50 protein-coding genes (2 of these 50 only partly in view) are annotated in these 57671 nt (G+C 63.5%); 33 read left to right on the top strand and 17 right to left on the bottom strand.

Translation table 11 applies throughout. The features are described from left to right. The 3 genes from GE253_RS01030 to GE253_RS01020 all read left to right on the top strand — a co-directional run. A protein-coding gene (locus GE253_RS01030; protein WP_153202286.1) for a cystathionine beta-synthase crosses the window boundary here: on the top strand, positions 1-391 show its end. The gene continues 986 nt to the left of window position 1, outside the view; only the last 391 of its 1377 coding nucleotides appear in the window; its start codon lies beyond the left edge, outside the window; it ends in the stop codon at positions 389-391. A gap of 114 nt (positions 392-505) precedes the next feature. Beyond that, positions 506-2431, top strand: coding sequence for a TonB-dependent receptor (locus tag GE253_RS01025; protein WP_153202285.1), 1926 nt, complete (start codon positions 506-508; stop codon positions 2429-2431). Positions 2432-2505: 74 nt separating this feature from the next. Continuing rightward, positions 2506-2925: a hypothetical protein gene (locus tag GE253_RS01020; protein ID WP_153202284.1), complete on the top strand. Its 420-nt coding sequence runs from the start codon at positions 2506-2508 to the stop codon at positions 2923-2925. A gap of 112 nt (positions 2926-3037) precedes the next feature. On the opposite strand, the gene GE253_RS01015 is transcribed toward GE253_RS01020, so the two are convergent. Genes GE253_RS01015 through GE253_RS01005 form a run of 3 tightly spaced genes read right to left on the bottom strand, consistent with a single transcriptional unit; the run spans position 3038 to position 4608 of the window. Continuing rightward, on the bottom strand, positions 3038-3991 hold the full coding sequence (locus GE253_RS01015) for a GNAT family N-acetyltransferase (protein WP_153202283.1): 954 nt from the start codon (positions 3989-3991) through the stop codon (positions 3038-3040). Beyond that, positions 3988-4263: a hypothetical protein gene (locus tag GE253_RS01010; protein ID WP_153202282.1), complete on the bottom strand. Its 276-nt coding sequence runs from the start codon at positions 4261-4263 to the stop codon at positions 3988-3990. The genes GE253_RS01015 and GE253_RS01010 overlap by 4 nt, the downstream gene beginning before the upstream one ends. Positions 4264-4299: 36 nt before the next feature. Beyond that, on the bottom strand, positions 4300-4608 hold the full coding sequence (locus tag GE253_RS01005; RefSeq protein ID WP_153202281.1) for a hypothetical protein: 309 nt from the start codon (positions 4606-4608) through the stop codon (positions 4300-4302). Positions 4609-4837: 229 nt separating this feature from the next. Here GE253_RS01005 and GE253_RS26440 point away from each other — a divergent pair, with 229 nt between their 5' ends. Both GE253_RS26440 and GE253_RS00995 read left to right on the top strand, forming a co-directional pair. Continuing rightward, entirely contained in the window at positions 4838-8578 is a 3741-nt protein-coding gene (locus GE253_RS26440) for an ATP-binding cassette domain-containing protein (RefSeq protein ID WP_173012430.1), read from the top strand. Next, positions 8575-8745 (top strand): hypothetical protein, encoded by a 171-nt coding sequence (locus GE253_RS00995; RefSeq protein ID WP_153202279.1) that lies wholly within the window; start codon positions 8575-8577, stop codon positions 8743-8745. The genes GE253_RS26440 and GE253_RS00995 overlap by 4 nt, the downstream gene beginning before the upstream one ends. A gap of 241 nt (positions 8746-8986) precedes the next feature. Here GE253_RS00995 and GE253_RS26640 read toward each other — a convergent pair whose 3' ends face one another. Then, positions 8987-9895: an AraC family transcriptional regulator gene (locus GE253_RS26640; RefSeq protein WP_153202278.1), complete on the bottom strand. Its 909-nt coding sequence runs from the start codon at positions 9893-9895 to the stop codon at positions 8987-8989. Between the two features lie 258 nt (positions 9896-10153). Between GE253_RS26640 and GE253_RS00985 the strand changes: the two genes are divergently transcribed. The 4 genes from GE253_RS00985 to GE253_RS00970 are packed head-to-tail and all read left to right on the top strand — an operon-like array spanning position 10154 to position 17129. After that, positions 10154-11410, top strand: a complete 1257-nt coding sequence (locus GE253_RS00985) for an NHLP bacteriocin system secretion protein (RefSeq protein WP_153202277.1) — start codon at positions 10154-10156, stop codon at positions 11408-11410. Beyond that, positions 11407-13620, top strand: coding sequence for an NHLP family bacteriocin export ABC transporter peptidase/permease/ATPase subunit (locus GE253_RS00980; protein ID WP_348770754.1), 2214 nt, complete (start codon positions 11407-11409; stop codon positions 13618-13620). Before GE253_RS00985 ends, GE253_RS00980 begins: the two co-directional genes overlap by 4 nt. Continuing rightward, positions 13617-16544: an NHLP bacteriocin export ABC transporter permease/ATPase subunit gene (locus GE253_RS00975; protein WP_153202276.1), complete on the top strand. Its 2928-nt coding sequence runs from the start codon at positions 13617-13619 to the stop codon at positions 16542-16544. Before GE253_RS00980 ends, GE253_RS00975 begins: the two co-directional genes overlap by 4 nt. A 45-nt stretch (positions 16545-16589) precedes the next feature. Next, positions 16590-17129: a cyclic nucleotide-binding domain-containing protein gene (locus GE253_RS00970; RefSeq protein ID WP_153202275.1), complete on the top strand. Its 540-nt coding sequence runs from the start codon at positions 16590-16592 to the stop codon at positions 17127-17129. Between the two features lie 3 nt (positions 17130-17132). Here the strand turns inward: GE253_RS00970 and mobA are convergent, their stop codons facing one another. Next, positions 17133-17777 carry a molybdenum cofactor guanylyltransferase MobA gene (gene mobA, locus GE253_RS00965; protein WP_153202274.1) on the bottom strand — a complete coding sequence of 215 codons (645 nt, stop codon included), beginning with the start codon at positions 17775-17777 and terminating at the stop codon, positions 17133-17135. A 191-nt stretch (positions 17778-17968) separates the two neighbouring features. On the opposite strand from mobA, the gene GE253_RS00960 reads away from it, so the two are divergent. From GE253_RS00960 to GE253_RS00940, 5 genes are all read left to right on the top strand, one after another. Continuing rightward, a complete protein-coding gene (locus GE253_RS00960) occupies positions 17969-19669 on the top strand; it encodes an SAM-dependent methyltransferase (RefSeq protein ID WP_153202273.1) in 1701 nt (566 codons plus the stop codon). A 253-nt stretch (positions 19670-19922) separates the two neighbouring features. After that, positions 19923-22694: an ATP-binding protein gene (locus tag GE253_RS00955; protein ID WP_173012429.1), complete on the top strand. Its 2772-nt coding sequence runs from the start codon at positions 19923-19925 to the stop codon at positions 22692-22694. 320 nt (positions 22695-23014) lie between these two features. Then, positions 23015-23362 carry a hypothetical protein gene (locus tag GE253_RS00950; RefSeq protein ID WP_153202271.1) on the top strand — a complete coding sequence of 116 codons (348 nt, stop codon included), beginning with the start codon at positions 23015-23017 and terminating at the stop codon, positions 23360-23362. After that, positions 23359-24531 carry a hypothetical protein gene (locus GE253_RS00945; RefSeq protein WP_153202270.1) on the top strand — a complete coding sequence of 391 codons (1173 nt, stop codon included), beginning with the start codon at positions 23359-23361 and terminating at the stop codon, positions 24529-24531. The genes GE253_RS00950 and GE253_RS00945 overlap by 4 nt, the downstream gene beginning before the upstream one ends. Before the next feature lie 3 nt (positions 24532-24534). Beyond that, positions 24535-25065, top strand: a complete 531-nt coding sequence (locus GE253_RS00940; RefSeq protein ID WP_153202269.1) for a hypothetical protein — start codon at positions 24535-24537, stop codon at positions 25063-25065. 82 nt (positions 25066-25147) lie between these two features. Here GE253_RS00940 and GE253_RS00935 read toward each other — a convergent pair whose 3' ends face one another. The 4 genes from GE253_RS00935 to GE253_RS00920 all read right to left on the bottom strand — a co-directional run bounded on the left by GE253_RS00935 (position 25148) and on the right by GE253_RS00920 (position 26828). Continuing rightward, on the bottom strand, positions 25148-25300 hold the full coding sequence (locus GE253_RS00935) for a hypothetical protein (RefSeq protein ID WP_153202268.1): 153 nt from the start codon (positions 25298-25300) through the stop codon (positions 25148-25150). A gap of 355 nt (positions 25301-25655) precedes the next feature. Then, positions 25656-25802, bottom strand: a complete 147-nt coding sequence (locus GE253_RS00930; protein WP_153202267.1) for a hypothetical protein — start codon at positions 25800-25802, stop codon at positions 25656-25658. Between the two features lie 49 nt (positions 25803-25851). Further along, the gene (locus GE253_RS00925) at positions 25852-26016 is read right to left on the bottom strand and encodes a hypothetical protein (RefSeq protein WP_153202266.1); all 165 of its coding nucleotides are present in this window, start codon (positions 26014-26016) and stop codon (positions 25852-25854) included. Positions 26017-26177: 161 nt separating this feature from the next. Continuing rightward, entirely contained in the window at positions 26178-26828 is a 651-nt protein-coding gene (locus GE253_RS00920; RefSeq protein ID WP_173012428.1) for a transporter substrate-binding domain-containing protein, read from the bottom strand. 300 nt (positions 26829-27128) lie between these two features. Here GE253_RS00920 and GE253_RS00915 point away from each other — a divergent pair, with 300 nt between their 5' ends. The 5 genes from GE253_RS00915 to ppdK all read left to right on the top strand — a co-directional run bounded on the left by GE253_RS00915 (position 27129) and on the right by ppdK (position 35002). Next, positions 27129-27977 carry a S49 family peptidase gene (locus GE253_RS00915; protein ID WP_153202264.1) on the top strand — a complete coding sequence of 283 codons (849 nt, stop codon included), beginning with the start codon at positions 27129-27131 and terminating at the stop codon, positions 27975-27977. Positions 27978-28171: 194 nt separating this feature from the next. Further along, entirely contained in the window at positions 28172-28477 is a 306-nt protein-coding gene (locus GE253_RS00910) for a hypothetical protein (protein WP_153202263.1), read from the top strand. 154 nt (positions 28478-28631) lie between these two features. After that, on the top strand, positions 28632-29540 hold the full coding sequence (locus tag GE253_RS00905) for a glycine--tRNA ligase subunit alpha (RefSeq protein WP_153202262.1): 909 nt from the start codon (positions 28632-28634) through the stop codon (positions 29538-29540). A gap of 59 nt (positions 29541-29599) precedes the next feature. Then, positions 29600-31816, top strand: coding sequence for a glycine--tRNA ligase subunit beta (gene glyS, locus GE253_RS00900; RefSeq protein ID WP_153202261.1), 2217 nt, complete (start codon positions 29600-29602; stop codon positions 31814-31816). A gap of 504 nt (positions 31817-32320) precedes the next feature. Further along, positions 32321-35002, top strand: coding sequence for a pyruvate, phosphate dikinase (gene ppdK / locus GE253_RS00895; protein ID WP_153202260.1), 2682 nt, complete (start codon positions 32321-32323; stop codon positions 35000-35002). Positions 35003-35355: 353 nt separating this feature from the next. Here ppdK and GE253_RS00890 read toward each other — a convergent pair whose 3' ends face one another. After that, positions 35356-37431: a methyl-accepting chemotaxis protein gene (locus GE253_RS00890; RefSeq protein ID WP_173012427.1), complete on the bottom strand. Its 2076-nt coding sequence runs from the start codon at positions 37429-37431 to the stop codon at positions 35356-35358. 404 nt (positions 37432-37835) lie between these two features. Here GE253_RS00890 and fusA point away from each other — a divergent pair, with 404 nt between their 5' ends. From fusA to GE253_RS00840, 10 genes are all read left to right on the top strand, one after another. Next, positions 37836-39977, top strand: a complete 2142-nt coding sequence (gene fusA, locus GE253_RS00885; protein ID WP_153202258.1) for an elongation factor G — start codon at positions 37836-37838, stop codon at positions 39975-39977. Between the two features lie 89 nt (positions 39978-40066). After that, positions 40067-40924, top strand: a complete 858-nt coding sequence (locus GE253_RS00880; RefSeq protein ID WP_153202257.1) for a DMT family transporter — start codon at positions 40067-40069, stop codon at positions 40922-40924. 63 nt (positions 40925-40987) lie between these two features. Then, on the top strand, positions 40988-41476 hold the full coding sequence (locus tag GE253_RS00875) for an HPP family protein (protein WP_348770753.1): 489 nt from the start codon (positions 40988-40990) through the stop codon (positions 41474-41476). Further along, the gene (locus tag GE253_RS00870; RefSeq protein ID WP_153202255.1) at positions 41476-42039 is read left to right on the top strand and encodes a TetR/AcrR family transcriptional regulator; all 564 of its coding nucleotides are present in this window, start codon (positions 41476-41478) and stop codon (positions 42037-42039) included. Before GE253_RS00875 ends, GE253_RS00870 begins: the two co-directional genes overlap by 1 nt. A 90-nt stretch (positions 42040-42129) precedes the next feature. Continuing rightward, entirely contained in the window at positions 42130-42393 is a 264-nt protein-coding gene (locus GE253_RS00865; protein WP_153202254.1) for a DUF2312 domain-containing protein, read from the top strand. Between the two features lie 140 nt (positions 42394-42533). Then, a complete protein-coding gene (locus tag GE253_RS00860; protein ID WP_153202253.1) occupies positions 42534-43988 on the top strand; it encodes a TrkH family potassium uptake protein in 1455 nt (484 codons plus the stop codon). Between the two features lie 1004 nt (positions 43989-44992). After that, the gene (locus GE253_RS00855; RefSeq protein WP_247878419.1) at positions 44993-46090 is read left to right on the top strand and encodes a methyl-accepting chemotaxis protein; all 1098 of its coding nucleotides are present in this window, start codon (positions 44993-44995) and stop codon (positions 46088-46090) included. Between the two features lie 77 nt (positions 46091-46167). Continuing rightward, a complete protein-coding gene (locus GE253_RS00850) occupies positions 46168-46344 on the top strand; it encodes a hypothetical protein (protein ID WP_153202252.1) in 177 nt (58 codons plus the stop codon). 170 nt (positions 46345-46514) lie between these two features. Further along, on the top strand, positions 46515-48308 hold the full coding sequence (locus tag GE253_RS00845; protein ID WP_153202251.1) for an acyl-CoA dehydrogenase: 1794 nt from the start codon (positions 46515-46517) through the stop codon (positions 48306-48308). A 106-nt stretch (positions 48309-48414) separates the two neighbouring features. Then, the gene (locus GE253_RS00840; RefSeq protein WP_348770752.1) at positions 48415-49446 is read left to right on the top strand and encodes an aromatic ring-hydroxylating dioxygenase subunit alpha; all 1032 of its coding nucleotides are present in this window, start codon (positions 48415-48417) and stop codon (positions 49444-49446) included. A gap of 23 nt (positions 49447-49469) precedes the next feature. On the opposite strand, the gene GE253_RS00835 is transcribed toward GE253_RS00840, so the two are convergent. Further along, positions 49470-49835, bottom strand: a complete 366-nt coding sequence (locus GE253_RS00835; protein ID WP_153202249.1) for a helix-turn-helix domain-containing protein — start codon at positions 49833-49835, stop codon at positions 49470-49472. Between the two features lie 96 nt (positions 49836-49931). On the opposite strand from GE253_RS00835, the gene GE253_RS00830 reads away from it, so the two are divergent. Both GE253_RS00830 and GE253_RS00825 read left to right on the top strand, forming a co-directional pair. After that, a complete protein-coding gene (locus tag GE253_RS00830) occupies positions 49932-50258 on the top strand; it encodes a nuclear transport factor 2 family protein (protein ID WP_153202248.1) in 327 nt (108 codons plus the stop codon). Next, entirely contained in the window at positions 50255-51037 is a 783-nt protein-coding gene (locus GE253_RS00825; protein WP_153202247.1) for an SDR family oxidoreductase, read from the top strand. Before GE253_RS00830 ends, GE253_RS00825 begins: the two co-directional genes overlap by 4 nt. Before the next feature lie 57 nt (positions 51038-51094). Here GE253_RS00825 and GE253_RS00820 read toward each other — a convergent pair whose 3' ends face one another. From GE253_RS00820 to GE253_RS00810, 3 genes are read right to left on the bottom strand one after another with little or no spacing between them, the layout of a single operon-like run. Next, entirely contained in the window at positions 51095-51793 is a 699-nt protein-coding gene (locus GE253_RS00820; protein WP_153202246.1) for an ATP-binding protein, read from the bottom strand. Continuing rightward, a complete protein-coding gene (locus GE253_RS00815) occupies positions 51771-52379 on the bottom strand; it encodes a hypothetical protein (protein ID WP_153202245.1) in 609 nt (202 codons plus the stop codon). Before GE253_RS00815 ends, GE253_RS00820 begins: the two co-directional genes overlap by 23 nt. Then, a complete protein-coding gene (locus GE253_RS00810) occupies positions 52376-52936 on the bottom strand; it encodes a hypothetical protein (protein ID WP_173012426.1) in 561 nt (186 codons plus the stop codon). Before GE253_RS00810 ends, GE253_RS00815 begins: the two co-directional genes overlap by 4 nt. A 178-nt stretch (positions 52937-53114) precedes the next feature. Here GE253_RS00810 and pepN point away from each other — a divergent pair, with 178 nt between their 5' ends. Next, positions 53115-55778, top strand: a complete 2664-nt coding sequence (pepN, locus tag GE253_RS00805) for an aminopeptidase N (protein WP_153202243.1) — start codon at positions 53115-53117, stop codon at positions 55776-55778. 20 nt (positions 55779-55798) lie between these two features. On the opposite strand, the gene GE253_RS00800 is transcribed toward pepN, so the two are convergent. Further along, the gene (locus tag GE253_RS00800; RefSeq protein WP_153202242.1) at positions 55799-56005 is read right to left on the bottom strand and encodes a hypothetical protein; all 207 of its coding nucleotides are present in this window, start codon (positions 56003-56005) and stop codon (positions 55799-55801) included. Positions 56006-56224: 219 nt separating this feature from the next. Here GE253_RS00800 and GE253_RS00795 point away from each other — a divergent pair, with 219 nt between their 5' ends. Then, positions 56225-56479: a GlsB/YeaQ/YmgE family stress response membrane protein gene (locus GE253_RS00795; protein WP_089286323.1), complete on the top strand. Its 255-nt coding sequence runs from the start codon at positions 56225-56227 to the stop codon at positions 56477-56479. Between the two features lie 6 nt (positions 56480-56485). On the opposite strand, the gene GE253_RS00790 is transcribed toward GE253_RS00795, so the two are convergent. After that, complete coding sequence (locus GE253_RS00790; RefSeq protein ID WP_153202241.1) at positions 56486-57010, bottom strand: thermonuclease family protein; 525 nt, start codon at positions 57008-57010, stop codon at positions 56486-56488. Beyond that, positions 57007-57671 carry the 3' portion of an SOS response-associated peptidase gene (locus GE253_RS00785; protein WP_153202240.1) on the bottom strand. The gene runs 40 nt beyond the window's last position, so the window shows 665 of its 705 coding nt (coding positions 41-705); the start codon falls outside the window, past its right edge — the gene reads right to left on this strand; it ends in the stop codon at positions 57007-57009. Before GE253_RS00785 ends, GE253_RS00790 begins: the two co-directional genes overlap by 4 nt.

The following is a 57671-nucleotide window of genomic DNA, read 5'->3' as shown; positions in this document are numbered from 1 at the left end:
CCACAATGACCTGCGCGACCTGATGACCCGCCGCTATGACAAGGGGCAGGTGGTGACGGTGGGGCCGGAAGACACGCTGCTGACCGCCTATAAGCGGATGCGGATCAGCGATGTCTCGCAATTGCCGGTGATGGAGGGCACGCGCGTCATCGGCATTCTGGATGAAAGCGACCTGCTGCTGCATGTGGAAAAAGACCCGGCCCGCTTCCGCGACAAGGTCTATACCGCCATGGTCAACCGGCTGGAAACGCTGCCCGTCACCGCACCGATGGCCGAACTGACCCGGCTGTTCGACCGCAATCTGGTGGCCATCATCATGGATGGCGACCGGTTCCTGGGCCTGTTGACCCGGGTGGACATGCTGAACCATCTGCGCCGGCAGATGAAGTAGGGGAGGGCAGGCGGGCTTCTTGCAAATACCTTGATATGCGAAACATATCCGATTGCGGATGGGTTTGGTGTTGGGTAGTTTGCCGACGCAAACAATCAAGCAAGAAGCCCCGTCATGCGCCGCCCCCTCCGATCCGCCGCCCTGTTCCTGTCGACCCTGGCCGGCACCCAGGCCCTGGCCGCTGAGCCGGCGGGCAATGTCGTCCGGCAGGCGGCCGATGCCTTTGGCCTGCGGGTTGGGACGGAATCCATCGGGCTTTATTCGCAATCGGCGGTGCGGGGTTTCAGCCCGGACGTGGCCGGGAATATCCGTCTGGAAGGTTTGTTCTTTCGCCCGGCTGGGGCCCTGACCGACCGGGCGGTGGACAGCACCAGCATCCGGGTGGGGCTGGGCAATATCGGCCAGCTTTTTCCCGCCCCCTCGGGCGTTGCTGATTTGACCTTGCGCGATCCGGGACAGGCCAATGGCTTGAACGCCACCCTTGCCCTTGATCCTTACCTGTCCCCCTATCTGGAACTGGACGGTGATCTGGCCAGCCCGGATGGTGTCTGGACGCTGGCCAGCGGGGTGGGGCTGTACCCGGATGATAATGGCCAGGCCGGCAATGATGCCCGCTATCTCACGGCGGCCTTCATTCCCCGCTGGCGCCCGTCCGACCGGCTGACCATTACCGGCCTGCTGGATATGGAATGGGGTCGGGATGAGGAGGCGACGCCCACCCTGCTGCCGCTGGACGGGACATTGCCGCCCCGCATCCGGCGTTCGCGCTTCATCGGTCAGCGCTGGGCCGATTATGATTTTGACAGCCGTAACCTGGGGCTGATCGTCGATGCCGCGCTGGCCGACGGTCTGGCACTGCGCAGCGGCCTGTTCCATTCCCGCCACAAGGTGGGCATGGACGCCTTTGCCCTGCTGGACGGCATTGATGCCACGGGGCAGGGTGACATGTGGGTGCTGATGTTCCCGCCAACGCAGAATGCCGTCTGGTCGGGGGAAAGTCAGCTTTCCTATGGCTGGTCCGGCCAGACGGCCCGTCAGACCCTGACCGCCAGCCTGCGCGGCCTGTCCAGCCGCGAACGGTCGGGCGGGGAGGTGGAGGTAGCGCTGGGCCCCTGGCGGGTGGATGAGGTGCGGGATGTGCCTGAGCCCGATCTGCTGTTCGACCAGCCGCAATCGCGCGATCAGGTGCGGCAATGGGCGGGCGGTGTTACCTGGCGGCTGGAATGGGCGGGGCGGCTGGATACGAGTGTCGGTGTGCAGAAGGCGCGCTATCGCAAAAAATCCCGCAACGGTGCCGATGCCCCGGCGCGTGGCAGCTCCGATCCCTGGCTTTACAACGCGCTGGTGGCCTGGCGCTTCGATGGCGATGTCACCGCCTATGCCAGCTATGCCAGGGGGCTGGAGGAGGCGGGATCACCGCCGATAACGGCGATCAACCGCAACAGCCTGCTGCCGGCGGTACTGACCACCCAGCGCGAATTGGGGGTGAAGCTGCCATTGGGGCCGTTGAACCTGACCAGCTCGCTGTTCGATGTCCGCCGTCCCTATGCCGGGTTGGATCGGGAAGATCGCTATGGCTTCCTGGGGGAGGTGCGGCACCGGGGGCTGGAGGCCTCCCTGACCGGCCAGCCGCTGCCGGACCTGTCGCTGGTGCTGGGGGCGGTGCTGCTGGACCCGGTGGTGACAGGGCCGGAGGTGAGGGAAGGGCTGATCGGGCATCGCCCGGTGGGGCAACGCCGGCTCCATTGGCAGGCCAGCCTGGATTACACCCCACCGGGATGGGAAGGCGGCTCGCTTGATCTGGTCATTGATCATCGCGGGGCCACCACGGCCCGGCGGGACAATCTGGCCGATGCGCCGGCCATCACGGTGGTTGATCTGGGGCTGCGCCAGGAACTGGCTTTGCTCGGCCAGGATGCCACCCTGCGCGCCCAATTGTTGAACCTGTTCAACGCGGATGGCTGGGAGGTGGTGGATGATGGTGAATATAGCGCCATTGATCGCCGGGCGTGGCGCGTCGCGCTCAGCACCCGCTTCTGATCTTCGTCAAAGCATCGGCTGTCGATCCGTCATATGCTGGGGTAATTGTTTCCCCAGCATGTCGGAGCCAGCAGATGATCGATATCCCCGCCGATTTGGACCATGCCCATGTGGAGATCGCCGGCGCCAAGGTGAAGCGCTTCGATACGCTCTGGTCGGAGGGCGGGCGGGAATGGCGCTGCGCCTATGAATTGCTGGGCACCGTGCGTGTCTGTGCGGAGGTGCCCAGCATTGTCGGCAAGAATACGGAGATCATTCTCTCCAACCATGCCATGAATAATGCCCTGCGCTCCTATAACCTGACGGTGCACGGCGATACGGTGCTGTTCGCCGTGCATGTCAGCGACCAGATCATCCATGATCTGGAAAAATACTATCTATCCAAGCTGGCACGGGCCTTCGACCTGCGGCTGCACCTTGTCTGTTCCGATGCCCAGGCCCGGCTCTTCTCCCCCATCGGGCTGCAGATGTCGCCGGTTCTGTTGCCGATATGATCGGATGACCCGATCAGTTGGTGCAGGGGCGTGCCTGTGACCGGCAACATGTTCCGGGCAATGGCCTCCAGGTGGCGTGATCCACCCCTCCCCTGGTATGGTTCGCCGCCGGTCACCCAATCACCCGCTCACTGCGGAAGCGGCAATCCTGTTCGCTGGCATAGGGGGCCAGCCGCTCGGCCATCAGGCGCATCATACCGTCATTGCCGTTGAAGGTTTCAAACCGGGCCGGGTGGTCCGGCCCGTAGTGCCGGGCCTGCAGTGCCGCTGCTTCATAGAGACCGCGGATCATCCAGCCGCAGCGGCGCAAGGGGGCGATGGTGAAACCGGATGTGTAATGGATGCAGTCCAACTGCCGGTTCCGTTCCCCGATGATCCAGCCCACCACCCGGCCATGGTGGCGCAGCAGCAGGCTGACCTCCGGGTCGGCGTGCGACAGCATCCAGTCCTGCAGGGTCAGCCGTTCCTCCACCTGCCCGCTTTCATGCAAGGCGGCCAGTTCATCCCGGTCGGCCTGGGTACGGTCGGCCCACAGGCTGTGGCTGTATCCATCGCGGTCCTGCCGATCGAACAGGGCTTGCCAGTGCGGGCGGATGGCATTGGTGAAGCCGGCGGGGCCCGTGAGGCGGATTTCCGCCAGCGCCGGTGCGGACCAGCCGGCGCGGCGCAACAGCGCCGCAAATGCCGGCACATCGCGCATCCGGTTATTGTGGAAACAATAAAGCCGGGTGAAACCAGCATCGCCGGCCATCCCCGCCACCCCGTCCAGCAGGGCCAGACCGATGCCATGCCGGCGCAGCGAAGGGGCCACCATGATGGACAGCAGCCGCGCCTCGCCCTCCCACATGCCTTCCACCAGGGCCAGCCCGGCCGGCATGTCGCCGGCATGGGCGGTGACGGCAAAGCAATTGCCGGCGATGGGGGTGCCCGTCGGCTGTGGCCCGATCAGGTTTTCCAGCAGCACGGGGCGATATCGGGGATAGGTCAGCGCGGCAAAGCCGGCCAGGGCACCGGCCATATCCGGTGCCGGCCAGTGGGTGAGGCGCACCCCGGCAGGCCCTGTCACTGTTTACCCTGGCCGTACTGGCTGCCCCCGGCAGAGACCAGTTCCAGCTCGTGATCCGTCAGCTCATCATCATTGGCGATGGCGATGAAGGAGGTGAGGTCGCTTAACACCAGTTCCACATCGGCGGGCTGGATGGAAAGGCCGCTGGCCGCCGCCTCCCGCAGCACGGCGGCGATCAGGGCCGCATCATCCGGGCAGGCGAACAGGCGGCGCATCAGCGCGTCATTTTCCCGGATCTGGCGATAAAAGGCGACCAGCACTTCCTCGGTCATTCACCCATCCCCTTGCCCCTGTTTCCCATCATGGGTTTAACCGACAGAGGGTATCCGCGTCTTTCTCTCACTGCCGCTCATGTCGGTTGGGCCTTTGATGTTGCTGCTGGTACCGGCGGCGACCAGTTCCAACTCATCATCGCTCAACTCATCGTTGGCGGCAGCGTCGATCAGGCTGTCCAGCCGGGCGCTGATGTCCGCCGCCGGTACGGTCAGGCCCAGGCGGATGGATTGCGCCTGGATGGCGGCCAGCAAGGCGGCCTTGTCCTCAGCACTGGCGCTCAATTGGGCGAACAGGCCGGCATCGGCGCGGATGGCGGCTTCCAGGCGGGCAAGGTCGGTCATGTCAGGGGTTCCGATTTGATGTTCTGACGGACAGGATGCAGCGGCGGCCCCGACCCCGCCAACCAGGGGTGGGTTTGCCTGCCCGGCAAATCACTATGCGCGGGCGTAGCGCGCCCGCCCGGCAGATCGACAAGCCGCCCGCATCCGCCTATCACCATCGCGGATGGGTGGGGGATTGTGGCGGACCATGGGGCGGGGCTGGCGGCATTGGTTCAGGTATTGCGTGCGGGTGCCGCCCATCCGGCAGCGCCAGGACAGCGAATGCGCCGTGGCCGCCCTGGCCATGATCCTGGCCCATTATGGCCAGCCGGTGCCGATGGAACGGCTGCGCCAGGAAACTGGCGTGTCGCGCGATGGCTGCACGCTGGCCACCATCGCTGCCACCGCGCGGCGTTTGGGCTTCACGGTGCAAAGCTATTCGCGTGATGGAGACGGGCTGGCGGCGCTGGGCTTCCCCCTGCTGGTGCAGCTGGATTTCAACCATGCCGTGGTGGTGGAGGGGGTGGAGGCTGACCGGGTGCGGGTCTGCGATCCAGCGCAGGGGCCGCTATCCCTGGACCGGGCAGAGTTTGACGATCGTTTCACCGGCATCGTGCAATGCATCCGCCCCGGCCCCGATCTGCCAGCGACCGCCCCGCCACCGCCCGGCTGGGCGCGCGGATTGTGGGGCTGGCTGGCGCCCGTGCGCGGCTGGCTGCTGCTGGCATTGCTGTTGACGCTGGCGGGGTGGGCGGCGCTGGGCTGGGCGGTGGCCGGGGCGGCCCCCGGCTGGCTGCTGCCCGGTCTGGGCTTGCTGTGGCTGCGCCTTGGCCTGCTGCGCCATGCCGGGGCAAGGGCGGCGGCGGCCACGCGGGCAACGCTGATCCGACGACTGGCGGAACAACCCGCCCGCTTCTTCACCTATCGCCTGCCGCCGCTGCTGGCCCAGCAGATGGAAGCGCCCGACCGGCTGGCCCAGCGGTTGGCAGGGGTGGCGGGGGTGGCGCTGCTGGATGGGCTGGGGGCACTGCTGCCGCTGGTCCTGCTTTGTCAGCAGGCCCCGGCTGCGGCGGCGCTGGCGGTGGTGGGGTTCCTGGCCACGCTGGGGCTGCTGGCTTGGGCGCAGCTCTCCCGTCTGGCACCGGGGCGGGTGCTGCGGCGGTTCGGCCGGGGCATGGTGATGCTGCCGGCGGATAGCCTGATCCATATCACGCCCTTGAAACTGGCCGGGCGGCTGCGTCAGCGGCTCGCCACCCTGGCCGCCGGCATGGCCCAGCGGATCAGCGCCCGCCAGCGCGTTTCCTGGCGCACCTTGCCGCCGCTGCTGGCCCCGCTGCTGATGCTGGGGGCGGTGCATTTGGCGGGCGGCACGGAGGCCGTGGCGCTGGGTCTGTTGCCGGCGCTGGCGCTGCTGCGGCTGGTGCAGGTGGCCGATGATCTGGGTGGCTGGGCCGATGAGCTGGCGGCTATTGCCGATCTGTCGGCCACCCCGGCGGTAGCAGGGGCAACGGCCCCGCCGACCCTTCAACCCGGCCTGACGGCGACGGGTCTCGCCTTCGGCCACCGACCAGGGGCCACCCCGCTGTTCCGTGGGATTGATCTGGTGATCCCGCCGGGGGCGCAGGGGGGGCTGACCGGTGGGCCGGGGGCCGGGTGCAGCAGCCTGGGCCGGCTGCTGGCCGGCCAGATGCAGCCCTGGCAAGGGCAGATTGCCGGGCCGGAACGCCGGCTGATCATCGATGCGGCCAGCCCCTTCCTGGCCGGCAGCCTGCGGGACAATCTGACCCTGTGGAACGCCACTATCCCCGAAGAAGCGGTTGAAAATGCCCTGCGGCTGGCGGAGGCCTGGACCCTGGTGCAGGCGCGCGGCGGGCTGGACCAGCTTGTTGAGCAGGGAGCCCCCGGTTTCAGCGGCGGGGAGCGGCGGCGGCTGATCCTGGCCCGTGCCCTGCTGCACCGGCCGGGCCTGCTGGTGCTGGATGGTTTGTTCGACAGTCTGGATCTGGCGCTGGAACGCCGCATCCGTGCCAATCTGGCGGGGGTGGGGCTGACCGTGCTGGTGATCAGCCACCGCGCCGCCACGCTGGCCGGCGGTGATACCGCCTGGGAACTGACAGCACAGGGGCTGCAACCCTGGCAGCCGCTGACGGATGAAGCCGGGCCGCCGGTTGCAAACCCGCCGGTTTCCGCCCTGCCGCCCTTGCAGCCCGCCCCCGCCGAACCCGCCCTGGCGGCGGCCCTGGCGCGGGTGGCCCGCCATTTGGGCCGAACCGCCCCGGTAGGGGCGGGGGAGCTGGACGATCTGGCCCGCGATGCCGGCCTGCTGCTGCGCCGGGTACGCTTGACCGGCCCATGGCAGAGGCTGGATGGCCCGCCCCTGTTGATGGCGATGCCGGATGGCGCGGCGCGGGCCCTGGTGGCGCACCCGTTGGGGGGCTATCGCCTGCTGGGTGCGGGGGGAAAGCGGCAAGCGCTGCCCACCGACCTGCCGGGGGAGGCGGTGGCCGTGCTGCCCTTGGTGGAGCTGCGCGGCGGTGCCGCTGCGCTCGCCTGGGCCGGCCTGCGCCTGGGCGGTGGGGAGGGGCTGGCCGGGTTTGCTGCCATGCTGGGGGCCGGCGGGCTGGTGCTGCTCGCGGGCGGGGTGCCGGTGGGGCCGGGGCTATGCCTGCTGGCGGCGGCGGGGTTGTTCTTCGCCTGGGGCTGGGGCCTGCGTGACCGGGCGCTGGCGCGCGGGCTGGCCGGGGTGCATCTGGCCCTGTGGTACCGGCTACTGCGCCTGCCCGCCGCCTTCCTGCACCGGCAATCGGCGGCGGTGCTGGAAGGGCGGCTGGACAGTCTGGATGATATCGTGACGCTGGGGCCGGCGGCGCTGTGGGCCGGCGGGCTGGGTCTGGCGCTGCTGGCGTTGGGGGGCTTCTCCGGGGCCTGGATGCTGGCCTTGCTGCCCCCGGTGGCAGCACTGGGCTGGCTGACGGCGCGGGGCTGGGTGGGGCTGCGCCAGCAGATGGCCGGCGATCAGCATTTTCTGGCCGCCTGTCTGGCGGATTTCCCCGCCCTGCGCCAGATGGGGGCCGGGGCTGGCTTGCTGGCCCGCTGGGGCACGCGGACAGAGCAAGCCCTGGCCCGGATGCTGGTTTTGGCCCAACGCCGCCCGCTGGTCTGGCTGGCGGGGCTGGGGCTGGCGGGGTTGGCCCCGCCCGGCATGGCCGTACCGCTGGCGGGCGCGCTGCTGGTGGTGGAGGCGGCGTGGCGGCTGGCCCTGCTGGGGCCGGCGGTGCAGGCGGCGGCCCCGCTGCTGACCCCGGTGCCAGAGGCCGGTCTGGCCGATGATCGCAGCCTGCCGCCGCCGCGGCGGGTGGAACTGGCCGACATGCATTTCCGCTATCCGGGTGCCGCCCGCCCAGCGCTGACGGGTGTCAGCCTGTCGCTGGCGGCGGGCCAGGTGGTGGGGCTGACGGGCCCGTCCGGCGGCGGCAAGACCACCCTGCTGCGCCTGCTGCTGGGCCTGGAAATGCCTGATCAAGGTGATTTGCGGGTGGATGGCGCGCCCTGCACCCCGCAGCGGCTGTTTGCATTGCGGCGGCATATGGATGTGGTGGAACAGGATATGCGCCTGCCGCTGGCCACCGTGCGCCACCATCTGACCGGCGATAATCCCCGCCCGCTGGAGGAGCTGGAAACCGTCCTGCGGCTGGTGGGGCTGTGGGAGATGGTGGCGGCCCTGCCGATGGGGCTGCAATCCCTGCTGTCGGAGGCGATGCTGGGCGCGGGGGAGGTGCAGCGCCTGCATATCGCCCGCTGCCTGTTGACCCGTCCCCGCCTGTTGATCCTGGATGAGGCGACAACGGCGCTGGATCAGGCGACGGAGGCGCGCGTGCTGGCCGCCTTGCGGGAAGCCGGCTGTGCCTGCCTGCTGGTCAGCCACCGGCCGGAAAGTCTGGCCCTGGCCGACCGGGTGTTGCGGCTGGAAGCTGGAAGGCTGGTGCCATGACCAATCCCCCCCAAAAACGCCCCCTGTTCCGCGCCCAGGCGCTGGACCGGCTGACCACGCCGGACCGGATGGATCAGCCGCTGCTGCTGGCCCGCCCGCGCCATGGAATGCTGCTGGCGGCGTTGGTGCTGCTGGTAATGGGAATAGGATGGGTTGGGTTTGGCTGATGTTCGTTTCAGTTTTTCAGGCGTTTAATGTCTGTCTGGAACGTTTTTATTCATTATCAAGATCTTACTGTATCCTCACCGTCACCCCGGCGAAGGCCGGGGTCCAGTTTCGAAGAGCAAAGCGCCTGTGGCCCCTGGACCCCGGCCTTCGCCGGGGTGACGGTGTGAGTGATGAATGACGGTGACATGAGTGAATGGAATGCATTGAAAAATAACAATGCATTCTCTCAACCCCCGCCCCCTATTCCTCCACCCCGCCATTCTGGTGCCGGCGGGGCGGTTCGCCGAAATGGTTGCGGTATGCGGTGATGAAGTTGTTCACGTGGGTATAGCCCACCTGCCAGGCGATGGTTTTCAGCGGCAACTGGTCATCGAACAGCAATTGCCGACCCTTTTCCAGCCGGGCATTGCGCAGGCATTCAAAGACGGTGGCGCCATAGAGCGCGCGGAACCCCTCGTTCAGCCGCTTCTCGTTCAGCCCGGCGGCACCAGCCAATTGGCGCAGAGAGGGAGGCTTGGCCAGATCGGCCAGCAACATGCCATGCGCCGCCATGATCTGCGCCTGTTCGCGGCGTGACAATCCATGATGGTCCATGGCCGGCTGCTGCAATTCCGCCATGGCCAGCGCCAGATATTCCAGCCCCTTGGCGTGCAGCATCACATCGCGCAGGGGGGCCGCCTCCGACGTGGTTTCCAGCATCCGGTCCACCACGCGCAGGCACTGGTTGCCGGCGGGGCGGCTGTCCAGGCCCTGGGCGGCATCGGCCCCCAGGGTGCGCATCAGCGGCGCATCAATATGCAGCATGGCCCCGCGCACCGCCTCGCCCGCGCAAACGGACAGCAGCGGGCCGTCACCCTGAGGGGGCAGGTGGTGCAGATGGCCGGCCGGCAGCGGCCCGTTGCCCCCGCCCTGCGTCAACAGCACCTGGCCTTGCACCAGCGCCAGCAGATGACACGCCCCACCCGTATCGCCGGCGGGCAGGCTGGGGGCGATTTCCGCCGCCGTCGCCGCCGTGAAATCCAGCAGGGTGACGGAAAGGCCCGGACGCAGGCCAAGATTTTCCAGTCGCCCATCCAGGCGACCGGTGGTCAGCAGCAAACCGCAAAGGGACGGCGCAGCGCCATCACCGATCAACCACGTCTGATCCACCCGGTCAGCCCCGTCCTTGTCCGATCCGAAGGGGTGCGATGGGTGGTCATATGGTTAACGCCAGCCCATTCCCCTTGGCGCCATTAACCGGCTGGCGGCCCCTGGCAGCAAGCCGCGAACGCGCAAGTTCAACCACCATTGAGGAAGGGGGCTTGTTAACCTTTCTGGGGGGTACTGCCCCTTCCATCGCACTGCCGCATCATGTTTGGTAGCCCTTAAGAAACCGCCCCGCGGGCGGCAGGATGTAGGACGCGCGTAATGTCGGTGCAGATATTCCGGAAGGCGGCGCTGGATCGGATCGCCTCGCCCGAACAGTTGGACCTTGCCTGCGGCATTGTCGATATCCGCGCGCGTGTTGCTCTGGGCGGGCTGCTGCTGGCGGCGGCGGCAGTGATCGGCTGGGGATTCGCCGGCACCATCCCCACCGAAGCCCCCGGCCAGGGGTTGTTGGTGACGCAAGGCGGCCGCGTGCTGCCGGCCATGGCCAGTGCCAGCGGCACGCTGGCCGGCGTGCGCGTGGCCGTGGGCGACATGGTGACGGAAGGCCAGCCGCTGGCCAGCCTGACCCAGCCGGAAACCGACCTGTCATTGAAGAATGCCCGTGCGCAACTGGCCGAAAAGCAGGCGGAACTGGATAAGCGCACCCAGGGTCTGGCGGGGGAGGCGGATGTCCGCCGCCGCAACCTGGACCAGCGCCGCACCGCGCTGAACCAGGCCGCCGACAGCGCGATGAGCCGCATCCGCTTCCTGGAACAGCAATTGGCGGGCCGGCGCGACCTGTTGAAACAGGGTTATGTCACCGCTGCCCAGGTGCAGGAGGTGCAGCAGGCGCTGGAGGAGGCGCAGCGCGCCTTGGCGGAAAACCGCGCCGAACAGATCAATCTGGATGCCCAGACCGTCCAGATGAAAATGGAGCAGGAGCGGGAGCGTGCCCAACTGGAAACCGGCATTGCCGATCTGAAGCGCCGCATCGGGGAGCTGGAATTGCAGTTGCAAACCACCTCTGTCGTGCGGGCCCCGGCCAGCGGGCGGGTGACAGAGGTGAAGGTGGGCCAGGGCACCCTGATTTCCGCCGGCACGCCCGTGGTGAATGTGGAAAGCACCGGCCAGTCGCTGCAAGCGGTGCTGTACATCCCCACCGCCGACGGCAAGCGCGTCGCACCGGGGATGGAGGTGCGCATCGCCCCTGCCATGGTGAAGAAGGAGGAATTCGGCACCCTGATTGGCCGGGTTTCCAGTATCTCCGCCTATCCCGCCACGGAAGGCGGCATGGCCGCCGTGGTGCAGAATGAAGGGCTGGTGCGGGAATTCGCCAAGAAGGGCGCGCCCTATGAGGCGCGGGTGGACCTGATCCCGGCCGACACCCCCTCCGGCTTCCGCTGGACCTCCGGCCAGGGGCCGGATATCGCGCTGACCAGCGGCACGCTGGTGGCCGCCGAAATCACCGTGCGCCGCCAGCGCCCGGTGGAACTGGTGCTGCCCTTCTTCCGCAAGCTGCTGGGCACCGAACCGTGAGCCAGTCGCCGGAGAAACAGCCAGCGCCGGACAAGGCAGCGGCCAAGCGCAAGCCCGGTGCCCGCCGCGCCAGGGTGCCCACCATCCTGCAGATGGAATCGGTGGAATGCGGGGCGGCCTGTCTGGCCATGGTGCTGGCCCATCACGGGCTGTGGGTGCCGCTGGAGGAATTGCGCCTGGCCTGCGGCGTCTCGCGCGACGGGTCCAAGGCCTCCAACCTGCTGCGCGCGGCCCGTACCTTTGGCTTCACCGCCAAGGGCTTCCGCAAGGAACCGGCGCAATTGCCGGACCTGCCGGTGCCCGCCATCATCCATTGGAACTTCAACCATTATGTGGTGCTGGAAGGCATCCGCGATGGCTGGGCCTATATCAACGATCCGGCATCAGGCCCGCGCCGGCTGCCGCTGGGGGAACTGGACGAGGCGTTCACCGGCGTGGTGCTGGCCTTCAGCCCCAATGAGAACTTCCGCCCCGGCGGGCAGCGCCCCCGTATCTGGGACCAGATCAAGGGGCATCTGACCCATTCCTGGGGGCCGCTGGCGGTGATTGCCGGCTTTTCCATGCTGCTGGTGCTGCCGGGCATTGTGCTGCCGGGCCTGTCCAAGACCTTCATTGATGCTGTGCTGGTGAACCAGCGGCAGGATTGGGTGGCCCCGCTTTGCCTGGGCGTGGCGCTGGCCGGCACCATGCAGGGGCTGCTGACCTATTTCCAGCAGCGGCAATTGACGATGCTGCGCACCAAATTGGCCCTGACCCTGGCCACGCGCTATCTGTTCAATCTGCTGGCCCGGCCCATGCATTTCTTCAACCAGCGCATGGCGGGCGATCTGGCCAACCGGGCGGCGGCGGTGGATCAGGTGGCCGAACTGCTGTCGGGCAGCCTGGCCACCAATATTTTCAACCTGACCGCCGTGCTGTTCTATGGGCTGGCCATGGCCGCCTATGACCCGTTGCTGGCCTTGATCGCCGTGGCGCTGGTGCTGGGCAATATCGCCGTGCTGAAACTGGCCGAACGCCGCCGCGTGGACCTGAGCCGCAACCGTGCGGCGGAGGAAGGCAAGCTGATGGGTGCCACCGCCATGCTGATCGGCGGCATTGAAAGCATCAAGGTTGGCGGGCTGGAAGGCGATGTTTTCGGGAAATGGAGCGGGTATCAGGCCCGCCTGCTGGCCACCGGTCAGGCGCTGGGCCGGCTGGATGTGTCGCTGGGGGTGATCCCCACATTGCTGACGGCCCTGTCCACCGCCGCCTTGCTGGGGGTTGGCGGCTGGCGGGTGATTGATGGCAGCCTGACCGTGGGCTCACTGGTGGCGATTCAGGCGCTGATGGTCAGCTTCACCACGCCGATCAACGGGCTGGTCACTCTGGCCGGACAGTTGCAGACCATTCGCGGCGATCTGGACCGTATTGCCGATGTGGTGGGGGCTGGCAGCACTGTGGCCGTGGCCGAAGCGCCACGGCCCCTTGCCGCTCTGCCGGAACGGCTGTCGGGCCGGCTGGAACTGCGGGACATTTCCTTCGGCTACAGCCCGTGTGACCCGCCGCTGGTGGAAGATCTGTCGCTGGTGGTGGAGCCGGGGCGGCGCGTGGCGCTGGTCGGTGCCTCGGGCAGTGGTAAATCCACCGTGGGCCGCATGGTCTGCCGCCTGCTGCGGCCCTGGGGCGGGGAGATTTTGATCGATGGCGTGGCGCTGGATGATATCCCGCCCGACCTGTTCGCCCAGACCGTGGCCTATGTCGATCAGGATGTTTTCCTGTTCGGCGGCACGGTGCGCGACAACCTGACCCTGTGGGATGCCACCGTGCCGGAAGCCGCCCTGACCCAGGCGCTGAAGGATGCGGAAATCCACGCCGAAATCAGCCTGCGCCCCGGCCATTATGACAGCGCCGTGCTGGAAGGTGGCCTGAACTTCTCCGGCGGGCAGCGCCAGCGGCTGGAAATCGCCCGCGCCCTGCTGCGCGATCCGGCCATTCTGGTGCTGGATGAGGCGACGGCGGCGCTGGACCCGGTGACGGAAAAAGCCATCGACGACAATATCCGCCGCCGGGGCTGCACCTGCCTGATCATTGCGCACCGGCTGTCCACCATCCGCGACTGTGACGAGATTATCGTGCTGGAGCGTGGGCGGGTGGTGCAGCGGGGCAACCATGCTTCCCTGGTGGCCGAAGGCGGCCCCTATGCCGCCCTGTTGAATGCGGAGGGTGCATGAGCATCCCATCTTCCCGCCCGCTGGACCCCGTTTCCCGCGTCACCCGCCTGCCGCAGCCACTGCGCGCCGATCAGCCTTTGTGTCTGGGGGAGATGGCGGAGCCGCTGCGCGTGGTGGCCGGCTTTGTCGATCTGTTCGCGGTGGCGATGCGGGACGGCCGGCATGTCGGCCGCCGCCGCGCCGTGGCCCGCCTGTCCGCCGGGGATTGTTTCTGGCCGGTGCCGCGCGCCCTGGATGAACGCGGGGATGGCTTGGGCCTGATCGCCGTGGGCGGGCTGGGGGCCCAGGTGGAGGCGCTGGGCGATGCGCCGGCGCTGGCCGATATCGACCATTGGCTGCGCGCCATCCTGCCGCCGGCCCCACCGCCGGCCAAGACCGCCAGCATCCTGGCCCCTGGCCGGCATGATCTGGCGGCGGGGGACGTTGTGGCCATCCAGCCCGGCCAGGGTTGCTTGTGGCTGGTGCGGGAGGAAGGGTTGCTGGCGCTGCCCGATGGGGCGGGGGTGCGTGATGTGCCGGTGCCGCTGGTGGCGGGGCGCTGGGTCTCCGCCGATGGCACGGCGCGCCTTGCGCTGCGCACCAGCCGGGAACTGGCCGATGCCGGGCTGCTGGTGCCAGCCTTGGCCGCCGCCCATGCCGCCCTGTTGCGCCAGATTGCCCAGGCGCTGGATGCGCGTGCCGCAGATGAAACGGCCCAGGCCCGCCAGCGGGGTGAACTGTCCCGCCAGGGCATGGAGGCCGCCTTCGGCACGCTGGTGGACCTGATCCAGCCCGGCAGCCGGCTGGCCGCCCCGGAACGGGTTCTGCCGGGTTGGGAGGCAGGCGCCCTGGTCCGCCGCATCGCCCAGTCGCTGGGGTTGGAACTGCCGCCCCCCGCCCATGCCGGCAAGGATGGCCATCCGCCCGATCTGGCCCAGGCGCTGGCCGCCGCCCGGCTGCGCCAGCGTGGCGTGCTGCTGCGGCTGGGTTGGTGGCGGCAGACGGGCCTGCCCATGGTGGCGCGGCTGGCCGAGGGGGATCGCCCGGTCGCCCTGCTGCCGCAAGGGAACGGCTATGTGCTGTGGGATGCGCTGGCCGGCACATCACAGCCGGTCGATGCCACCCTGGCGGAAAAGCTGAACCCGCAGGCCCAGGCGATCTATGCCGCCCTGCCATCGCGCCCGGTGGGGCTGGGCGACATGATCCGTCTGGGCCTGCATGGCACCGGGCGCGAACGGCTGGCCATTGCGCTGCTGGCGCTGGGCGTGGCGCTGATCGGCCTGCTGACGCCGGTGGCCAGTGGCCTGATCGTGGACAAGATCGTGCCCACGGCGGCGGGTGATCAGCTTTTCCTGCTGGTGCTGGCCCTGGTGGTGGCGGCCATCAGTTCGGCGGCCCTGGATTACAGCAAAACCCATGCGGTGCTGCGGCTGCAAAGCGGCATCGACTTGAAAATGCACGCCGCCGTGATCGACCGGCTGCTGCGGCTGCCGGCGGGGTTTTTCAAACGTTATACGGTGGGCGATCTGGCCGACCGCGCCATGGGCATCGCCACCATCCGGGAGATGCTGGCCGGTGCCGCCCTGTCCAGCCTGCTGGGTGGGGTGATGTCGCTGGTCAGCCTCGGGATGCTGTTCTTCTATTCGGTGAAGCTGGCTTTGGTGGCCTTGCTGCTGGTGGCCCTGTCCTTATCGGTGACGGTGGGGTTAAGCCTGCTGCAACTGCGCCATGAACGGCAGGAAGCGCGCACCCGTGGCATTGCCGAAGGGCTGGTGCTGCAATTCATCACCGGGGTGGCCAAGCTGAAGGTGGCGGCGGCGGTGGACCGCGCCATCATGTTCTGGATGCGCCGCTATGGCGCGCAACGCCGGTTCGATATTGCCGGCCAGCGGCTGGCCCGGATGCAGACCGTGTTCCAGGCCGCCTTCGGCCCGCTTTCCACCGTGGCACTGATGGCCGGCGTGGTGCTGATCGCCAAAGGCGTGATGGCCGAACAGGCGGTGCAGGCCCTGGCGGGGGTGGAAGGCAGCGGCAATGCCACCGCCATGCAGGCCGGTGGCTTCATCGCCTTCTTCACCGCCTTTGGCCAGTTCCAGGGGGCGATGACCCAATTGGTGGGTACGCTGACCCGGCTGCTGGGGGTGTTCCCCATCTGGGAACGGTCGCGCCCGCTGCTGGAAAGCCCGCTGGATGATGTGGCCGATGGGGAGGATGCCGGGCGGCTGGGCGGCGGGGTGGAGTTTTCCGGCGTCAGTTTCAGCTATGCGCCCGATCTGCCGCCGGTGCTGGATAATTTGTCCTTCAGCATCCGGCCGGGGGAGTTTGTTGCCATTGTCGGCCCGTCCGGCGGGGGCAAATCCACCATCCTGCGCCTGCTGCTGGGGCTGGACCGGCCCCAGGCGGGCGAACTGTTCTTCGATGGCCGCCCGATGAGCCGACTGACGCCCGACAGCGTACGCCGGCAGATCGGCACCGTGCTGCAGAATGGCCGGCTGATGGGGGGCTCCATCCTGGACAATATCGTCGGTGCCTCTGCCGCCCGGCTGGAAGATGCCTGGGCGGCGGCGCGGCAGGTGGATCTGGCCGATGATATCAAGGCCATGCCGATGGGGATGCATACGGTGCTGACGGAGGGCGGGGGCACCCTGTCCGGCGGGCAGCGCCAGCGCCTGATGATCGCGCGCGCCCTGGTGCGTCAGCCCCGCCTGCTGCTGCTGGACGAGGCAACCAGCGCGCTCGACAACCGCACCCAGGCCGCCGTGATGCGGTCCCTGGAAAAGCTGGATGTGACGCGGGTGATGATCGCGCATCGGCTTTCCACCATCGAACGGGTGGACCGTATCCTGGTGATCGAACGGGGCCGTCTGGTGGAACAGGGCCGTTTCGCCGAGCTGATCGCCCAGGATGGTGTGTTCGCGGCACTCGCCCGCCGACAGATGCTGTGACGAGACCCGTTCCCCCGAACCCCATGACATTGGTAAGGAAATCCCATGCGCAAGGTGCTCTATATCCTGGGTCAGCTGGACGATATGGATGTGGATTGGATGGCCCGCCATGGCCGCCGCCGCCTGGTGGCGCCGGGTGATCTGCTGGTGCGGCAGGGGGAGCCCTCGCCGCACCTGTTCATCGTGCTGGATGGCCGCATGGAGGTGACGGTGAAGGGTATCGGCGCCGTCGCCAGCCTGGGCGCGGGGGAGATCATCGGCGAACTCTCCTTCGTTGACAGCGCCCCGCCCTCGGCCTCCGTTGCCGCTGCCACGGCGGGGGCGGTGCTGATGCTGGAAAAGCAGTTGCTGGCGCGGGAATTGGCCCGCGACACCGGCTTTGCCATGCGCTTTTACCGCGCCATCGCCCTGTTCCTGGCCGACCGGTTGCGCAGCACCGTGCGCCGCATGGGCTATGGCGAAGGGGCGGCGCTGGATGAAAACGAAGTCCAGGGCGATGAACTGGATGAGGGGCTGCTGGACACCGTCTCGCTGGCGGGCGACCGGTTCGACCGGCTGCTGAGAACCCTGTCGCAGGCCGCCTGACCGTCAGGCGTCCGGATATGCGGCCAGCAGCCGCTCTGCGGTGGCCAGATCGTCCGGGGTGTTCAGGTTCAGGAACGGGTCCAGCGGCATGTCCGGCCAGTCCACGAAGCTTGGCTGATGCCGCCCCGCCCATTGGCCGACGCGACGCAGCCCTTCCACCAGCAGGGCTGCACGCAGATCATCGCGCAGCGCCACCGGCCACAGGCCGACCACCGGGTGGCTGTGTGCGCTGCCATCGGCCGCTGCCGTGCGCGCCAGTGCCACCCCATCGCCCGCCGCCAGCGCCAGCCGGCTGGCCAGATCGTGCGGCAGAAAGGGGCAATCGGCCGGAACGCTGAGAACATGGCGGGCGGCCGGCTGCATCCGTTCGGCCCATTCCAGCACCGCCAGCAGGCCTGCCAGCGGCCCCGGCTGATCTGGTGCCGTATCGGGCACCACCGTCACTCCCCACAGTTCCGCGATCCCGGCAAAGCGGGCCGGATCGCCGTTGGCATTCAGCACCAGGCGGCCCACCTGCGGGGCCAGCCGGCGGGCGACGTGGGCCAGCAGGGGACGCCCTGCCAGCCCGGTCAGTGGCTTGTCGCCCCCCATCCGCCGCCCCTGCCCACCGGCCAGGATGGCTCCGATGATGCCTGTGTCCGCCGCCATTTTCCCTCTCACCCGCGTCTGCGGGGCTTTGCTACATTCTTGTTAAGGCTGTGGACAAAACGCACTCTCTCTAATTTACCGACATGCGAAATGGTTAAGAATACGCTAAAGTCGTACCGCCTTTGGCCAAGGGCGCCAGGGCCCCGCACCATCCACACCACAGCCATATCGTACGCAGGGGAAACAGGAACATGCCTAATTCCATCGACGTGTCGAAGCCGCTCGCCGCCGGCCTTTCCCACGGTAGCCTCACCGTGGTCGGCACCGGTATCCGGTCCATTGCCCACATGACCCAGGAAGCGATCGGCCATATCCGGGAGGCTGACGCGGTTTTTTATGCGGTTCCCGATGGTGTGACGGCCAGCTTCATCCGTGAACTGAACCCTGCTGCCTATAACCTCTCCCTGCATTACGGGGAAAACAAGCGCCGCCTCGTCACTTATGTGCAGATGGCGGAGGTGGTTTTGCGCGAAGTTCGGCAGGGCAAGCGGGTTACGGCCGTCTTCTACGGCCATCCCGGTTTCTTTGTCTCCCCGGCCCGGCGGGCCCTGACCATTGCCCGCAAGGAAGGCCACCGGACGCAGATGCTGCCGGGCATCTCCTCCACCGATTATCTGTTTGCCGATCTGCGTATCGACCCTTCCGTCAATGGCTGCCAGATTCTGGAAGCCTCCGACATGCTGCTGCGGGGTCGGCAGGTTGTCACCTCCGGCCATGTTGTGCTTCTGCAGGTGGGCTCGGTGGGGGATGTCTCCTACACCTCCAAGGGCTTCAAGAATCACAAGCGCGGCATCTTGTTTGACCGGCTGATCGAGCTTTATGGCGAGGATCACCCGTCATATCTCTATGTCGGTGCCACCTTCCCCGGCACTGATAGCCAGATCACCCGTCGTCCCCTGAAGGCCTATCGTGATCCGGCGGTGCAGGCGACTGTTCACTCCTTCGCCAGCCTGTATCTGCCGCCGCTGGAAATCCTGCCCATCATCCCGGAAATGGCGGAAAAGCTGGGTATGACGCCGACACGCAGCAAGCGTGAAGGCGATTATGGCAGCTTTGAGCTGGAGGCGATTGCCCGCCTGGATCGGGAACCGGTTGGCGGTCAGGAACGCTCCACCGGCCGTGGCCTCTATCGCGTGCTGTCGCAACTGGCGCTCAATCCCGGTTCGGCAGACGCTTATCGGGAGAACCCCGCCCGGTTCGTCAGCATTTTCAGTGGTCTCAGCGACGTTGAGAAGGCGGCGCTGGTAAAGCGCAGTTTCTCCGCCCTTCACGGGGTCAGCCTGCAAGTGGAATATGCCCGCGATCTGGCCGCCGCTGAGTTGGCCCCCGCCGGCGTGGCGACAGCTCCCAAAGCCGTGGATGCCACGGAAGAGCATGATGCTTCCGAGGAGCATATCGCCACGGAAGAGCATGACGCTTCTGAGGAGCATATCGCCACGGAAGAGCATGATGCTTCCGAGGAGCATATCGCCACGGAAGAGCATGTCGCCACCGAGGAGCATGTCGCTACGGAAGAGCATGTCGCCACCGAGGAGCATGTCGCCACGGAAGAGCATGATGCTTCCGAGGAGCATATCGCCACGGAAGAGCATGTCGCCACCGAGGAGCATGTCGCTACGGAAGAGCATGTCGCCACCGAGGAGCATGTCGCCACGGAAGAGCATGATGCTTCTGAGGAGCATATCGCCACGGAAGAGCATGATGCTTCCGAGGAGCATATCGCCACGGAAGAGCATGACGCTTCCGAAGAGCATATCGCCACGGAAGAGCATGACGCTTCTGAGGAGCATATCGCCACGGAAGAGCATGATGCTTCTGAGGAGCATATCGCCACCGAGGAGCATGATGCTTCCGAGGAGCACGATGCAACCGAGGAACATGTTTCGGTCTGATAGGAAGCTGCTCGCCTCCCTCTTTTCTCTGCATTAAGATGGGATGCAAAGGTCTACCCGTAAAAACAACCGGGTAGACCAGGGCGGCATGGTGGTTGGTGGCGGGGTTCGGCATCGCATGACGTCAAATATTGTGATTGGGAGCCATGTGATGCCGGACTCCATTCCCGAATTTTACAAAGAATTCGTAGACATTTCTCAGTTGTCGGCTTTGAGGTCGCGTGCTGGCCGTGATGCGTCTGTGTGTCTGGAGGTGGCTACGCTGGCCTGGTATATGCGCCATGAGAAGAAGGCCGTTCTGGATGATATTCTGGAACTCTATGCATCATTGGCGGCCCGCTCCTTCCTTCTGCCTGCCGGCTGGACATATCGGATGACATTGATCGAGGCGGAAAGGGTCCGCCTCACCCAGGCCCCGGACGATTCGTGTGAACTCTATGAAGCCGCGCGGCGGGGCTTCGCGCAGATATCGGATTTTGTCGGGCTGGGCGATGTCTGCCTGTCTCTTGCCGACCTGCATTTGATGTGCGGTCGTATGGCGGAGGCGAGTGCGCAATCACAAGAAGCGCTGGATTTCTATCGCACGGCCGGCGACACCCGCCGTGAGGCCGTGGCGCTGGCGCGCATGGCCTATCAAAGCCAGTATGGCAGTGCTTCGGTGGCGCTGGAACAATGGGCCGGGGTGATCACCGATGGTTTTGGTGCCGACAACCCGGCTGCTGCCATGTATGCCAAAGGCTATCAAGGAGGCATCGCCTTCCAGTTTGGTCGTTTCCCGCAGGCGATCAAGGTATTGACGGAGGCGTTTGATCTGGCCCAGGCGCTGGGGGCCAACTGGCTTGCGGGGCAGTTCGCAATCAGCATCGGTTCCGCCTATGCCAATCTGTTTGATCTGCCCACGGCGATGGAATGGAAGGAAAAAGCCTATGGCATCGCCTCATCTGTGGGGTGGCCGTTGGCTTTGGGCATCAGCTTGGCTTCCATGGCGGAGACGACGACCAGCCTGAAGGATTTTGATCGCGCACGCAGGTATTTCGATCAGGCGACTGATTATCTGGAGCGGTTCCATAGCAGTCGGCGGCATGTGATCTTCTATAATGCCCATGGCAATCTGCTGTTACAGATCGGTCAGGCAGAACAGGCGCTCGCCCTGTTTGATCGGGCGCAACTGGTGGCCCGACAACTGCGTCAAGATGATATCCGGCTGTCCAGTCTGATCAGCAAGGCACTGGCCCTGCATCGGCTGAACAGGACGGCGGAGGCGCGGGAGCTGGCTTTTTCAACCTGCCGTGAAGCCGTTGATGCCGAGCGGCCTTATCTGGAAATCCGGGCTTTGCAGACGCTGGCTGAAATTCAGCGCGCCGATGCGGGTGCCTGTTTGGATCAATCGATCCGGACCTTGGAGCGGGCGGTGTCGGTGGGGGATCGCCTGGAAGGTTTCGTCGTCCAGTCTGACCTGTTGACCGAACTGGCCCGCGACTACGAAGCCATCGGCGATTATCAGAAGGCGCTGCATTACGAGCGCCGGGCGCGGGACAGCTGGCAGCGCAATTTTGACCAGCAGAATGGCGCCCGCATCCTGGCCATGCAGGTCCGGTTCGATACGGCGCGGGCCAAGGCGGATGCGGAGCATCACCGGGAATTGGCCCGATCGGAGGCAGCCCGCGCCACGGCCCTGGATGAGGCCAACCAGATTCTGGAGCGGTTGGGGCAGGTCGGGCAGGAAATCACCGCCAAACTGGATTATGAAGGTGTCTTCCAGACGATCTATGGCCACATCAAGGAACTGATGCCGGCGGATTTTCTCTCCATCGGGCTGGTGGATGAGGATCGGCAGATTGTCGATGTCCGCTATCGGGTGGAGGATGGCCAGCGGCTGGGCCCCCGTCAGGTGGCGCTTTCGGCCGACAGTCTGGTGGCGCTTTGTGCGCGGGAAAACCGGGAGGTGCTGTCGCGGAGCCAGGACGGCCGGCCGCCGACCCAGGTACCGGGCACCCGGGCGATGCATACGGTGCTGGTACGGCCCTTGACCATTGGTGACCGGGTGCTGGGCGTCATTTCGGTGCAGAGCGGCGAGAACGACGCCTATGGCCAGCGGGAACGGCGGATTTTCAGAACGCTTTGCGCCTACAGCGCCATCGCCCTGTCCAATGCGGAGACCTATGACCAGCTGGATCGCGCGGTCAGCGATCTGCGGGAGGCACTGCACCGGCTGGTGCAGCAGGAGAAGATGGCGGCGCTTGGTCAGCTGGTGGCCGGTGTGGCGCATGAGGTGAACACGCCGCTGGGCGTCACCCTGTCTGCAATATCGCTGTTGCATGACAATATCCACAGCTTGCAGGAATCGCTGAGTAGTGGCGGCCTCACCCGCTCCAACCTGACCGAACATCTGCAGACCGGACTGGAACTGTCATCACTGGCCCAGCGCAACGTCGTGCGCGCTTCTGACATGATCCGCAGCTTCAAGGAGGTGGCGGTCGATCGCGGCAGCGATGACCGCCGCGTCTTTGATCTGGGGGATTACTTACGTGAAATCGCCAATCTGATGAAGGCCAAGCTGACCGGCAGCGGCAGCCAGATCAGCCTGGATATCGACCTGATCCAGATGGACACCTATCCCGGCGCCCTGGCACAGACCATCACCAACCTGTTGGCCAATGTCGCCGATCATGCCTATGGCCCGGATCGCGCCGGCCCCATCCGGGTCCAGGCGCGCCAAACCGGCAATGACAAGGTGGAAATTACCGTGGCGGATGAAGGGGAAGGCATGGTGGCAGAGGTGCTGGCCCATGTCTTCGATCCGTTCTTCACCACCAACCGCGCCGCCGGTCATATGGGTTTGGGCCTGCATGTCGCCTATAATCAGGTGACCCAACGATTGGGCGGAAGCATTCATTTGCACAGCGAGCCGGGATGCGGAACGGTGGCGACCATCCGCATCCCGCGGGAACTGCAGATCTTTGGCCGCAGCCGCGCTATCCATGTGGCTGAAGCGTCTGTGGTTTCCATCACATCATTCCCGTGAGTTTTATCAGCGACGGGGTTTATGAATTATACCAAGCCGCCGAGGGTTTGACCCTTGGCGGCTTGGAGGCCGGCGACCGCCGGCCCGGCGCTCGTGCGCCGTGAAGCCAAGCTGCCGGACGGCAGCGCCCGGCGCGTGAGGGAACGCGAAATCTCCCTGGATCGGTCACGATCAAGGGAGATTGGTATTATTTGCTGTTTTTTTGGCTTGAGACATCTTTCTTGTATCGTCTATTTGGTATATAATGAGTACATACAATACACTTATATGTTGTTTTTAATTGGGTGTTTTTAGGGCAAAACCTATGGCTTGAGGTGGCAATGATCTCGTTGACTATGCAGCAGTTGAACGACATTCAAGCAGACCGTCACCGCGGTGCGCGTGCCATGATTCCCGTTATTATTGCTCCTCATCTTCCTGCTGAGTGGTGCGTCCCTGCCAAGCGTGAAGACTTGATGCGCCATGTTGTCGAGTGTGAAAGCCGTCTTGGTAGTTATGGAATAACTCATCCGCGCAGCGTTGCCATGATTGCGGTCGTGGCCGCGTGGGCTGGTCCGACATTTTGGAACGAGGAAATTGTAAACCGCACTCTCTCCAACCAGCATCTTTCGGAGGCGGAGCGTGTCCAACTCATTGAGTTTAACGCCATGCGGGAGCCGGCACCATGACGAATGGGGCTGCCCAAGCTGCTGCCGTGCGGTCTGCCAGATTGTCTGTTGATCAGGCATTTGGCCCCTCGATCGATACGATCATCGTCCCATGTGGTCTTAGTGTGCCAGAGCCTGACCACCTTGCCACCACAAGCGCGCGCTCCGAGATGTTTTCGAAATGCGCGAATCGCCAGCCAGAGTACAAGCTGACCGGTAAGGAGTTGTCAGCGGGCATAGGCACCAGTTTGGCCACCCGGCTTCATCCGGGAAAGCAGAGTTACGGAAATTGTGTGCTGCAGTCTGCTCAACAGCTTATCCGGTGGCAAAAGAATTTCCGGAATGAATTGGTAACAACAGTTGGGGATATATTTGGATTTACCGGACTCTCACAACAGGATATGGAAATTTTATCAAAATGCCCAACACCAACACGATACCGGCGTGATAATGGAACTCCTACTGGTGACCTTCAACAAATATTGTACAATGCTGGCATGGTGATCCACACTCACCCTCAGACGGCGGAGAACATTAGCAAGGCTGTTTCTGCTGGTTATCCGGTTCAAACATTTCATAATGTGCGTCAACTCTGGGCGGTGGAGCATGATGGTGGTCACGCCATTGTTACGCTTGGGGTTTTACGCGATCCTGATACTGAGGAGCCGACAGCCTATCTCGTCAACGATACAGGAACTGGGTGCGTAAAATATATTCCCGCCGGAGACTACGAGAGTTCATTAAACAAAAAACTGAATATGAACATTGTCGTCGGGACAAAAACTTGTATAGATCCCATCACGAAGAAGGTCGTTGATCCAGTCAAGTGCTGCCGCAATGCATATCCCAAGGGAATAGAGCAACCAGCAGAAACGGCTTCCATGTATGCGGATCTAAAATCCATGGAAGAAGAAATTAAAAAAATGAAAAAAATACAAGAAGAGTACTTAAAAACCTATAGAAACAATATATTTAGAAATGAAGATATTGATCAGAATTTACGTAAGAGTATTTATAACAATATTGTTGAGTTAAATGACAATATAAATTCCATTGCTTTGAATATGAATAAAATCAAAAAAGAAGCAGAGGAAATGGATAATAAATATTGGAGAAACAAAAATTTAAATTGCAATAGAAAAAAAACTTGTACGGATAGTTCTAATAAATGCCCGATATGTGGAGCGTGACAAATGTTGGTAAATGAAAAATTAATTCGTGAGTTTGTTGAGATGGTTGATAATCATCGTTGGTCTCTCGATGATATGCCATTAGAGGCTGTGCAGTCTCTTCCTATACCTGTTCCTGATCTTCAACACATGATGTTTTTATTCTTTCCAATTATAGGAAATATAGATTTACGAATGGTTTATTCTCCAATTTGGTGCGTGAAATTTGACATTGCTACTGGATGTATAGTCGAAAGTCGTAGGCCAGAGCGACGCGATTTCTCACCGTTGGTTTCCCTTGACCCCATTGGAACGCAGCTTGCGGAGTTCGCAAGTGAGCCGGCCCTGAGAGTAGCAGGCGAGAGCGACCAGCCGTCGATCATCAACGCTGGTATTGCACGATATCTGTCATCTGGCCTCCTTAGCAATACTCCAGCTCTTGAGGATGTCGCCTTCGCAAGGAGCTACCGCGCTGGAATTCTTCCTGGCTCGGAGCTGATGTACTATGGTGTATCGCCTGACTTCATTGATTGGGTCGAGCGACATGGCCGCTGAAGGCGGAGGCGCACTCAGGGGCAATCGTCCTTACCAGGATTGCCCCTGATTTTCAGCGTAGCGGCAACCGAATCTTTATCAGTTACAGCATCACCAGGCTGATGCAGCTGGTCAGGGCGGCGGCGATGGCCAGCATCACCAGCGCTTCGGCGCGGTCGGTGGGGGTGGGCAGCAACTGCATGAAGCTGGCGAACAGGCCGGGCTCTTCATCCGTGATGGCAGGCTTGACGGTCATGGGTTCCTCCTTGGCTGAGATTATTCTGCGACAGGTGGGAAGCGACCTGATGCCGGCCTGGGCTGTCGGGCCGGCGCGCCCCGGCAACCAGGGGCGCACACCATCACCATGCCCGCCGGCGGCTGCCAGTACGGGAAAGGGGATTGGTTTGAATAAGGAGAGAAAAACCGTAATCGTTTCAGATGATACGATTACATCAGAAGATGCCGGTTCTGGCAATATATACAAAGAGAGGGGGTGCGGCGGCTGGACGCACGGCCATTCCCCCTGTCCGGCGTCGGTTCCGGTTCTGCCGGCCGCCGACGGGGCCGCCCCAGACGGGCGGGCTTGACAGGTTGCGCCAATGGCGCGGCAATCACAGCATCAGGTTCAGCAGCAGGGTCAAGGTGGCGGCGGTGCCCAGCAGGGCGACCATTTCCACCAGCTCGCCCAGCGTCGGGGCGACATGGTGCAGGCTGTCAAACAGGCCGGGTTCTTCGTGATTGATCGTCTGGTCGGTCATGATTCTGGTTCCTTCTGGGAAGGGTGGGGGCTGTCGGCGAAGGGGGGGATCAGAGCAGGAAGTTGATGCCGAAGGTCACCAGGGCGGCGGTGCTCAGCAAGGCGACGGCTTCCACCAGATCCAGGCTGGTGGGCAGGGAGGCCAGCAGGCCGGCCAGCAGGCCTTCATCGGCATCATGGGCGATCGTGGCGGCGGTTTCGGTCAGGTTGGTCATTGTCGGCTCCATCGGGTTTGTTTCGATGAACCTATTACAGCAAAGACCGTGCCAAGCGCTTTTCGGCATATTACGGAAAATATACGCCAGAGAAAATTAGGAGATATTTTATTTTGTCGCCCTATTGCCACTTTATCGCCACAACAGCCAATCTGGCCCCGTCAATAACCGCCCTCATAGCGCAGCAGCAGTCGGTCCATGCTGCCGTCGGAGCGCATCTCACGGATGGCCTGGCTGAAGGATTCGATCATGGGAGCGCTGCAATCGCGTGAACAGGCCAGATAGACATCGTCACTCTGGATCGGCCGGCCCAGCAGCAGCGGTTCCGGCCGTTTGGCCTGTTGCCAGCGCCAGATGGTTTCGGGGGAACTGTTCAGCCAGGCCTGGGCCCGACCGCTGACCAGCAGGTCGATTTCCCGCTCACCGACCTTGGCCGACAGAATCAGCTCGGGCGGATAGCCGGCGCTGTGCAGCAATTGTTCCTGTGCCGTGCCCGCCCCCACCAGAATGGTTCGCTTTTCCGCCTGGGCCTGGGCCAGGCTGTCCACCGGCTTGTCCAGGCTGGCCAGGGTGCGTTCCACCCTGTAGAGCAGGGCGATCCAGCGATAACGATCTTCCCGCTCCGGTGTGCGGGCCAGCGGCGTGATCAGCAGGTCGCGGCCATTGGCCACCTGTTCCTGTGCCCGCCGCCAGGGGATGAATTCGAATTGCGGGGTGATCCCGGCGCGTCGCGCGGCCTCCCGCGTCATTTCCAGCGTTATTCCCGGCCGGTCCGGGTTGCTGCTGGAAAGCGGCATGGCCTCCACACTCATCACGGTGACGCTGCTGGGTACGGTTGCCGCCGGTGCCAGCGGCCAAAAAATCAGGGGAACCAGCAGGCCTGCGGCCAGCCGGCACCAAGCTTTAGCAAAGGACGTCTGTAAGCAATCGATAAGCATTTGGTATAAGGTGCGCTCAATACGTCATCCCGTCAAACAGCCGTCACTGCACTTTTGTATAGAGCCTTCCCCTTGTCGGCTCTACCCAACCGTGCTCCGCTTTGCCCCTTCCGTAATCGGCCGAATGCCCCCATCTATAAGGTAACTTCCTTTGTGAAAGGCCCGTTGCCTCCCATGCTATTCCGCCGCATCGCCAAGTTTGCCGGGGCCGATCTGCCGCCCATCGTTGCCGCCATCCGCCTGTCGGGCGTTATCGCTGCCTCTTCCGTGGCGCGGCGCGGCCTGTCGTTGGAGGCGCTGGCCGAGCCGATTGAGCGGGCCTTTGCCCTGCCGGATGTTTCTGCCGTGGCACTGATCATCAATTCGCCCGGCGGGTCGCCGGTGCAATCGGCCCTGATCGCCGGGCGAATCCGCCAATTGTCGGCGGAAAAATCCGTGCCCGTGCTGGCCTTTGTGGAGGATGTGGCCGCATCCGGCGGTTATTGGCTGGCCTGCGCGGCGGATGAGATTGTGGCCGACCCCGCCTCCATTGTCGGGTCCATCGGCGTTATCTCCGCCGGGTTCGGCTTTCAGCAGGCCATTGCCAGGCTGGGGGTGGAACGGCGGGTCTATACGTCTGGCACCTCCAAATCCATGCTGGACCCGTTCCAGCCAGAAAAGCCGGAAGATGTGGCCCATCTGAAGGGCTTGCAGGAAGAGGTGCATGACGGGTTCCGCCAATGGGTGCGCGCCCGCCGTGGCGCGCGGCTGGCGGGGCAGGATGAAGCATCTCTGTTCAGCGGCGCCTTCTGGTCGGGTGCCCGCGCCAAGGAACTGGGGCTGGTGGACCGGCTGGGCGATATGCGCTCCACCCTGCGCGAACGGTTCGGGGAAAAGGTGCGCATCCAGGTGGTCAACCCCACGCGTCGGGCAGGGCTGGGCCGTTTCATCGGGCTGGACAGCCGGGTGCTCTCGGCCGATCTGGCCGACGGGCTGATCGATGCGGCCGAACAGCGTTCCATCTATGCCCGCTTCGGGCTTTGAGACCTGTCTGGGAATTTCCAAATTTATCAATACCTTAACCGTCATTCCCGCGCAGGCGGGAATCCATACGACAGCGCGGATTTTGGATTCCCGCCTGCGCGGGAATGACGGTGGAAAAAAGGGCAATGCTTCGAGAAACACGATAAGTTCTCGCACAGACCGTCAAACATGTTTGTGGTGGGGCGATTTGGCGCTTGCGTGCCGCCCCCGCCTCGCGTCAATCCTGGGCCACCATGCTGTCGATTTCCAAGCTCATCACCCTGATCGGCATTCTTGCCATTGTCTGGTTCGGCTTCCGCCTGGTGGGCAAGCTGCAACGCCAGCGGCAGGAGGCCCTGCGCCGCAACAATGGCAACCGGCCGCCCCAGCCGCCGCCGCGCACCGGCAAGGGCAGGGAACCGGTGATGGAGACCGAGGATATGGTGAAATGCCCTGGCTGCGGCGTCTATATCCCCGCCAATGCCCGCAAATGCGGCACCCCTGGCTGTCCCCAGGCTTGACGGGGCAGGGCAGGGCCGTCGGCTCGCACGCGCAACAAAATGCTGCTGAGCCCTGCATTCCCCGCACAGATAATAACCGGCGGCCCGCCTTGATTTGGCCGGGACGGCCGACTAAGGTGGCGCACCGCAACGTAAGTGTAGAAATCCAGGAACTATGGCGGCCAACGCATCGGGCAAGAAGCCCCTCTCCTTCCAGGGTGTCATTCTGACCTTGCAGAATTTTTGGGCAGCGCAAGGCTGCACCATTCTGCAGCCCTATGACATGGAAGTGGGGGCGGGAACGTTCCACCCGGCCACCACGCTGCGCGCGCTGGGGCCGGATGCCTGGAACGCCGCCTATGTGCAGCCGTCCCGCCGTCCCAAGGATGGGCGCTATGGCGAAAACCCCAACCGGCTGCAGCATTATTACCAGTTCCAGGTGATCATGAAGCCGTCGCCGGCCAATATCCAGGATCTGTACCTGCAGTCCCTGGTGGCGCTGGGCGTCGACCCGGAACTGCACGATATCCGTTTCGTGGAAGATGACTGGGAAAGCCCGACCCTGGGCGCCTGGGGCCTGGGCTGGGAGGTCTGGTGCGACGGGATGGAGGTGACGCAGTTCACCTATTTCCAACAGGTTGGCGGCATTGAATGCGCCCCCATCGCCTCGGAACTGACCTATGGCCTGGAACGTCTGGCCATGTATATCCAGGGCGTGGAAAACGTCTATGACCTGCAGTTCAACGACCCGGTGGGCGACGTGCCGGCGGTGAAATATGGCGAGGTGTTCCACCGCGCCGAGCAGGAATATTCCGCCCATAATTTCGAATTCGCCGATACCGACATGCTGTTGCAGCATTTCCAGAACGCGGAGAAGGAATGCGCCCGGCTGCTGTCGCATAATCTGGCGCTGCCCGCCTATGACCAGTGCATCAAGGCCAGCCACCTGTTCAATCTGCTGGATGCGCGCGGCGTCATTTCGGTGGTGGAACGACAGAGCTACATCCTGCGTGTGCGCGAGCTGGCAAAGGCTTGCTGCAATGCTTGGATTGCCGATGGCTATCGTAAGGGCAAGGCCGCCTGAGGGGCCTTGTTCCGCGACCGTAACGAATTTTCACCAGACGTTTTTGAACTGAAGAAATCATGGCCGAACTGCTGATCGAACTGTTCATGGAAGAAATCCCGGCCCGGATGCAAGTGCGGGCGGCGGATGACTTCAAGCGTCTGGTGACGGACAAGCTGGCCGCTGCCGGCATTGCCTTTACCACGGCAGCGGCCCATTCCACCCCGCGCCGCCTGACCCTGGTGGTCGCTGGTGTGCCCACGGCCCAGGCCGATGTGCGGGAGGAAAAGAAGGGCCCGCGCGTCGGTTCGCCCGAACAGGCCCTGGCCGGCTTCCTGAAATCCGCCGGCCTGGCCAGCATCGATCAGGCCGAACAGCGCGACACCGGCAAGGGTGTGTTCTATTTCGCGGTGATCGAAAAGAAGGGGGGCGCCACGGTCGCAGTCCTGCCCGCTATCATCGATGCCGCCATCCGCGAACTGCCCTGGCCGAAATCGATGCGCTGGGGTGCCAATGAATTCCGCTGGGTCCGCCCGCTGCATTCCATCATCGCTTTGTTCGATGGGGCCGTGGTGCCGGGTGCGCTGGATCTGGGCGGCAAGAGCATTGCCTATGGCAACGCCACCCAGGGCCACCGTTTCCTGTCGCCGGGTGAATTCAACGTCACCGGTTTCGCCGACTATCAGGCCAAGCTGGCCGCCGCCCATGTGGTGCTGGACCGGGAGGAGCGCAAGCGCCTGATCCTGGACGGCGCGCAGAAGGCGGCCGTCGCGGAGGGTTTCCGCCTGAAGGATGATCCGGGCCTGCTGGAAGAGGTGGCGGGGCTGGTGGAATATCCGGTGGTGCTGACCGGTGCCATCGACAACAAGTTCATGGACGTGCCGGCGGAGGTGCTGACCACCTCCATGCGCACGCACCAGCGTTATTTCGCCCTCGAAACGGCTGACGGCAAGCTGGCCCCGCGCTTTGTGGTGGTCGCCAACCGCACCACCGCCGATGGCGGCAAGGCCGTGGTGGCCGGGAACGAGCGCGTGCTGCGCGCCCGCCTGTCGGATGCGAAATTCTTCTGGGATCAGGATTTGAAGGTGAAGCTGGAGGACCGGTTGCCGGGCCTGAAGGACATCACCTTCCATGCCAAGCTCGGCACGCTGCACCAGCGGGTGGAGCGGATTGAGGCGCTGTCCAAGTCCATTGCCCAAGCGCTGGGTTACAGCGCCTCGGAGATCGAACAGGCCGAAATCGCCGCTTGGCTGTCCAAGGCCGATCTGACCACCGGTGTGGTGGGTGAGTTCCCGGAAGTCCAGGGCATCATGGGCCGCTATGTGGCCTATCATGAAGGCCTGCCCGCCCCGGTGGCCGAGGCCATTGCCGACCATTACAAGCCGCTGGGGCCGTCCGACCGCGTGCCGACCGACAAGGTGTCGGTGGCCGTGGCGTTGGCCGAAAAGCTCGACACGCTGGTTGCTTTCTATGCGATTAACGAGAAGCCTACCGGTTCCCGCGATCCGTTTGCCCTGCGTCGGGCCGCGCTGGGTGTGATCCGGTTGATCGTGGAGAATGGGCTGCGATTACGGTTGAGGGAAGTTCTGAAAAACGCATATTTACCGCTGGCTACGTATCTTGAATCTAATTCGACGGAGTCGTTTGACTATATTGGTTACCTAGTTCAACGCCATCTTTCGGATGAACAAAGGCAAGACGAAAATATTGAAGCAAGGTGGGAGCACTGTTGGCGCGTTGATGCATATTCAGCGGAAGGCGATGATCTCACTAAAGATATCAATGGTTTTTTTGCTGACCGCCTGAAGGTCTCCCTGAAGGAAAAGGGCGTTCGTCACGACCTGATTGACGCTGTGCTGGCCTTGGGTGGCGAAGACGATCTCGTCCGCCTGCTGGCCCGTGTCGATGCGCTGGCCGGCTTTGTCGCCACCGATGACGGGGCCAACCTGCTGGCCGCCTATAAGCGCGCCAGCAACATCCTGCGGATTGAGGAAAAGAAGGACGGCATCGCCTATGATGCCGCCGTGGATGCCAGCCTGCTGGCGCAGGAAGAGGAAAAGGCCCTGGCCGATGCGCTGGTTGCCGCCCATACCCAGGCCGCCCCGCTGATCGAAGCAGAAGATTTCACCGGGGCCATGGCCGCCTTTGCCGCCGTCCGCGCCCCGGTTGATGCCTTCTTCGAGAAGGTGACGGTGAATGCCGACGACAAGGCCTTGCGCGCCAACCGCCTGCGGCTGTTGAGCCAGATCCGTGGTACGCTCGGCCTGATCGCCGACCTGTCCAAGATCGAGGGCTGACCCGCCATGCTCCCTTCCCGCCGCTCCCCCCGCCGTCCGTTGCGGGCGGGGCGCGGCGGGGGAGCTAGTGGAATTACGCTATTCGTGCCGCACTGCGGTAAAAAGGTAGTGGGGTTGGCAGCGTTACAGAATGCTGCCTTGGGTGAATGGCGTGTTCCCCCACCCCCCTTTCTCACCTCCATCTCCCCCCACACTACCGTCACCCCGGCGAAGGCCGGGGTCCAGTTTCGTAGAGCACAGCGCTTGTGGCCCCTGGACCCCGGCCTTCGCCGGGGTGACGGTTTGAACTTGGGGTGGCGGCTTTGCCCCATCTCCGGCCGCCCTTTCGGGCGCCCCCCTCTTCACGCCCCCGCCCCCAACGCGGGCAGGCACCCCCATGCCGGCAGCAAAAAGCCGGATTTCCCCTGTGCAACATCCCCCCCAAATCCGTTGCACAATGTTGCGTAGCGTCCAACACCCCCAGTCCTACATCCCAACCATTGAACAATCGACGGGACCAAGACCATGACGAAGTGGGTCTACAGCTTCGGTGAAGGCAAGGCCGAGGGCCGCGCGGAGATGAAGAATCTTCTCGGCGGCAAGGGCGCCAATCTGGCGGAGATGAGCAATCTCGGCCTGCCCGTACCTCCCGGCTTTACGATCACGACGGAGGTCTGCACCTATTTCTACGCCAATGGCCGCCAATATCCGCCGGAACTGGCCGCGTCCGTTGCCGGTGCGCTGGCTGCGGTGGAAACCATTGTCGGGGCCACCTTCGGCGATGCCGAAAACCCGCTGCTGGTGTCCGTGCGCTCCGGTGCCCGCGCGTCGATGCCGGGCATGATGGATACGGTGCTGAACCTGGGCCTGAATGACATCACGGTGGCGGGCCTGGCCCGGCGTTCCGGCGATGCCCGCTTCGCCTATGACAGCTATCGCCGTTTCATCCAGATGTTCGGCAATGTCGTGCTGGATGTGGATCACCACCACTTTGAAGAAGTGCTGGAAGACCATAAGCGCGATGCCGGCCTGAACCTGGATACCGAACTGACGGCGGAAGACTGGCAGCAGGTCATCACCGGTTATAAGCGCGTGGTTGAGGAAGAACTGGGCAAGCCCTTCCCGCAAGACCCGCAGGAACAGCTTTGGGGTGCCATCGGCGCCGTGTTCGGTTCCTGGATGAATGCCCGCGCCATCACCTATCGCAAGCTGCACGACATTCCGGCCGAATGGGGCACGGCGGTGAATGTACAGGCCATGGTGTTCGGCAATATGGGCGAGGATTGCGCCACCGGCGTGGCCTTCACCCGCAACCCGTCCACGGGCGAGAATGCCTTCTATGGCGAATATCTCATCAACGCCCAGGGCGAAGATGTGGTGGCCGGCATCCGCACGCCGCAGCACCTGACCATTGCCGGCAAGCTGGCCAATGGCTCCACCCTGCCGGCGATGGAAGAAAGTATGCCGGAAGTGTTCCAGCAGTTGAACGCGGTGCGTTTGAAGCTGGAGCGGCATTACCGTGACATGCAGGATATCGAATTCACGGTGCAGCAATCCAAGCTCTATATGCTGCAAACCCGTTCCGGCAAGCGCACGGCCCCGGCGGCGCTGAAGATCGCCGTGGACATGGTGCGCGAAGGGCTGGTCAGCCAGAAGGAAGGCATCCTGCGGATTGAGCCGAAGTCGCTCGACCAGTTGCTGCACCCGACGCTGGACCCCAAGGCCGTCAAGAAGATCATCGCCAAGGGCCTGCCGGCCAGCCCTGGTGCTGCATCCGGCAAGGTGGTCTTTACCGCTGAGGAAGCGGAAAAGCAGGCGGGCCTGGGTGAAAGCGTCATCCTCTGCCGCGTGGAAACCAGCCCGGAAGATATTCACGGGATGCACGCGGCCAAGGGCATTCTCACCACCCGTGGCGGCATGACCAGCCATGCCGCCGTGGTGGCGCGCGGCATGGGCCGGTCCTGCGTGGCCGGTGCCGGTGAACTGCGCGTTGATTACAAGCGCGGCATCATGCTGGTGCGCGATGTGGAGGTGAAGGCCGGCGACATCATCACCATCGACGGGTCAACCGGTGAGGTGATGCTGGGCGAGGTGCCGACCATTCAGCCTGAACTGTCCGGCGATTTCGCTGAACTGATGGGCTGGGCCGATGCGCATCGCCGCATGAAGGTGCGCACCAATGCGGAAACCCCGCTGGATGCCCGCACCGCCCGCAAGTTCGGCGCCGAAGGCATCGGCCTGTGCCGGACCGAGCATATGTTCTTCGATACCGACCGCATCATCGCCGTGCGCGAAATGATCCTGGCCGACAGCGAGGCGGGCCGCCGCGCTGCCTTGGCCAAGATCGCCCCGATGCAGCGCCAGGATTTCGTTGAACTGTTCAAGATCATGAAGGGCCTGCCCGTCACGATCCGCCTGCTGGACCCGCCGCTGCACGAATTCCTGCCCAACAGCGAGGCCGAAATGGCCGAGGTGGCCAAGGCCGCCGGCACCGACATTCAGAAGGTACAGCACCGGGCGCTTCAGTTGCATGAAGCCAACCCGATGCTGGGCCATCGCGGCTGCCGTCTCGGCATCTCCTTCCCGGAGATTTACGAGATGCAGGCCCGTTCGATCTTTGAAGCGGCGGTGGCCGTGTTCAAGGAAACGGGTGAGACGGTGATCCCGGAAATCATGATCCCGCTGGTCGGCACCAAGAAGGAACTGGACATCCTGAAGGGGGTGATTGATCGCGTGGCCGGTGAGGTGATCGCCGCATCCAGCCACAAGATCGATTATCTGGTCGGCACCATGATCGAACTGCCGCGCGCAGCCTTGCAGGCGGGCAAGATCGCGGAAACGGCTCAGTTCTTCAGCTTTGGCACCAACGACCTGACCCAGACGACGTTCGGCATCAGCCGTGACGATGCCGGGGCCTTCCTGCCGGATTACCAGCGCGCCGGCATTCTGGAACACGACCCGTTCGTGACCCTGGATACCGAAGGCGTGGGTGAGTTGGTGCAGATCGCCGCCGAACGTGGTCGCAAGACGCGCGGCGACATCAAGCTCGGCATCTGTGGCGAGCATGGTGGCGACCCGTCGTCGATTTATTTCTGTGAAAAGGTGGGGCTGGATTACGTCTCCTGCTCCCCCTACCGGGTGCCGATTGCCCGTCTGGCGGCAGCGCAAGCCGCCATCGAAGGCGAAAAGCGCGCCAGCGAAGCCTAATACCAACGGTCATAATTCATGACCGTTGGTACGGCGGCGACTGCCGCCGCGCCGCTCGTGCGGTGTAGCCAAGTCAGCGGATGCTGATGCTGGCGATTGAGGGGCAGGAAAGATTGACCATCGGTCAAGATTTCATGCCGCTAGTATAAAAAGCCAGAAGGCCGCCCCCCGGAAAGGGGGGCGGCCTTCACGTCTATCCCATCGGGAATCGAGAGCGCGCTGGCCCTCTATTTCGAACGGCTTCGATCGCGGTTGAGCCTTGACCCGCAAAACCGGGGCGATTGCGCCGCCCAGGCTGATGCTCCGCTGCTGAAGGCTAAGCCAATGGCGGGGGCGGTTCTGGGGTGCGGCGGTCAGGCCCGCTGAACCTTGGCCAGGAAATCCTCCATGGCGCTGCGCAGGCTGCCCTGCTCGCGCACCACCTCGCCCACCGCCTCGCTGACCGCGCCGGCGGTTGCTCCCGTCTGCTGGCTGGATTGGGCCAGCTCGGCGATGGTGCTGGTGACCTCGGCCGTGCCCTGCGCCACCTGCTGCACGCTGCTGGAAATTTCCTGCGTGGCGGCGCCCTGTTCCTCCACGGCCGCCGCAATGGCAGAGGTGCCCTCGCTGATCTGCTGGATCATATTGGTGATGGTTTGGATGGCCTTAACGGCTGCTACCGTGGTGCCCTGAATATTCTGCACCTGCACGGTGATATCGTCGGTGGCCCGTGCCGTCTGGGTTGCCAGGCTCTTCACCTCGGAGGCGACGACGGCGAAGCCCTTGCCGGCCTCCCCGGCGCGGGCGGCTTCGATGGTGGCATTCAGGGCCAGCAGGTTGGTTTGGGCTGCGATCTCGCTGATCAGCCCCACCACATCGCCAATGCGTTGGGCTGCATCATTTAACGCCTCTACGGTGCTATTGGTGGTGGCAGCCTGATCGGTGGCCAGCTGCGCCATGTCGGCGCTGGCCGTTACCCGATGGGAGATTTCGGCGATGGAGGCTGACAGCTCCTCCGTTGCGGCAGCGACGGTCTGCACGTTCTGGGAGGTCTCCTCCGCCGCGTTGGAGACCATGGTCGCCTGTTGGCTGGTTTCGCTGGCGATCTGCCGCATCGTCCCGGAGGTCTGGTCCAGGGCATGGGTGGCGCTGCCGATATTGCTCAAGGCCTGCTGGGCCGCCTGATCGAAAGCCTGGCAATAGTCGCGCAGCAGGCGGGCGCGCTCCAATTCGGCGGCCTGCCTTGCCACGGCCTCCTGTTGCAGGCGCTGGGCTTCGCCGGCGCTTTGGCGCAGCGACTCCAGCGCCTTGGCCACGCCACCCAGCTCGTCCGGATAGGCTGCCGGCGGTACAGGGACTGAATAATCCTGGCGGGAGAGATGGCCGATCGCTTCCCGCAACATGCTGGTCGGGCCGGTCACCCGGCGGCGGATGGCCAGGATGCCGAAGATGGACAGGGCAATGGCCCCGATCAGCCCCATCCAGGTGGGCACCAGCATCATCAAAGCGGCGCTACGCTCCCGCTCCGCCTGCTCCACCGCCAGATCCAGCGCGCCGTAGGCGATGGCCAGGATACTGTCGAAAGGCTGGTTGCAGGTGGCGGTATAAGTAGCCGGCTCCATCGCGGCCTTGCCGCTGCCATCCAGCTTGCCCACCAGCTCATTGATGGCCCTTTGCGCCTTGTCGACATTGCCGGCGGCTAGGGTGATGGCATCGCGCAGAGCGGGGCTGGTACCAGGGCGTCGGGCGATTTCCCCCAGCATGGCCAGATCGACGCTGTAGGCGCCGTTACGGCTGTGCCAGCGCTGGGCGATGTCCGCTGTCAGGGGTTTGCTCTCAGTGATGAAGGGGCGCAACAGGGAGCATTGCGCGCCCATATTGTCGCGCAGGCGCCACGCGGCCTCGCGCGTCACCATCAGTTCCCCGATCTGGGCGTCCAGCTGACGGATATTCTGCGCGGTGGTGGTGGCGGCCCCTTCCAGGGCATCGGCGGCACCCAGCACGGCCTGACGCCAGCCATCGGTGGCGGCCAGCTTGCGATCCGCGCGGGGGTGGGCGATCTGGCTGGCGACGCTGCTCCATTCCGCCGCCATCCGTTTCTGGGTCTCCTCAACCTTACCCTGAACGGCCGCCTTGTTGGCGATATCGGCATCAGCCAGCAGGCGCACCGCTTCCTGATAGGCAGAGCGCGCTGCCGTGCGCGCCTCTTCCACGGTTTTGCCGGGATCATCCTGGGAGACAATCGCGGTCTGTATCCGGGCAATCTGGGCCCGTGTTTTCACCACCGCGTCGAACAGGGCCCGGTTTGACAAGGTATCCGCCACAATGGCATGGGCGCCATTGAACTGCTTCAGAGAAGAAATCGACAGGGTCACCACGGCGGCCAGCAGACCGCACAGCATGACGATCTGAATCCCCATCAGCAATCGTGACACCGATGTCTTGAACATGGTCTGTCGATCCCTTCTCCGGTGGGCATTATTGGCCTCTCCGCGCCACGCGACGGCATCCCACCACATACATCTTAAGTGGCTGTTCTCTCCAGACAATACGCGGGCCAATAGCCATAGGGTTATGGTAACCAAATGGTTATGACAAGACGATGCAAATAGGGGGCGCCCGTCGCCCTGCGCTTGGCGGTCATGCTGACGATGGCGCTTGGCTTCCGCGCCCATCCGCGCTAAATAGGCCGCCACCGGGGAGTCGGGGTGCTGAGCACCCGTCGGCTTGCCCGGTTTTTTTCGTGCGGGTATGGTTTGCTCACCGTGGGCCGTCCCGCCCTCTGAACACTCGACCTCACCACGCCGGGTCGGTTGATCTTTTTGACACGACGCTGGACGACGGAGCCCTTCTTATGCCCCGCACTACCCCGCTTTCTGATATTCGGAATATCGGCATCATCGCCCACGTCGATGCCGGCAAGACGACCACGACTGAGCGCATCCTGTACTATACCGGTCGTAAGCACACGATCATCGACGTTCATGATACCAAGGATCTGAAGACGTCGACGACGACCGACTACATGGAACAGGAACAGAAGCGCGGCATCACGATTCAGTCGGCCGCCGTGTCCTGCTTCTGGAAGGGCAAGAAGATCAACGTCATCGACACCCCGGGCCACGTGGACTTCACCATCGAGGTGAACCGCTCGCTCCGCGTGCTCGACGGCGCGGTCGTGGTGTTCGACGGTGTGGCCGGCGTTGAGCCGCAGACCGAAACCAACTGGCGCCTGGCGGACAACTACAAAGTGCCGCGCATGTGCTACATCAACAAGATGGACCGCTCGGGCGCGAATTTCCGCCGCACCGTGAAGATGGTCGTTGATCGTCTGGGCTCGCGCCCGGTCTGCCTGCAGATGCCGATCGGCTCGGAAGATGACTTCCACGGCATGATCGATCTCGTCGAGATGAAGGCTTATGTCTGGTTCTCCGAGGAGAAGGACAGCAAGTGGGAAATCTGGGACGTTACGGACGATCTGGCCGACAAGCTGAAGATCACCAACGCCTATGACCGCGAGTTGCTGTCCCAGTACAAGCAGTACCGCCAGGATCTGGTTGAAGCCTGCGTGGAGCAGGACGACGCGGCGATGGAAGCCTATCTGGAAGGCACCGAGCCGGACGCGGACAAGCTGCGCGAATGCATCCGCAAGGCGACGCTGAGCGGTGCCTTCGTGCCCGTGATGTGCGGTTCTTCCTACAAGAACAAGGGCGTGCAGCAGCTGCTCGACGCCGTTGTCTGGTACCTGCCGGCCCCGACCGACGTGGAAGCCATCAAGACGGTGGACCCCGATGGTAACCCGAACGGCGAGCGTATCTGCTCCGATGACGAGCCGTTCTCGGGTCTGGCCTTCAAGGTGCTGAACGACAAGTATGGTTCGCTGACCTTCGTGCGCGTCTATTCGGGCGTTGTCAGCAAGGGCACCACCCTGGTGAACACCACCCGCGGCAAGCGTGAGCGTATCGGCCGTATCGTGGAAATGTTCGCCAAGGACACCAACGATCTGGAAGAATGCCGCGCCGGCGACATCGTCGCCTTCGTGTCGCTGGCTGAAACCGACACGGGTGACACGCTCTGCGATCCGGCCGCCCCGGTGGTGCTGGAGCGTATGCGCTTCCCCGAGCCCGTGATCTCCGTCTCCATCGAGCCGAAGAACCGTGGCGACCAGGACAAGTTCGGCGCCGCCATCGGCAAGATGGTTCGCGCGGATCCGTCCCTGCGTCTGGAAACCGACCGCGAAACCGGTCAGACCCTGCTGCGCGGCATGGGCGAACTGCACCTGGAAGTCACCCTGGACCGCGTCCGTACCGAATATGGTGTGGAAGGCGTCATGGGCCGTCCGCAGGTGGCCTATCGTGAGACGATCACCCGCAACGTCACGCACATCTACACCCACAAGAAGCAGACCGGTGGTTCGGGCCAGTTCGCTGAAGTGAAGATCATTTTCGAGCCGAAGGAACGCGGCGAGGGCTACGAGTTCGTCGACCAGGTGGTCGGTGGTACCGTGCCGCGCGAATATATTCCGTCGGTCGATAAGGGCCTGCAGATGCAGAAGGAAGACGGTGTCATCGCCGGCTATCCGACTGTGGACTTCAAGGCCACCCTGATCGACGGTAAGTACCACGACGTCGACTCGAACGCCCTGACGTTCGAAATCGCCGCCAAGGCCTGCTTCCGCGAAGCCATGAAGCTGGCCGGTCCGGTTCTGCTGGAACCGATCATGAAGGTCGAAGTGGTGGTTCCGGAAGATTACCTGGGTGACGTGATCGGCGACGTGAACCGTCGTCGTGGCACGATCCTGGGTCAGCTGGAGCGTGGCAACAACATCGCTGTTGAAGCCCATGTGCCGCTGTCCGACATGTTTGGCTATATCGGCCAGCTGCGCGGCATGACTTCCGGTCGCGGTTCGTTCACGATGGAATTCTCGCACTATGATCCGGTGCCGCGGAACGTCGCTGACGAAATCGTTGCCAAGCAGGGCAAGAACAACGGCTGATTTCCAGCTGTTGGGTAAGTTGGAAAGCGGCCGTCCCGAAAGGGGCGGCCGTTTTTCTTTGGTTGTTTGGTCCTCAAGGAAGCGGCCCCATGCTGGATAAATTTGCCCCCGCCTTGTTCGTGCTGCTGTGGAGCACTGGTTTCATCGGCGGCAAGCTGGGTTTGCCCCATGCCGAACCGCTGACCTTCCTGCTCTGGCGGATGGCGTTGGTGGCCGTACTGCTGGCGGGGCTGGCCGTCTGGACCAAGGCGCCTTGGCCTGCCAGCCGGCGGGAGGCAGGGCATATCGCGCTGTCGGGGCTGCTGGTGCATGGAGCCTATTTGGGTGGCGTGTTCGGTGCCATCCATCATGGGCTGCCTGCCGGTACGGTGGCGTTGATTGTGGGGCTGCAGCCGGTCTTGACGGCTTTTGTTGCCGGTCCCTTGCTGGGCGAGCGGCTGCGCCCGTTACAATGGGCTGGTCTGGGGCTGGGCCTGACCGGGGTTGCCGCCGTGGTGTGGGAGAAGTTGACGCTGAGTAACGGCGATGGCTGGTCGCTGGCACTGGCCGGCTTGGCCTTGATCGGCATCACCGCTGGCACGCTCTATCAGAAGCGATATTGCACCGGCATGGACCTGCGCAGCGGCACCGCCATCCAATATGCCACGACCGGCACGCTGTTCGCGTTGCTGGCCCCATGGCTGGAGACGATGCGGGTTGATTGGAGCTGGGAATTCGTCTTCGCGCTGGGCTGGCTCTGTCTGGTTCTCTCCGTAGGCGCCATCTTCCTGCTGTTCATGTTGATCCGGCGGGGTGCCGCGTCACGCGTAGCCAGCCTGTTCTATCTCACCCCACCGGTTACCGCCCTGATGGGCTGGGCCCTGTTCGGGGAGGTGTTGGGGCCGCTGGCATTGGCCGGCATGGCCGTAACGGCGGCCGGGGTGGCGCTGGTGTTGCGAAAGGCTTGACGATGCGTCGAACATTCTGTACTGATCGGTAAACTAAAAACCGATCGGTACAATGAGGATATCGTGCGCCATTTCATCACCAGACATCAGCCGGCCCAGCCTTGGCGCGTCACACTGCTGGCGGGGCTGGGTGGCCTGCTGGCCATCGGCTGTGTGGCAGCCCTGTCCAGCTATATGCACGCGCCGCTGCTGATCGCGCCTTTTGGTGCCAGCTGCGTGCTGCTGTTCGCCGCTCCCAACAGCCCCCTGTCCCAGCCAGCCCATGTGGTTGGCGGACACGTGCTTGCCACGGCCGTCGGTTTGCTGCTTCATGCGTTTCTGCCCAATGAATGGTGGGCGGTGGCCCTTGCGGTAGGATTGTCCATCGCCTTGATGAATGCCTTGCGGGTGACGCATCCGCCGGCGGGTGCTGATCCGCTGCTGGTGTTTGCCTTGTCGCCGGGATTGGACTTCCTGTTGGTGCCGGTGCTGGCGGGCGCCTCCATGCTGGTTACTGTGGCGGTTCTGTTCCATCGTGCCAGTGGTATCACCTATCCGGCAAAGCCCGTCTGATGGCGCGGTTGGTGGCAGAACGGGCCGATGTGATTCCGCTTCTGGCTGAGGCGTTCCGCGCCTATGGCTATGAAGGGGCCAGTCTCAGCCGGCTTTGTGAGAAGACGGGCTTGGGCAAAGGCAGCCTGTATCACTTCTTCCCCGGCGGGAAGGAGGAGATGGCGGGCGCTGTTTTAGGCGAGATCAGCCATTGGTTCGAACGCCAGGTCTTCCAGCCATTGGATAATCTGCCCCCGGCGGAAGGCGTGGGGGCCATGCTGGCGGCAGTGGATGCCTATTTCCAGTCGGGTCGCCGTATCTGTCTGGTGGGGGCCTTTGCACTGGACGATACGCGTGACCGGTTCGCAATGGCGGTGAATGGCTATTTCACCCGCTGGCAACAGGCGCTGTCTGGGGCCTTGCAGCGGCTGGGATTCGCCGATGTTGAAGCGGACCGGCACGCCCGTGCGGCCCTCAGCATGATCCAGGGTGCCCTGGTTCTGTCCCGTGCGCTGGGAAATGAGCAACCGTTCCGCGATACGATAACGGCTTTGACCGCCCAGTTGCGCCTGCCCGGCGCATAGGCCATATCCGCCCCCACCAACCGGCTTGCTTCTGCCCGGCGGCGTGGCTAAGGTCCGGCCTTCCCTGATCGAATTTGAACGAGGCATCCTATGTCTGACGCGGCAACCTCTACCGACGTCGGCGGCATCGCGGCCGACCGGCTGCGTTCCTTCATCGAGCGTATTGAACGCCTGGAGGAAGAGAAGAAAGGTATCATGGACGATATCAAGGATATCTATGCCGAGGCCAAGGGTACCGGCTTCGACACCAAGATCATGCGCCAGATCATCCGCATCCGTAAGATGGAGTCGAATGACCGGCAGGAAATGGAAGCCCTGCTGGATCTGTACAAGTCGGCCCTCGGGATCGAGTGAGCCGGCCTTCGGAAAGGGGGCTTCGGCCCCCTTTTCCTTTTTGAGTGAACACCCTTGACGAAGGCCGCGCCTTCTTGAAGGGTGGGTGATCCGCGACGGGCGTTAACCAACCGTCCCGCGCCTCCAGCCGCCGGAGTTCCATGCTCTCCCTGGACGTGCGTCCCATCTTCTATGTCATTGGTGCGCTGCTGTCGGTTCTGGCCATGGCCATGGCCATGCCGCTGGTGGCGGACCTTGCCGCCGGTGCCGATGACTGGCGGGTCTTTGCCGTGTCCTCGGCCCTGACCCTGTTCTTCGGCGTGCTGCTGATGCTGACCAACCGGACGGGGCGCATCGCCCTGTCCCTACGCCAGACCTTTATCCTGACCACGGCGGCCTGGGTGGTGGTGTGCCTTTTTGCGGCACTGCCCTTCATGTTCTCCGAATTCGGCCTGTCGGTGGCTGATGCCTATTTCGAGGCGATGTCGGGTCTGACCACAACCGGGGCATCTGTCTTTCCGTCGGTGTCGGTGCTGCCGCCGGGGCTGCTGCTCTGGCGGTCGCTGCTGGTCTGGCTGGGCGGCATCGGTATTGTCGGCATGGGCATCGTGATCCTGCCCTTCCTGCGGGTGGGCGGGATGCAGCTATTCCGCAGCGAATCATCCGACAAGTCGGACAAGGTGGTGCCGCGCGCCGCTGACATGGCACTTGGGTTCGGCTGGGTCTATCTGGCCCTGACCTTTATCTGCATTGTCAGCCTGCGCTTTGCCGGTATGCCGATGTTCGATGCCATCAACCATTCTATGACAGCCCTGGGCACCGGTGGTTTCTCCATCCAGGACACATCCATCGGCTATTACCAGAATCCGGCGGTGGAATGGGTGCTGACTCTGTTCATGTTCCTGGGCAGCCTGCCATTCGTTCGCTATATCAGTTTGGTAAGGGGCGATTATGGTTCGCTCTGGCGGGATAGCCAGATCAGGACCTACATCATTTTCAGCGTCGTCGTTTCCCTGGGCCTTGCCGTTTATCTGGTAGCGACGGATCGGTTGCCGGTGGGTGATGCGATCCGCCATTCCTTCTTCAACTGCGTTTCCATCATCACCACCACCGGCTTTGCCTCGCAGGATTATCTGCAATGGGGGCCGGGGCCGGTGGCCTTGTTCTTCATCTTGACCCTGGTGGGCGGCTGTACCGGTTCCACCTCCGGCGGGATCAAGATGTTCCGCTTCGAAATCCTCTGGCTGGCTCTGCGCACCCAGGTGAACCGGCTGTTCAGCCCCAATCGTGTGTTGCCGCTCACCTATAATGGCAAGCCGGTGGATGCCGATGTCATCATCTCGGTGATGAGCTTCACCTTCGTCTATATCGCCCTGATTTTGATTTTCGCCGTGCTGCTGGGCATGACCGGGCTGGACTATACCCATGCCGTCTCCGCCGCGGCTTCTGCATTGGGCAATGTCGGTCCAGGTCTGGGCAATCTGATCGGGCCGGTTGGCAATTACGAGCCGTTGCAAGATGGGGCCGTCTGGGTGATGTCGCTGGCCATGCTGCTGGGCCGGCTGGAACTGTTCACCGTGCTGGTGCTGCTCAGCCCCAGTTTCTGGCGCCGCTGAGGACGGTCTACACAGTGGCGGCGACCGCATAGCGCTGCACGTGCGGTGTCCAGCCAAGCGGTCGGATGACCGCGCCGGCGATAGAGACCCGTTCATTTGCCTCAGACGCCGCTCCCATCTCCACAGCTTGGTGTCAGGCGCCCTGCGGTACCCATGCAAATCCGCCTTGATCGGTCACGTTCACGGCGGATTTCGTTTTCCTGACGCGCCGGGCCGCCGACCGTCAGGATATGTGCGGCTCCATTCAACGAAGAATCCCCCCATATTGTATATCATCTAATTTATAATATATTATGCCGAGTTGCAATGTATGGAACTCGTTGCAACTCGATTGGTGCATTGAGCGCCAGCGGGCTCGTGCCCGCATGAAGCCAAGCCGTTGGTATGTTGACGTCGGCGGGTGAGGGCATTGATCTAAACCACAGGTTCTAATTAATGCAAATTAGTATTATTCCATCATTGCCGAAGCTCTTTCTTTTATGCAAGGGTGATTGAAGTTTAGTTAAAATTAAAGTTGGCGTTTAGTGAACGCGAGTAGATGAAAATCGCATTGACGATATATTAATTTAAATTTATATATCGAATCGATCAGAGAGATGCGCGAGAAAATACGATACATGCTTTGTCACACTTTAGGTTTCACCTAAAGTGACGCCGGGATTTACTCGTATCTCTAATTTGACAGCGCTGTCGTTGGGTGGAGCCCTATCGTCATGCGCAATTTATTAGAAGGGGGGAAAGTGTTAACAAAGCGAACCAAGGCGATCGCCAGGGGGGTCCGGAAGCGGATTGGCCGTTCCGACCCGTCTGCATTATCCAATTTGCAGCATATTATCGATCATATACCACTGGCGGTTATGATCTGTGATGTTGCGGATGGCCGGATCAATTATTTAAATCAGCGATCACGGGCGTTTTTGACGGATCTTCGTGATGTATTGAAGGTCGATCCCGACCATTTGATTGGTGAGCGGATTGAACTCTTCCATCGAGATACCGGCAAATTGCGGGATATCATCTCGTCCCCGGCGCGATTGCCGCATCACGCCCGCATCCGGATGGGGGATGAGGAGGTGGACCTGTCGGTCACCGGTATTAACGATCAGATGGGCCGGCACCGGTTTGCCATGCTGACCTGGACTGTCGTGACAGAACGGGTGCGTAGCGAGGCCGAGGCGCGTCGTCTGGTTGAAATGATTGACCGTATGCCCATCAACGTGATGACCTGCGATCATCGGGATGGGCACAAAATCAATTACGCCAACCGCACAAGTCTTGAGACGTTGAAGGGGTTGGAGGCCCATCTGCCGATCAAGGCCAATCAACTGGTTGGTTCAAGCATCGATATTTTCCATCGCCATCCAGCACATCAGCACGCCATGCTGGCCGATCCGTCGAGATTGCCGCATGAGGCGTTTATCCGGTTGGGGCCGGAGGTGCTGCACCTCAAAGTATCGGCGATTACAGACGATGCGGGGAACTACCAGGGGCCGATGCTTACCTGGGCGGTTGTCACGGCCACCCGGGCCATGGCGGAAAAGGTTCAGGCATCCGTGGAATCCGTTGCCGCCTGTGCCGGGCAAGTGGGGGCGGCGGCGCGCGATCTGAACGGGACCGCGCGGGAAATTGACGGGTTGGCGGTTGCTGCGTCGGGCGCTACGGCGCAACTGACGGCTTCCATCCAGGATATTGTTGCACGGATTTCCGAGGCGGCGGCCATGACGGATGCTGCGGTCCGTGATGTCGGCCGGTCGGCTGAGCAGGTGGTCCGCCTGTCGCACATGACCGGGCGGATCAGCACGATCATTGAACTGATCCGCACAATCGCCGCCCAGACGAACCTGCTGGCGCTGAACGCCACCATTGAGGCCGCCCGCGCGGGTGAAGCGGGCAGAGGGTTCGCGGTGGTGGCCGGTGAGGTCAAGAATCTCGCCGGCCAGACGGCGCGCGCCACGGAAGAGATTGAGCAGCAGGTGGCTGAGATTCAGGAGGCCATGGGCGATACTGTATCGGCCATGGACCAGATCGGCGAAACGACGCGCCGGCTGAACGAGATCGCATTAGAGCGGATCGCGGAAAAGCGGAATCGCTTTGGAGCGTGAATCCGCTCGCAGAACAAGGACTTAGAGCCGGGTGCGTTTCCGTTTAAACGCACCCGGCTCTAGCCGTTTCCGGCGCTGTGGAACAGCAGGCTGCCGCTACCGAACAGGTGCGGGGATGCGTCGATGGTGCCTCTGGTGCCGCTGGCCGTAACGAGGGCGCGGCGCGGGAACTGCTCGCGGTGGCCGACGCCCTGCAAGCCTTGGCGACGGAGTTGGGGGAGGAGACGGCGCTCTTCTTAAAGAAGGGGGCTTAGCCGCTTCCGCCGGCTAGCCGGAAGCGGCTGGAGCTGTTCACCGTGCCGGTGCTGCTCAGCCCCAGTTTCTGGTGCTGCTGATTCTTTCGCTCGACCTTTCCATGTCCCTCTTTTAAACATATGTTTGAACGAGGGGCGTGTAAGCCTCCGCAAGCGGGAGGACAAGGCCGATGAGCCGTATGGATCGGCGCGAGATCGCGTTTCTGCTGGATGGGTTTCTGGATCTGGGGCCGCTGCTGGCGCGCGACCGGTTCCGGCATCTGGACCGTTCAGACCTGGATCAGGTGCTGGATGTGGCCGATGGGCTGGCCGCCGACCTGTTCGCCCCGCATTACCATGCGGCCGACCAGCAGGAGCCGGAGCGGATTGACGGCAAGGTGGCAATGCTGCCCGCCGTCAAAACCGCCGTCGATGCTTTTGCCGAGGCGGGGTTTCTGGCTGCCCATCATGATGAGGAGCTGGGCGGCCAGCAATTGCCCTGGTGCATCGTGCAGGCGGCCTTCAGCTTCTTCCAGACGGCCAACATCGCCACGGCGGCCTATCCGTTCCTGACCATTGGGGCGGGCAACCTGATCCGCGCCTTTGGCAGTGAAGAACAGCAGGCGCGGTTCCTGGGGCCGATGCTGACGGGACGGTTCTTTGGCACCATGGCCCTGTCGGAACCGCAGGCTGGCAGCAGCCTGGCCGATATCCGCACGACCGCGACGCCCGGCCCGGATGGCTCCTACCGTATCACCGGCACCAAGCAATGGATCAGCGCCGGGGAGCATGAGCTTTCAGAGAATATCATCCATATGGTGTTGGCCCGTATCCAGGGGGCACCGGCGGGGGTGAAGGGGATCAGCCTGTTCATCGTGCCGCGTTACCGGGTGGGGGATGACGGCGCGCTGAGCGGCGATAATGATGTGCGGCTGGTCAGCCTGCTGCACAAGATGGGCTATCGCGGCACCACCAGCACCATTCTGTCCTTTGGGGAGGCAGGGCGGTGCCAGGGCTTCCTGGTCGGCCAGCCGCACCAGGGCCTGTCCTATATGTTCCAGATGATGAACGAGGCGCGGATTGGTGTGGGGCTGGGGGCGGCGGCGCTTGGCTATGCCGGCTATCGCTATTCCGCCGATTATGCCCGCTCCCGCCCGCAGGGCCGCCCGCTGGAGGCGCGCGACCCGACCACGCCGATGGTGCCGATCATCGACCATGCCGACGTGCGCCGGATGTTGTTGCAGCAGAAGGCAGCGTCAGAGGGGGCGCTGGCGCTCTGCCTTTATTGCGCCAGGCTGGTGGATGAGGAACGCACCGCCCCGGAAGAGCCCGCCCGCAAACAGGCCAGCCTGCTGCTGGAACTGCTGACGCCGATCGCCAAATCCTGGCCGTCGGAGCACTGCCTGGAAGCCAATAAATGGGCGATCCAGATTCTAGGCGGCTATGGCTATACCCGTGATTACCCGGTCGAGCAGTATTACCGCGATAACCGGCTGAACCCGATCCATGAAGGCACCTACGGCATTCAGGCCAATGACCTGTTGGGCCGCAAGGTGTTCATGGGCGACGGTGCCGCCCTTTCCGCGTTGGCCGAGACGGTGACGCAAACCATCACCCAGGCCGCTGTCGTGCCCGCCCTGGCCCCGCAGGCCCGCTTACTGGCCCTGGCCCTGGAACGGGTAGGGCAGGTGACGACCCATTTGGGCCGGGTTCGCGCCGAAGGCCAGATTGCCCTCTGTCTGGCCAATGCCACGACATATCTGGAAATGTTCGGCCATACGGTGCTGGCCTGGATCTGGCTGCGTCAAGCGCTGGTGGCCGAGACGTCGCTGGCCGCCGGCACCGGCGATGCCGCCTACCTGAACGGCAAACTGGCCACCTGCCGTTGGTTCTTCGCCCACGAGCTGCCCAAAACCGTCACCCAGGCTGCCATCCTGACCAGCCTTGACCGCACCACCCTCGACACGTCCCCCGATTGGCTGTGACCAATGGTCCGGGGTCCAGGGGCCTCGCGGCCCCTGGTAGTGCCTTTCCTGCCTTGTTCCTGCTATGGTGCGCCGCACTGACACCCCTGTGACCGGACATCCCCCCGTGGCCGAACCCGCCCCCTTCCTGACCGACATCTGGTATTTCGCCATGCCGTCCGCCGCGCTGACGCGGGGCGGGATGCAAGCCAAGATGCTGCTGGGCCAGCCGCTTTTGTTCGCGCGCGGGAATGACGGGGCACCCTTCGCCTTGCGGGATATCTGCCCGCATCGCGGCATCCCGCTTTCCTGCGGTCGGTTTGATGGGAAAGAGGTGGAATGCTGCTATCACGGCTGGCGATTCGATGGGACGGGCGGCTGCACCGCCATTCCGTCGCTGGTGCCGGGGCAGGAATTCGACCTCGCCCGCATCAAGGTGCGCCGCTATGCGTTGGCAGAGGCGCAGGGCAATCTCTGGGTCTGGATGGGGGAGCAGGAGCCGGATGGCCCGCCCCCGCAGATGCCGGATATGGAGGGCCGCGCGCCGAACCTGACGGAGGTGATGGAATTCCCCTGCCATGTCGACCATGCCGTGGTCGGCCTGATGGACCCGGCGCATGGGCCGTTCGTGCATCAGAGCTGGTTCTGGCGGTCGGCTAAGAGCATCCATGAAAAGGCCAAAGCCTTCGGCCCGGCACCCTACGGCTTTGCCATGAAGCGGCATAAACCTTCGTCTAATTCCGCCGCCTATAAACTGTTGGGGGGAGCGCCGGAGACGGAGATCAGCTTCCGACTGCCCGGTATCCGGACCGAACATATCGTTGCCGGCCGGCATCGCATCGTCAATCTGACGACGGTGACGCCGCTGGATGCCAACCGCACGGAAGTGACCAACAGCTTTTACTGGACGCTGGGTTGGGCCGATCTGGCCCGCCCGGTGCTGCGACGGTTTGTCCGCCGCTTCCTGGGCCAGGACCGCGATGTGGTGGTGTTGCAGCAGCAGGGCTTGCGCCATGATCCGACGCTGATGCTGATCAAGGATGCCGACACCCAGGCGCGCTGGTATTACCAGTTGAAGAATGAATATGGGCGTGCGCGGGACGAAGCGCGGCCCTTCGTCAACCCGGTCAAGGATACGGTGCTGCGCTGGCGCAGCTAAATCTTCGGGGCCTCGCTGAGGCCCTATTCCGCCGTCCCTTCCAGCGCTGCTGCTTGATCGCTGCTGCTGTCCTTCTGCGCCGCCCAGGTGAGCAGCGCGTCCAGTGCCGGACATAGCGCCTGTCCCCAGGGCGTCAGGCAATATTCCACCTTCGGTGGCACCTGATGGTGGACGATGCGCCGGACGATCCCGTCCATCTCCATCTGTCGCAACTGCTGGATCAGCATCTTCTGGGAGATGGCCGGGATGGCCCGCTCCAGATCGGAGAAGCGCAGAACCTGGCCACCGAACAGGTGGAACAGGATCACCAGCTTCCATCGCCCTTCCAGGAGCTTGAGGGCATTCTCGACCCCTTCGGCGGCCGATTCACGGGTATAATGTTTGGACATACTTTTCCGTAAGTACCTTACTTTTTCGTGCGTTCTTGCATAATTCGCAGCATGGGCCATTTTCGAGAACCGGACAAGACGAACTGGAGATCGATCATGCCTCTCTCGCTGCCCCTGCCCATCGCGGCCTATTTTGTTGCGGATGCCGCCGATGGCACGGCCGTCGCCGATTGTTTCACCGCCGATGCAATGGTGATCGACGAGAAACAGACGCACCAGGGACGGGATGCTATCGCCCGCTGGAAAAAGGAAGCTTCCGCCAAATTTGACTATACCGTCCAGCCCACGGCCTTTGAGGCCCAGGGCGACAGGCTGATGGTGACGGCCCGGGTGACGGGGAACTTCCCCGGCAGCCCGGTGAACCTGCACTATGCCTTCACCCTTGCCGGGGACGCCATCGCCCGGCTGGAGATCGTGCCATGAGCGGCTATCTCGGTCTGGAAGGAAAAAGGGCCCTGGTGACCGGTGGTACCAAGGGCCTGGGGGCGGCGGTGGTTCAGGCTTTGCGGGATGCCGGCGCGCATGTTGTCGCCACGGCCCGGACAGTGCCAGAGACGGTGGTGCCAGGGCTGCACTATATCCCCGCCGATCTGATGACGGCCGATGGTTGCGGCGCTGTCGCCGGCCAGGTGCTTGCGCATTTCGGGGGCATTGATGTCCTTGTCCATGTTCTGGGCGGGTCCAGTGCGCCGGCAGGCGGCTACGCGGCCTTAAGTGATGAGGAATGGCGCCGGGAGATCGATCAGAATCTCATGCCCGCCGTCCGGCTGGATCGCGCGCTGCTGCCCGCGATGCTGGCACGGGGCACGGGTGTCATCATCCATGTCACATCGATTCAACATCAAATGCCGCTGCCGGAATCGACGACGGCCTATGCCGCAGCAAAGGCCGCCCTGTCGACCTACAGCAAAAGCCTGTCGAAGGAAGTGGCGCCCAAGGGGATCCGCGTCGTCCGTGTCTCGCCGGGCTGGATAGAGACTGATGCGGCCGTGGCCCTTGCGCAACGTTTGGCCCAGGAGGCCGGTACCGATTATGAAGGGGGCAAGAAGATCATCATGAACGCGTTGGGCGGCATTCCGCTCGGCCGGCCGGCGAAGCCGGACGAGGTCGCGGACCTCATCGCTTTCCTCGCCTCCCCCCGCGCCGCCGCCATCACCGGCACGGAATATGTCATCGACGGCGGGACCGTTCCGACGGCGTGAGCCCTATCGGCCCGCCCCTCTCCCCCGGTGATCACCAGCGATCACCGGGGGAGAGACTTACAGGGCGTAGCGCAGCGTGGCCGTGCGCCCGCCATCGCTGACGGTCAGGCTGCTGGACATGATGCGCATGATCTCCAGCCCGCGACCGGATTTGGCCTCCGGATTGCTGGGATATTGCACGGCGGCCGGGTCATAGCCGCCGCCCTGGTCGCTGACCCGGACATGCAGGAAGCCATCGGCGACCCAGGCATAGAGGTCCACCCGCTTGCGGGCCTTGGCCGGGTCGGCCAGCGTGGTGGTCAGATGCTGGCAAAAGGCATCAAACTCCGCCGGGTCATCCACCAGGGAACTGCCCAGCGCCAGATTGCCATGCAGCACGGCGTTGATGATCGCCTCATGCAGGCTCAGTTCCACATCATGGCGCAGGGCGCTGGGCAACATGCCGCGTGCCAGCAACCCTTCGCAGAACTGGGCCGCCGTATCCAGCGTCCAGGCCAGCCTTGTGGTCAGGGAAACCAGCAGCTGGCCCTGGGCCAGGGCGTCTGCCAGAGCGGCGGCGGGCAGCGTATCCTCGCTATATTCCACCACGGCGGCGCAGCTGCCGCGCAGGGCCACCCCCAGATCCGCCGCCGCCCCTTCGGGCAACAGGCGGATGGTGGTGGTACTGCCATTGCCGCCGATCGGTAGATTCAGCAACTGCGCAGCACGGGCCAATTCCGACTGATCCAGCCCTTCACCCGTGAGCCGATAACCCATGATGCCTCCGCCCGCTCTGCCCGTTCACATCGACCGGTTGCCCGGCATTTGGTCCATCTGCGGTAATATCGGCCATGGCGCAGACCCCGGCGATAAAACCTTCCGCCGGAGGATACTTCGTCAAGGCGCGTGCGTGCAATTCCTCCGGCGAGCGGGCGAAGCCATGGAACATGCGCCCCTCGTTCCAGGGCGGCAATCCGGCGGCTGCTTCCTGCCGCCCCAGGCTGCCATTGGCGATCATCAGTGACCATAGCCGGTCAAAGCGGCGCCATTCCCGGTCCAGCATCAGGATGGATTGCTTGGGCGCTTCGCGCAGCCGGGTCAAGCGCGCCTCAGCGGCATTGGTGGCGGCGACCATCTGGGCGATGTGGGTTTCCGCCTCCAGAATGGCATTGCGCACATTGTCGGCCTCCCGCCTTGCCTGCCGCAATTTGACGGCCAGCATGTTTTTTTCATCCACGGCGCGCGACAGGCGCCGTTCCACCTGGCGGATCAGCCGCAAGACCCGCCGGCCGGACAGGATCAACACAGCGCCGGCAATGGCCAGCACCAGCAGGCTGATCATGTTCATCAGGCTGAAAGTCATGGGGATGTTCCTGTCCAGCGGCTGACGGTGATCAATTCCCGCAGCGTGTATCCTTCCTGCGAGGGGTAGGCATTGGCCAGCAACTGGCGGGCCTGATGTTCACTGGGGGCCCAAACGCGAATCTGATTCTGATAGCGCCAGATCACCGGGGCGCTGTCAAAATCCTTGGAGGAAAGATCGGCCAGACGTTTATTGTCCAGTCTGGCGACAAACAGCGAATCGCCGATGGCCTGCTGGCCCAGATGGTGCCAGACCTGCACCCGGTCGCGTTCCGCACCGGTCAGCATCACTTCCAGCCGGCTCAGTTGTGATTTCAGGCGGAATCGTTCGGCATTGCGGCGATCGCGCAGGGCACCCTGTTCGGCGTTCTGGGCCAATGTCCGCTCCACCAGCGGGCCGGTCTCCTTGATTTCCCGGAGCACCTTCGCATGGTCGGCGAACCATTCGTAAATGTCCGGCAAGACCACGCGAAGGAGTTCCAGCACGACGGTTCCCACCAGGCACGCCGCTGCCAGGGACAGAATCACAACATCGGATGCAGCCAGTTCAATTTGCATTCCCACCGTCGCCGTTCCCCCACAGCAGGCCTAACGGTTGTATTTGAACATACCGGCACAGATATCCAAAATTAAGATTTTTTCTCGCGCTTTCAACGTGGCGGGAGGGGTGGTGACAGCCATCGCAGGCGGGCCTATGCTGCGGCCACCCTCACGCTGACCCTGAAGGATCGTGAACATGGACAAGTCCGTTCTGGACACCGCGTCGCCCAAGGCCATTCTGCTGCGCGATTACGCGCCCCCGGCCTGGTGGATTGATCAGGTGGAACTGGATGTGGACCTGCATGAGGATGGTACGCGCGTGCTGTCCCGGCTTTCCCTTCGCCGCAATGCCGGGGTTGCTGCCGCCCCGCTGGTGCTGGACGGGCAGGAGATGGAGTTGCTGTCGGTCGCCCTTGATGGCCGCCTGCTCAGCCCCGATGATTATGCGCTGACGCCGGACAGGCTGACCCTGACCGGTCTGCCGGACAATGCCGTGGTGGAGATCGCCACCCGCATCCATCCGGAAAAGAACACGGCGTTGGAAGGGCTTTACAAGTCGTCGGGCAATTTCTGCACCCAGTGCGAGGCGGAAGGTTTCCGCAAAATCACCTATTTCCAGGACCGTCCGGACGTGATGGCCCGCTACAATGTGCGGATTGAGGCCGACAAGGCCAGTTATCCAGTGCTGCTGTCCAACGGCAATCTGATCGGTGAGGGGGAGGCGGAGAATGGCCGCCACTGGGCGCGCTGGGAAGACCCGTGGCCCAAGCCCTGCTATCTGTTCGCCCTGGTGGCCGGCAAGCTGGTGCATATCGAGGACCGGTTCCAGACCCGCTCTGGCCGCGACGTTGCCCTGCGCATTTATGTGGAGCCGGGGAACGAGGATAAATGCGGCCATGCCATGGAAAGCCTGAAGAAATCCATGAAGTGGGACGAGGATGTCTATGGTCTGGAATATGACCTTGATATTTTCAATATCGTCGCCGTGGGTGACTTCAACATGGGGGCGATGGAAAACAAGTCGCTCAATATCTTCAATACCAAGTACATCCTGGCCCGCCCGGACACCGCCACCGATACCGACTTCCTCGGCATCGAGTCAGTGGTGGCGCATGAATATTTCCATAACTGGACCGGCAACCGCGTCACCTGCCGCGACTGGTTCCAACTGTCGCTGAAGGAAGGGCTGACCGTTTTCCGCGACCAGGAATTCAGCGCCGACATGAATTCCGCCCCGGTGAAGCGCATCCAGGATGTCACCCGCCTGCGGCAGGTGCAGTTCGCGGAGGATGCCGGCCCCACCGCCCACCCGGTGCGGCCGGACAGCTATATCGAGATCAATAATTTCTATACGCCCACCGTGTACGAGAAGGGGGCGGAGGTGCTGCGCATGTACCGTACCCTGCTGGGGGCGGGCGGTTATCGGCGCGGCATCGACCTGTATTTCCAGCGCCATGATGGTCAGGCGGTGACCACCGACGATTTCCTGGCCGCCATGCGCGATGCCAACCCGGATGCGGGCGTAGATTGGGAACAGTTCCGCCGCTGGTATGCCCAGGCCGGCACGCCGGGCATCAGCGGCCATGGTGTCTATGATGCGTCTGCCCGCACCTATACGCTGACCCTGGCCCAGTCGCTGGCCCCCACGCCGGGCCAGCCGGAAAAGCTGCCCATGCTGGTGCCGGTGGCGCTGGGTCTGGTCGGGCCGGATGGGGTGGATTTGCCGTTGCGCCTGCAGGGCGAAGCGGCGGCGGTGGGCACATCGCGCGTGCTGTCGCTGCGTGCCGCCGAACAGAGCTTCACCTTTGTCGATGTGCCGGCACGGCCGGTGCCGTCGCTGTTCCGGGGCTTCTCCGCCCCGGTGAAGCTGGGCTTTGATTACAGCGATGCCGATCTCACCTTCCTGATGGCGCATGACAGTGACGCCTTCAACCGCTGGGAGGCAGGGCAGACGCTGGCATCCCGCCTGCTGCTGTCACTGGTGGCCGACAATGCCGCCGGGCGTGACATGCTGGTGCCGGACAGCTTCATCGCTGCCATCGGCCAGACCCTGGCGCGCGCCGATGAAGACCCGGCCTTTGCCGCCCTGGCGCTGGCCCTGCCATCGGAAAATTATCTGGGCCAGTTGATGGGGGTGATCGATGTCGATGGCATCCACGCCGCCCGCGAACTGGTGCGGGCCAGCATCGGCAAGGCCCACCGGGCGGCCCTGCTGGCGCTCTACCATGCCTATCGGGAAGGGGAGAGCTTCAGCGTTTCGCCCGAGGCCATTGGCCGCCGCGCCGCGCGCAATGCGGCCTTGGCCTATCTGATGGCGGCAGGCGATGCAGAGGGCAAGAAGCTGGCGCTGGCCCAGTATCGCAGCGCTACCGGCATGACTGATGTGATCACCGCCCTGGCGCTGATCGCCGACAGCGACATGCCCGAACGCGCCGACGCGCTCGCCACCTTTGCCGAGAAGTGGCAGGGCGAGGCACTGGTGATGGATAAATGGTTCATGATCCAGGCGGGCAGCAGCCGGCCCGGCGTGCTGGCCGAGGTGAAGGAACTGTTGAACCATCCCGGCTTCAACATCCGCAACCCCAACAAGGTCTATGCGCTGGTGGGCGGTTTCACCGGCAATGCCGTGGCCTTCCATGCGGCGGATGGTTCAGGCTATCAGTTCCTGGCCGACCGGGTGATTGAGCTGAATAAGCTGAACCCCCAGGTGGCCAGCCGCATGGCCAAGGCCTTTGCCCGCTGGCGCAAGTATGGGCCGGAGCGTCAGGCTGCTGCCAAGGTGGCGCTGGAGCGGATTGCCCATACGCCGGACCTGTCACCCAACGTCTATGAAATCATCTCCCGCAGCCTGGAGGGGTGAGGAGTAATACTATCCCGCCGTCACTCCCCGGCCAGCGCCTCCAGATAGGCGCTGGCCGGGCGCTGGGGCGTGTAGTAATAGCCGGATTCCATCCGGGCCTTTTCGGCCTGATGCTGCATCGCGCTCAGCACCGGCAGCGACCAGGCCGCCCCCAGCACCACCACCCACAGGGTGACAATGCCGGCCTTATGTTGAAAAGTCGCACGATCTCGCAGACGCCACCGCATGGTGCCACCTTGTCGCCGTTTTATCCGGCGCCTTCTATTGATCTGATAGAGTGATTATAGGGCGAAGGATTTGCCGGTTTCTTAACGCCGGCATGGCTTTGTCCCGTCGGGAACAGGGCGGAAACGGGGCAAAGGGATAGGCTATCCGTTCTGCCGGTCCGGGAACCTGGATCGGGGTGTCGGTGTTAGGGGCAACAGCGTCATTTCAGGGAATGCATCATGGGTATCATCGCCACCTTGATCATCGGGCTGCTGGTTGGGATCATCGCCAAGCTATTGATGCCGGGGCGCGATCCGGGCGGTTTCATCCTCACCACCCTGCTGGGTATTGCCGGGGCCTTTGTGGCCACATATCTGGGCCAGTCCATCGGTTTCTACCGGGTGGGGGAGGGGGCGGGGTTTATTGGCGCCGTGGTGGGCGCCATGATCCTGCTGGCGCTTTATCGCGCAGTGGCCGGCGGCCGGCGGGATTGATCGCCGCTACTGGGTGTGTTTCAATTTTTCTGCCTGCTGGCGGGAACGCCATTCCCAGGGTGCTTCCACCCGCCCCGCCCACATGCCCCGCCGGTGGGATGAGGCGAGGGCCTCATCCGCCGCATAGGCAGGGGTAAGGGCACGGTAGGCAAGGGCATAGCCCAACTGCACCATGGCGCGGCTAATATTCACCCCGCGCACCACACAGATGGCCAGTTGGGGCGGCTTGCCCTGTTCCTTGCGCGGGGTGCAGGTGACCTCGTCATTATTCAGGATGCGTTCCAGCATCCGGCGCGACAACTCATAACAATCATATTCCGTGCCCTTCACATTCTTGCATTTCTGGCCAACATCGGGCGCGTCAATGCCGTCCAGGCGGAAATCCTGCCCGTTGATGGTGACGATATCGCCTTCCTTGGCGGTGCCCTTGCCGACGACGGGGCCGGTGGGGGCGGCCGTCTGCGCGGGCAGGGTCAGCGCCAGGAACAGCGCCAGGAACAGCGCCAGCGGAGGCAATAGCCGCGCGATCATAACAGCATCCCCACAGGTTCAGCCGCCGGCGGGGCCGGGTCCAGTAGGGCTGGCCCTTCCGCCCGCGCGCCATTGACCAGCGGATTGACCGGCCGCGCCGTCAGCGTACCGGCGGGGCTGGGCCGCAGCAGGGCGGCATCATTCCCCACTTCCAGCCAAGCCGTGCGCGCTGCCGCATCGGCCAGCAGCACCGGCTGGCGGTGGTGCAGCTTGCTGATATCCGGCCCCGCCTCGGTGGTCAGGATGGTGAAGGTGAAAAGCGGGTGGTTACCCTCCGCCGGATCGCGCCAGATTTCCCACAGGCCCGCCATGGCCAGTGGTGCCCCGTCTGCCCGCGTGATGAACCAGGGCTGGCGCGGTGTGGTATCCGGTTTCCATTCGTAAAAACCGTCGGCCGGCACGATGGCGCGGCGGCGGCGAAAGGCCTCGCGGAAGCTGGGCTTTTCCGCCGCTGTCTCGCTGCGGGCATTGAACAGCTTGCCCCCGCCGCTGGCATCGGCGGCAAAACCCGGCACCAGGCCCCAGCGCATGGCAGTAAGGCTGAGTTCACCCGCCGCATTGCGGCCGATCACCCCGGCATCGCGCGTCGGAGCGATATTGAAGGCGGGCACCAGATGGCGTGGGGGCAGATCATGGCGCAGGCGCGCGTCGAACGCCTCCG

It is taken from the genome of Niveispirillum sp. SYP-B3756 (assembly GCF_009495745.1).
Taxonomy (GTDB): Bacteria; Pseudomonadota; Alphaproteobacteria; order Azospirillales; family Azospirillaceae; genus Niveispirillum.
Note: the sequence above shows the minus strand (reverse complement) of the source record. Positions and strands in the feature narration are given on the sequence as shown.

Coding starts and splice junctions, on each gene's coding strand:
- GE253_RS01010 (WP_153202282.1), bottom strand. CDS start 4,263: ATGACCGAGGAAGTGCTGGTCGCCTTTTATCGCCAGATCCGGGAAAAT.
- GE253_RS00920 (WP_173012428.1), bottom strand. CDS start 26,828: ATGAGTGTGGAGGCCATGCCGCTTTCCAGCAGCAACCCGGACCGGCCG.
- GE253_RS00860 (WP_153202253.1), top strand. CDS start 42,534: ATGCTCTCCCTGGACGTGCGTCCCATCTTCTATGTCATTGGTGCGCTG.
- GE253_RS00905 (WP_153202262.1), top strand. CDS start 28,632: ATGGCGGCCAACGCATCGGGCAAGAAGCCCCTCTCCTTCCAGGGTGTC.
- GE253_RS00825 (WP_153202247.1), top strand. CDS start 50,255: ATGAGCGGCTATCTCGGTCTGGAAGGAAAAAGGGCCCTGGTGACCGGT.
- GE253_RS00960 (WP_153202273.1), top strand. CDS start 17,969: ATGCCTAATTCCATCGACGTGTCGAAGCCGCTCGCCGCCGGCCTTTCC.
- GE253_RS00815 (WP_153202245.1), bottom strand. CDS start 52,379: ATGACTTTCAGCCTGATGAACATGATCAGCCTGCTGGTGCTGGCCATT.
- GE253_RS00810 (WP_173012426.1), bottom strand. CDS start 52,936: ATGCAAATTGAACTGGCTGCATCCGATGTTGTGATTCTGTCCCTGGCA.
- GE253_RS00820 (WP_153202246.1), bottom strand. CDS start 51,793: ATGGGTTATCGGCTCACGGGTGAAGGGCTGGATCAGTCGGAATTGGCC.
- GE253_RS00890 (WP_173012427.1), bottom strand. CDS start 37,431: ATGTTCAAGACATCGGTGTCACGATTGCTGATGGGGATTCAGATCGTC.
- fusA (WP_153202258.1), top strand. CDS start 37,836: ATGCCCCGCACTACCCCGCTTTCTGATATTCGGAATATCGGCATCATC.
- GE253_RS01020 (WP_153202284.1), top strand. CDS start 2,506: ATGATCGATATCCCCGCCGATTTGGACCATGCCCATGTGGAGATCGCC.
- GE253_RS00945 (WP_153202270.1), top strand. CDS start 23,359: ATGACGAATGGGGCTGCCCAAGCTGCTGCCGTGCGGTCTGCCAGATTG.
- GE253_RS00950 (WP_153202271.1), top strand. CDS start 23,015: ATGATCTCGTTGACTATGCAGCAGTTGAACGACATTCAAGCAGACCGT.
- GE253_RS00985 (WP_153202277.1), top strand. CDS start 10,154: ATGTCGGTGCAGATATTCCGGAAGGCGGCGCTGGATCGGATCGCCTCG.
- GE253_RS00915 (WP_153202264.1), top strand. CDS start 27,129: ATGCTATTCCGCCGCATCGCCAAGTTTGCCGGGGCCGATCTGCCGCCC.
- GE253_RS00935 (WP_153202268.1), bottom strand. CDS start 25,300: ATGACCGTCAAGCCTGCCATCACGGATGAAGAGCCCGGCCTGTTCGCC.
- GE253_RS01005 (WP_153202281.1), bottom strand. CDS start 4,608: ATGACCGACCTTGCCCGCCTGGAAGCCGCCATCCGCGCCGATGCCGGC.
- GE253_RS00790 (WP_153202241.1), bottom strand. CDS start 57,010: ATGATCGCGCGGCTATTGCCTCCGCTGGCGCTGTTCCTGGCGCTGTTC.
- GE253_RS00940 (WP_153202269.1), top strand. CDS start 24,535: ATGTTGGTAAATGAAAAATTAATTCGTGAGTTTGTTGAGATGGTTGAT.
- GE253_RS00925 (WP_153202266.1), bottom strand. CDS start 26,016: ATGACCAACCTGACCGAAACCGCCGCCACGATCGCCCATGATGCCGAT.
- ppdK (WP_153202260.1), top strand. CDS start 32,321: ATGACGAAGTGGGTCTACAGCTTCGGTGAAGGCAAGGCCGAGGGCCGC.
- GE253_RS00845 (WP_153202251.1), top strand. CDS start 46,515: ATGAGCCGTATGGATCGGCGCGAGATCGCGTTTCTGCTGGATGGGTTT.
- GE253_RS00970 (WP_153202275.1), top strand. CDS start 16,590: ATGCGCAAGGTGCTCTATATCCTGGGTCAGCTGGACGATATGGATGTG.
- GE253_RS00830 (WP_153202248.1), top strand. CDS start 49,932: ATGCCTCTCTCGCTGCCCCTGCCCATCGCGGCCTATTTTGTTGCGGAT.
- GE253_RS01025 (WP_153202285.1), top strand. CDS start 506: ATGCGCCGCCCCCTCCGATCCGCCGCCCTGTTCCTGTCGACCCTGGCC.
- GE253_RS00880 (WP_153202257.1), top strand. CDS start 40,067: ATGCTGGATAAATTTGCCCCCGCCTTGTTCGTGCTGCTGTGGAGCACT.
- GE253_RS00870 (WP_153202255.1), top strand. CDS start 41,476: ATGGCGCGGTTGGTGGCAGAACGGGCCGATGTGATTCCGCTTCTGGCT.
- GE253_RS00835 (WP_153202249.1), bottom strand. CDS start 49,835: ATGTCCAAACATTATACCCGTGAATCGGCCGCCGAAGGGGTCGAGAAT.
- mobA (WP_153202274.1), bottom strand. CDS start 17,777: ATGGCGGCGGACACAGGCATCATCGGAGCCATCCTGGCCGGTGGGCAG.
- glyS (WP_153202261.1), top strand. CDS start 29,600: ATGGCCGAACTGCTGATCGAACTGTTCATGGAAGAAATCCCGGCCCGG.
- GE253_RS00800 (WP_153202242.1), bottom strand. CDS start 56,005: ATGCGGTGGCGTCTGCGAGATCGTGCGACTTTTCAACATAAGGCCGGC.
- pepN (WP_153202243.1), top strand. CDS start 53,115: ATGGACAAGTCCGTTCTGGACACCGCGTCGCCCAAGGCCATTCTGCTG.
- GE253_RS00865 (WP_153202254.1), top strand. CDS start 42,130: ATGTCTGACGCGGCAACCTCTACCGACGTCGGCGGCATCGCGGCCGAC.
- GE253_RS00930 (WP_153202267.1), bottom strand. CDS start 25,802: ATGACCGACCAGACGATCAATCACGAAGAACCCGGCCTGTTTGACAGC.
- GE253_RS00795 (WP_089286323.1), top strand. CDS start 56,225: ATGGGTATCATCGCCACCTTGATCATCGGGCTGCTGGTTGGGATCATC.
- GE253_RS00975 (WP_153202276.1), top strand. CDS start 13,617: ATGAGCATCCCATCTTCCCGCCCGCTGGACCCCGTTTCCCGCGTCACC.
- GE253_RS00995 (WP_153202279.1), top strand. CDS start 8,575: ATGACCAATCCCCCCCAAAAACGCCCCCTGTTCCGCGCCCAGGCGCTG.